Origin of the sequence: Streptomyces sp. NPDC005302 (assembly GCF_040607345.1) — a bacterium.
In the GTDB taxonomy this organism is placed as follows: domain Bacteria; phylum Actinomycetota; class Actinomycetes; order Streptomycetales; family Streptomycetaceae; genus Streptomyces.
Genome location: NZ_JBEXGN010000006.1, coordinates 57,212 through 114,368, shown reverse-complemented (window position 1 = coordinate 114,368; position 57,157 = coordinate 57,212). Strand labels below are relative to the sequence as shown.

Annotated in this window: 52 protein-coding genes and 1 tRNA gene (2 of these 53 cut by a window edge); 36 read left to right on the top strand and 17 right to left on the bottom strand. The window is 70.1% G+C overall.

What is annotated here, in order from left to right; genetic code table 11:
- Positions 1–319 carry the final stretch of a tyrosine-type recombinase/integrase gene (locus ABZT74_RS11165; RefSeq protein ID WP_356434147.1) on the top strand. Its footprint begins 1,124 nt before the window's first position, so only the last 319 of its 1,443 coding nucleotides appear in the window; its start codon lies off the left edge, out of view; it ends in the stop codon at positions 317–319.
- Between the two features lie 38 nt (positions 320–357).
- Here ABZT74_RS11165 and ABZT74_RS11160 read toward each other — a convergent pair whose 3' ends face one another.
- Together ABZT74_RS11160 and ABZT74_RS11155 are read right to left on the bottom strand one after the other, a co-directional pair.
- A complete protein-coding gene (locus tag ABZT74_RS11160; RefSeq protein WP_356434145.1) occupies positions 358–1,350 on the bottom strand; it encodes a hypothetical protein in 993 nt (330 codons plus the stop codon).
- Between the two features lie 218 nt (positions 1,351–1,568).
- Positions 1,569–1,640: transfer RNA gene (locus ABZT74_RS11155), tRNA-Arg, on the bottom strand.
- A 151-nt stretch (positions 1,641–1,791) separates the two neighbouring features.
- Between ABZT74_RS11155 and ABZT74_RS11150 the strand changes: the two genes are divergently transcribed.
- The 26 genes from ABZT74_RS11150 to ABZT74_RS11025 all read left to right on the top strand — a co-directional run bounded on the left by ABZT74_RS11150 (position 1,792) and on the right by ABZT74_RS11025 (position 30,504).
- The gene (locus ABZT74_RS11150) at positions 1,792–2,304 is read left to right on the top strand and encodes a response regulator (protein WP_356434143.1); all 513 of its coding nucleotides are present in this window, start codon (positions 1,792–1,794) and stop codon (positions 2,302–2,304) included.
- 665 nt (positions 2,305–2,969) lie between these two features.
- Complete coding sequence (gene nrtL, locus ABZT74_RS11145; RefSeq protein ID WP_356434141.1) at positions 2,970–3,941, top strand: ArgS-related anticodon-binding protein NrtL; 972 nt, start codon at positions 2,970–2,972, stop codon at positions 3,939–3,941.
- Between the two features lie 19 nt (positions 3,942–3,960).
- Positions 3,961–5,352 carry a diaminopimelate decarboxylase gene (lysA, locus tag ABZT74_RS11140; RefSeq protein ID WP_356434139.1) on the top strand — a complete coding sequence of 464 codons (1,392 nt, stop codon included), beginning with the start codon at positions 3,961–3,963 and terminating at the stop codon, positions 5,350–5,352.
- Positions 5,353–5,495: 143 nt separating this feature from the next.
- The gene (locus ABZT74_RS11135; RefSeq protein ID WP_355875791.1) at positions 5,496–6,788 is read left to right on the top strand and encodes a homoserine dehydrogenase; all 1,293 of its coding nucleotides are present in this window, start codon (positions 5,496–5,498) and stop codon (positions 6,786–6,788) included.
- 6 nt (positions 6,789–6,794) lie between these two features.
- Positions 6,795–7,853, top strand: a complete 1,059-nt coding sequence (thrC, locus tag ABZT74_RS11130; protein ID WP_355875788.1) for a threonine synthase — start codon at positions 6,795–6,797, stop codon at positions 7,851–7,853.
- Positions 7,854–8,261: 408 nt separating this feature from the next.
- A complete protein-coding gene (thrB, locus tag ABZT74_RS11125) occupies positions 8,262–9,191 on the top strand; it encodes a homoserine kinase (protein ID WP_356166730.1) in 930 nt (309 codons plus the stop codon).
- Between the two features lie 388 nt (positions 9,192–9,579).
- Positions 9,580–11,655 (top strand): transcription termination factor Rho, encoded by a 2,076-nt coding sequence (gene rho, locus ABZT74_RS11120; protein ID WP_356166733.1) that lies wholly within the window; start codon positions 9,580–9,582, stop codon positions 11,653–11,655.
- A gap of 158 nt (positions 11,656–11,813) precedes the next feature.
- The gene (locus ABZT74_RS11115; RefSeq protein ID WP_356434137.1) at positions 11,814–13,613 is read left to right on the top strand and encodes a trypsin-like serine protease; all 1,800 of its coding nucleotides are present in this window, start codon (positions 11,814–11,816) and stop codon (positions 13,611–13,613) included.
- A gap of 210 nt (positions 13,614–13,823) precedes the next feature.
- Positions 13,824–14,963 (top strand): LCP family protein, encoded by a 1,140-nt coding sequence (locus tag ABZT74_RS11110; RefSeq protein ID WP_356166738.1) that lies wholly within the window; start codon positions 13,824–13,826, stop codon positions 14,961–14,963.
- Between the two features lie 200 nt (positions 14,964–15,163).
- Positions 15,164–15,385 (top strand): 50S ribosomal protein L31, encoded by a 222-nt coding sequence (gene rpmE / locus ABZT74_RS11105; RefSeq protein ID WP_355875773.1) that lies wholly within the window; start codon positions 15,164–15,166, stop codon positions 15,383–15,385.
- A 165-nt stretch (positions 15,386–15,550) separates the two neighbouring features.
- Positions 15,551–16,627, top strand: coding sequence for a peptide chain release factor 1 (prfA, locus tag ABZT74_RS11100; protein ID WP_355875771.1), 1,077 nt, complete (start codon positions 15,551–15,553; stop codon positions 16,625–16,627).
- Between the two features lie 79 nt (positions 16,628–16,706).
- On the top strand, positions 16,707–17,546 hold the full coding sequence (gene prmC / locus ABZT74_RS11095; protein ID WP_355875768.1) for a peptide chain release factor N(5)-glutamine methyltransferase: 840 nt from the start codon (positions 16,707–16,709) through the stop codon (positions 17,544–17,546).
- 101 nt (positions 17,547–17,647) lie between these two features.
- Positions 17,648–18,295 carry an L-threonylcarbamoyladenylate synthase gene (locus tag ABZT74_RS11090; RefSeq protein ID WP_081219444.1) on the top strand — a complete coding sequence of 216 codons (648 nt, stop codon included), beginning with the start codon at positions 17,648–17,650 and terminating at the stop codon, positions 18,293–18,295.
- A 52-nt stretch (positions 18,296–18,347) separates the two neighbouring features.
- Positions 18,348–18,995 (top strand): protein-tyrosine-phosphatase, encoded by a 648-nt coding sequence (locus tag ABZT74_RS11085; RefSeq protein ID WP_355875764.1) that lies wholly within the window; start codon positions 18,348–18,350, stop codon positions 18,993–18,995.
- A 95-nt stretch (positions 18,996–19,090) separates the two neighbouring features.
- Positions 19,091–20,329, top strand: a complete 1,239-nt coding sequence (gene glyA / locus ABZT74_RS11080) for a serine hydroxymethyltransferase (RefSeq protein ID WP_356434135.1) — start codon at positions 19,091–19,093, stop codon at positions 20,327–20,329.
- Between the two features lie 129 nt (positions 20,330–20,458).
- Positions 20,459–21,814, top strand: a complete 1,356-nt coding sequence (locus ABZT74_RS11075; protein WP_356166744.1) for an MraY family glycosyltransferase — start codon at positions 20,459–20,461, stop codon at positions 21,812–21,814.
- Between the two features lie 297 nt (positions 21,815–22,111).
- Complete coding sequence (locus tag ABZT74_RS11070; protein WP_356166746.1) at positions 22,112–22,549, top strand: hypothetical protein; 438 nt, start codon at positions 22,112–22,114, stop codon at positions 22,547–22,549.
- Positions 22,550–22,774: 225 nt separating this feature from the next.
- Complete coding sequence (gene atpB, locus ABZT74_RS11065; RefSeq protein WP_081219449.1) at positions 22,775–23,596, top strand: F0F1 ATP synthase subunit A; 822 nt, start codon at positions 22,775–22,777, stop codon at positions 23,594–23,596.
- A 74-nt stretch (positions 23,597–23,670) separates the two neighbouring features.
- Positions 23,671–23,901, top strand: coding sequence for an ATP synthase F0 subunit C (gene atpE, locus ABZT74_RS11060; RefSeq protein WP_024884520.1), 231 nt, complete (start codon positions 23,671–23,673; stop codon positions 23,899–23,901).
- Between the two features lie 41 nt (positions 23,902–23,942).
- The gene (locus tag ABZT74_RS11055) at positions 23,943–24,488 is read left to right on the top strand and encodes a F0F1 ATP synthase subunit B (protein ID WP_164371801.1); all 546 of its coding nucleotides are present in this window, start codon (positions 23,943–23,945) and stop codon (positions 24,486–24,488) included.
- The gene (locus ABZT74_RS11050; protein ID WP_355875747.1) at positions 24,485–25,306 is read left to right on the top strand and encodes a F0F1 ATP synthase subunit delta; all 822 of its coding nucleotides are present in this window, start codon (positions 24,485–24,487) and stop codon (positions 25,304–25,306) included. Before ABZT74_RS11055 ends, ABZT74_RS11050 begins: the two co-directional genes overlap by 4 nt.
- 127 nt (positions 25,307–25,433) lie before the next feature.
- Positions 25,434–27,023 (top strand): F0F1 ATP synthase subunit alpha, encoded by a 1,590-nt coding sequence (gene atpA / locus ABZT74_RS11045; protein WP_355875745.1) that lies wholly within the window; start codon positions 25,434–25,436, stop codon positions 27,021–27,023.
- Between the two features lie 21 nt (positions 27,024–27,044).
- Entirely contained in the window at positions 27,045–27,959 is a 915-nt protein-coding gene (locus ABZT74_RS11040; RefSeq protein ID WP_355875742.1) for a F0F1 ATP synthase subunit gamma, read from the top strand.
- Positions 27,959–29,395 (top strand): F0F1 ATP synthase subunit beta, encoded by a 1,437-nt coding sequence (gene atpD / locus ABZT74_RS11035; RefSeq protein WP_355875739.1) that lies wholly within the window; start codon positions 27,959–27,961, stop codon positions 29,393–29,395. Before ABZT74_RS11040 ends, atpD begins: the two co-directional genes overlap by 1 nt.
- 128 nt (positions 29,396–29,523) lie before the next feature.
- Positions 29,524–29,898 carry a F0F1 ATP synthase subunit epsilon gene (locus ABZT74_RS11030; RefSeq protein WP_081219455.1) on the top strand — a complete coding sequence of 125 codons (375 nt, stop codon included), beginning with the start codon at positions 29,524–29,526 and terminating at the stop codon, positions 29,896–29,898.
- 159 nt (positions 29,899–30,057) lie between these two features.
- Positions 30,058–30,504: a DUF2550 domain-containing protein gene (locus ABZT74_RS11025; protein WP_355875736.1), complete on the top strand. Its 447-nt coding sequence runs from the start codon at positions 30,058–30,060 to the stop codon at positions 30,502–30,504.
- 93 nt (positions 30,505–30,597) lie between these two features.
- Here the strand turns inward: ABZT74_RS11025 and ABZT74_RS11020 are convergent, their stop codons facing one another.
- From ABZT74_RS11020 to ABZT74_RS11005, 4 genes are all read right to left on the bottom strand, one after another.
- Entirely contained in the window at positions 30,598–32,436 is a 1,839-nt protein-coding gene (locus ABZT74_RS11020) for a glycoside hydrolase family 18 chitinase (protein WP_356166749.1), read from the bottom strand.
- A gap of 460 nt (positions 32,437–32,896) precedes the next feature.
- A complete protein-coding gene (locus tag ABZT74_RS11015) occupies positions 32,897–33,469 on the bottom strand; it encodes a cob(I)yrinic acid a,c-diamide adenosyltransferase (protein WP_355875730.1) in 573 nt (190 codons plus the stop codon).
- Between the two features lie 13 nt (positions 33,470–33,482).
- Entirely contained in the window at positions 33,483–34,232 is a 750-nt protein-coding gene (locus ABZT74_RS11010) for an ABC transporter permease (RefSeq protein WP_356434132.1), read from the bottom strand.
- A 45-nt stretch (positions 34,233–34,277) separates the two neighbouring features.
- The gene (locus ABZT74_RS11005) at positions 34,278–35,060 is read right to left on the bottom strand and encodes an ATP-binding cassette domain-containing protein (RefSeq protein WP_356434130.1); all 783 of its coding nucleotides are present in this window, start codon (positions 35,058–35,060) and stop codon (positions 34,278–34,280) included.
- Between the two features lie 80 nt (positions 35,061–35,140).
- Between ABZT74_RS11005 and ABZT74_RS11000 the strand changes: the two genes are divergently transcribed.
- From ABZT74_RS11000 to ABZT74_RS10985, 4 genes are all read left to right on the top strand, one after another.
- Entirely contained in the window at positions 35,141–35,782 is a 642-nt protein-coding gene (locus ABZT74_RS11000; RefSeq protein WP_355875720.1) for a TetR/AcrR family transcriptional regulator, read from the top strand.
- A 122-nt stretch (positions 35,783–35,904) separates the two neighbouring features.
- Positions 35,905–36,753 carry a 3-hydroxyacyl-CoA dehydrogenase family protein gene (locus tag ABZT74_RS10995; protein WP_356434128.1) on the top strand — a complete coding sequence of 283 codons (849 nt, stop codon included), beginning with the start codon at positions 35,905–35,907 and terminating at the stop codon, positions 36,751–36,753.
- A gap of 217 nt (positions 36,754–36,970) precedes the next feature.
- On the top strand, positions 36,971–37,294 hold the full coding sequence (locus ABZT74_RS10990) for an STAS domain-containing protein (protein WP_261707178.1): 324 nt from the start codon (positions 36,971–36,973) through the stop codon (positions 37,292–37,294).
- A gap of 267 nt (positions 37,295–37,561) precedes the next feature.
- Positions 37,562–40,084, top strand: a complete 2,523-nt coding sequence (locus tag ABZT74_RS10985; RefSeq protein ID WP_356434126.1) for an ATP-binding protein — start codon at positions 37,562–37,564, stop codon at positions 40,082–40,084.
- A gap of 109 nt (positions 40,085–40,193) precedes the next feature.
- Here the strand turns inward: ABZT74_RS10985 and nucS are convergent, their stop codons facing one another.
- The gene (gene nucS, locus ABZT74_RS10980) at positions 40,194–40,865 is read right to left on the bottom strand and encodes an endonuclease NucS (RefSeq protein ID WP_355875710.1); all 672 of its coding nucleotides are present in this window, start codon (positions 40,863–40,865) and stop codon (positions 40,194–40,196) included.
- Between the two features lie 351 nt (positions 40,866–41,216).
- Here nucS and ABZT74_RS10975 point away from each other — a divergent pair, with 351 nt between their 5' ends.
- Entirely contained in the window at positions 41,217–41,609 is a 393-nt protein-coding gene (locus ABZT74_RS10975; RefSeq protein ID WP_081219465.1) for an SCO5389 family protein, read from the top strand.
- 104 nt (positions 41,610–41,713) lie between these two features.
- Here ABZT74_RS10975 and ABZT74_RS10970 read toward each other — a convergent pair whose 3' ends face one another.
- Entirely contained in the window at positions 41,714–42,742 is a 1,029-nt protein-coding gene (locus ABZT74_RS10970) for an LLM class flavin-dependent oxidoreductase (protein ID WP_356434124.1), read from the bottom strand.
- Positions 42,743–42,964: 222 nt separating this feature from the next.
- On the opposite strand from ABZT74_RS10970, the gene ABZT74_RS10965 reads away from it, so the two are divergent.
- Complete coding sequence (locus tag ABZT74_RS10965; protein WP_355875705.1) at positions 42,965–43,297, top strand: ATP/GTP-binding protein; 333 nt, start codon at positions 42,965–42,967, stop codon at positions 43,295–43,297.
- A gap of 32 nt (positions 43,298–43,329) precedes the next feature.
- Here ABZT74_RS10965 and ABZT74_RS10960 read toward each other — a convergent pair whose 3' ends face one another.
- The 3 genes from ABZT74_RS10960 to ABZT74_RS10950 form a co-directional block, all read right to left on the bottom strand.
- A complete protein-coding gene (locus ABZT74_RS10960; protein ID WP_355875965.1) occupies positions 43,330–44,154 on the bottom strand; it encodes an ABC transporter permease in 825 nt (274 codons plus the stop codon).
- Positions 44,155–44,171: 17 nt separating this feature from the next.
- Entirely contained in the window at positions 44,172–45,443 is a 1,272-nt protein-coding gene (locus ABZT74_RS10955) for an ABC transporter ATP-binding protein (RefSeq protein ID WP_355875702.1), read from the bottom strand.
- A 228-nt stretch (positions 45,444–45,671) separates the two neighbouring features.
- The gene (locus tag ABZT74_RS10950; RefSeq protein WP_356166772.1) at positions 45,672–46,562 is read right to left on the bottom strand and encodes a hypothetical protein; all 891 of its coding nucleotides are present in this window, start codon (positions 46,560–46,562) and stop codon (positions 45,672–45,674) included.
- 181 nt (positions 46,563–46,743) lie between these two features.
- Between ABZT74_RS10950 and ABZT74_RS10945 the strand changes: the two genes are divergently transcribed.
- Positions 46,744–47,733 (top strand): hypothetical protein, encoded by a 990-nt coding sequence (locus ABZT74_RS10945; protein WP_356166774.1) that lies wholly within the window; start codon positions 46,744–46,746, stop codon positions 47,731–47,733.
- A 20-nt stretch (positions 47,734–47,753) separates the two neighbouring features.
- Here the strand turns inward: ABZT74_RS10945 and ABZT74_RS10940 are convergent, their stop codons facing one another.
- Positions 47,754–48,773 (bottom strand): WYL domain-containing protein, encoded by a 1,020-nt coding sequence (locus ABZT74_RS10940; protein WP_356434121.1) that lies wholly within the window; start codon positions 48,771–48,773, stop codon positions 47,754–47,756.
- 91 nt (positions 48,774–48,864) lie between these two features.
- Between ABZT74_RS10940 and ABZT74_RS10935 the strand changes: the two genes are divergently transcribed.
- Positions 48,865–49,263, top strand: coding sequence for a VOC family protein (locus ABZT74_RS10935; protein ID WP_356434119.1), 399 nt, complete (start codon positions 48,865–48,867; stop codon positions 49,261–49,263).
- Between the two features lie 49 nt (positions 49,264–49,312).
- On the opposite strand, the gene ABZT74_RS10930 is transcribed toward ABZT74_RS10935, so the two are convergent.
- The 5 genes from ABZT74_RS10930 to mce form a co-directional block, all read right to left on the bottom strand.
- Entirely contained in the window at positions 49,313–50,080 is a 768-nt protein-coding gene (locus tag ABZT74_RS10930; RefSeq protein WP_355875687.1) for an ABC transporter permease, read from the bottom strand.
- A 1-nt stretch (position 50,081) separates the two neighbouring features.
- Complete coding sequence (locus ABZT74_RS10925) at positions 50,082–51,149, bottom strand: ABC transporter ATP-binding protein (protein ID WP_356166778.1); 1,068 nt, start codon at positions 51,147–51,149, stop codon at positions 50,082–50,084.
- A gap of 145 nt (positions 51,150–51,294) precedes the next feature.
- Complete coding sequence (locus ABZT74_RS10920; protein WP_355875681.1) at positions 51,295–52,230, bottom strand: cellulose-binding protein; 936 nt, start codon at positions 52,228–52,230, stop codon at positions 51,295–51,297.
- A gap of 183 nt (positions 52,231–52,413) precedes the next feature.
- Positions 52,414–56,259 carry a polarized growth protein Scy gene (gene scy, locus ABZT74_RS10915; protein WP_356434117.1) on the bottom strand — a complete coding sequence of 1,282 codons (3,846 nt, stop codon included), beginning with the start codon at positions 56,257–56,259 and terminating at the stop codon, positions 52,414–52,416.
- A gap of 243 nt (positions 56,260–56,502) precedes the next feature.
- A complete protein-coding gene (mce, locus tag ABZT74_RS10910; RefSeq protein ID WP_355875676.1) occupies positions 56,503–56,943 on the bottom strand; it encodes a methylmalonyl-CoA epimerase in 441 nt (146 codons plus the stop codon).
- 148 nt (positions 56,944–57,091) lie between these two features.
- On the opposite strand from mce, the gene ABZT74_RS10905 reads away from it, so the two are divergent.
- Positions 57,092–57,157, top strand: the beginning of a protein-coding gene (locus ABZT74_RS10905; protein WP_355875672.1) for an acetyl-CoA C-acetyltransferase. The gene runs 1,137 nt beyond the window's last position; 66 of the gene's 1,203 nt are visible here — the first part of the coding sequence; the start codon lies at positions 57,092–57,094; its stop codon lies beyond the right edge, outside the window.

Genomic DNA, 57,157 nt, shown 5'->3' with positions numbered 1-57,157 from the left:
CACGGCCAGGGACGGGCGGCTCTTCACGAATGAGCGGGGCGGCCTGGTGGGCAGCAGTACCTACTGGCGCGTGTGGCGGGACGCTCGGGAGTACGCGCTCTCGCCGGACCTTCAGGTGTCCATCCTCGGGGGGCGGCCGTACGACCTCCGGCACACCTGTATTACGACGTGGCTGAACGCCGGCGTGCCCGTGGCCGAGGTCGCCCGGCGCGTCGGCAACTCACCCGAGGTGATTCATCGCGTCTACGAAGGGTGTATCTACGGCCAAGAGGAAGCCATGAACAGGAAGATCGAACAGGAGTTGTCCTGGCCTGTGTGACCTGCCATTTATAGGTTAGAGGAGGGCGCAACAGTGAGCTACGGCTGAGGGGACCCATTGGTGAGCGGGCCGGTATGAAATGCCCTGCCCGTCTCATCCTCCCTCATCTCCATGTCAATCCAGCCGCCCTCTTGTGCTGCCTCCATAGCTTGGATTTCCTCGGGTGACGCTGGACCCACGGCAATAAAGTTCAGAACCTGTTGAATATTTTCCAGCAGTCCATTTGTCACGAGTGAGAGAGGTTGTTTTCCGATAGAGGTGTCTACCCTGACCTGCATGGCCATGGTGAATCCTCCTTTGAGTTCCTGTACTGGATCCAGGAAAGGGACTTCTACCACTAGTGCCCCGTCGGTGAAATCAGGGAATCGATAAGTCGCGCTTGGTGGCACGTTTCGGTTGGTAGCCTCTTCCGTCTCCCAGCTAACGCTGAAGTTTTGCTGAACTCCATGAGGGTCTACCGACACGTCAATGCTGGACCGATGTTTGTCCAAATTGTTGAGTTCGGTCAGGCAAATTAGCGGATCCTTATCGACTTCGCCGGGTGGTCGATTGAACGGCTGGAGCATCTCGATTCGTTCCGCGATTTCGTTGGGAACTGTTTGTAGCCGCTCTCGGCGGGTCCGCTCCCATTCGTCCCTATCCCGTACAACCGGAAACTGAAGCTGCTTAGGCTTCGGCGGTTGCGCTCCGTCGACATGTGCAAATTCCCAGACACATGCATCAAGAGCGCTGCGGAGCCCGTAGAGAAGGTCGCCCAGGATGAGAGACCATTCCTGGGTTGGTGGCGGTGTATGTAGGCGAAGGCGCATCTCGAATTTGAGGCGATCGGCAGAAAGTGAATTATCGGTGCTGACAGGGCGGCCTGCGATCCAGAGTGCGATTCGGGATTCAAGCTCTGCCCTGTGCTGAGCGGCGTGAGCCAATTTCAACAGTGGCCAGGACGACACGTCCTTGCCGAACTCCCACCGCTTGCCGAGACCTGGCGTTGGCGCGGTCTCCTCGTTGGCCTGATCGCTCACAGGAATTGTCATGCGGGAACGGTACGCCGGCCTACAGGGACGCGCTCCTGGTTTTGTCCCATACTCCACACGCTGGCGCTGCGGGCCCACGTGAGAGCAAGCTCTATCGCAGGTCTATCGCGATCAGTGCGCACCAACGACAAAGAGCGGGACCCAGTGAGACTGGGTCCCGCTCTTCATGCTTGGCATCTACGCTGGTCAACCGCATCATCGTGCTGGTTGAGGCGAAGTGCCCCCGGCAGGATTCGAACCTGCGCACACGGCTCCGGAGGCCGTTGCTCTATCCCCTGAGCTACGGGGGCGTGTCGGGCGCTTTGTGCGGCGACGGGTTGAACCTTACCAGCTCTTTCCGGGGTGATCGCCACCGGTTTTGGTGCCCGGCCGGGGCGCGTCGGGAGGCGTGGGGGAGGGGTGCCCGTTCGCGGAGGGTGGTCGAGACCGCACGGGGTGGAAGTGGGGAAAACCCGGACGCGGCGCCTCCCCCGGACCTACTCTCGAGTTGTGCCAGGCGCGTCCGGCCGGGTGCTTGTTGTGGACGACAACAAGGTCATCCGGCAGCTGATCAGGGTCAACCTCGAACTGGAGGGTCTCGAGGTCGTGACCGCCGCTGACGGTGCCGAATGTCTGGACGTCGTCCACCAGGTTCGGCCCGATGTCGTCACCCTCGACGTCGTGATGCCCCGCCTCGACGGACTGCGCACCGCCGCCCGCCTCCGCGCCGACCCCCGCACGCGGAACCTTCCGCTCGCCATCGTCAGCGCCTGTACTCAGTACGAGGTCGAGAGCGGTCTCGATGTCGGCGTCGACGCGTTCCTCGCCAAGCCCTTCGAACCCTCCGAACTCGTGCGGCTCGTCAAGCAGTTGGTGGAGCGCGGGCAGGCGATCGGCAATGACGGCGACGGGCTCGGTGGTGTCGCCGGCGAGGATGTCGACCGGGCCGAGCGCGCCGGCCGGACCGGGCACTGACGGCCCCAGCCCTCGAGGTCAGCATCCGCCTTGCGCAGGGCAGCTTCGCGTAGATGTCGATGCAGATGTAGACGTCGATGCAGATGTCGATGTCGACCGGGCCGAGCTCGCGTCGGCGGGACCGGGCACTGACGGCCCAGCCCTCGAGGTCAGCATCCGCCCTGCGCAGGACGCCCTCGCGTAGATCAGGACGCCCTCGCGTAGATGTGGGTGTAGATGGAGACGTCGTCCGTCCGGTCGAGCGCCTCGGCCGGACACGCACTGTCGGCCCAGCCCCCGGCGTCCGCATCAGCCACCCCCCGGTCCCCTGAGCCGCGTACTCCGGCAAGCCCCATGGCCCCTATGGCCCCCGCTGCCCCGCATGCCCTCCCCACGGCTTTCCCCGGGCTCTCCATCGACGCGTCTCCCCGACGGCGACGGCGACGTCCGAACTCAAGGCCCCCCGTCATCCAGTCATCCCGTCATCACCCCCTCCCCTCTACCCACCGCGTCCCCTTTCTCTACAGCCGTCGTCGCGTCCTCCCCATCGGCAACCTCGGCCGCCCCCCCCCCGGGCCCCCGGAACCCCCACCCCCGCACCCTCCCCCTCAAGCCCCCGTCCACATCCCGGACGATCCCCCAAACCGGGTCGCATTCCCACCCCCCTTCTCCCCTAGGCTTGTCCCGTGACCCCCGTCGAGCTCTCCCGTACCGTGCTGCGCGCGGTGCGTCGTGCTGTCGATGTGGGGGAGCTGAGCGTTTCCGTGCCGGTCAGTGTCGGGGTGAGTCCGCCCGGGCCCGGGGGGTGCGGGGACTATGCGACCAGCGTCGCTCTGCGGCTCGCGGGGCCCGCCGGTCTGCCGGCGCTCGAAGTCGCCGAGATCCTGAGGCCGCACATCGGGGACGATCCCGGTGTCGCCGACGTGACCGTCACCGGACCCGGTTTCCTCAACATCACCCTCGGGGGTGGAGCAGCCGCCGCTCTGGTGGACGAGGTGCTGACGCAGGGCGCGCGGTACGGGTACGGCGACACTCTCGCCGGACAGGTCGTCGAGCTGCGCGTCCCCTATGACACGCGTGCGGAGGTCGTCGCCGACACCCTCGTACGGATCGTCGCCACCCAGGGTGGACGGGCCGAGGTGCGGCACGCCGAGCCGGTGAACCTGCGGCCCGTTCCCGCCCCGGAGGATCCCGCCCCGCTCGGTGCTGACGCCTCTCGCTGGGCGCTGCTGTGCCCGGCGTCCCACGACCGGCCCCGGATCAGCGCCGACCACCTTCTCCAGCGCGAGAGCAATCCCCTCTTCCGGGTCCGTTACGCCCACGCCCGCACGCGGGCCCTGCGCAGGAACGCCGCCGCCCTCGGAATCGTCGGCCGCCCCGGCCATGACGTACATGGCGGAACCGACCTCCTCTCCGCGCTCGCCGAGTACCCCCACGCCCTTCGTCTCGCCGCCACGCACCGGGCGCCCGATCGGCTGGCTCGGCAGCTCGTCGTCGTCGCCGACGCTCTTCTGCTGTTCCAGCACCTCGTGCTGCCGCTCGGGGACGAGAAACCCTCGGCCGCCCACCGCGCCCGGCTCGCGCTCGCCGAAGCCGCCGGGACGGTGCTCGCCGGCGGCCTGTCCCTGCTCGGCATCAGCGCACCCGAATATCTCTGAAGCAGAAAGCCCTACCGACATGAGCCGTTCCGCACACCCCGCCGGGCCCCGTCACGCCGACGTCTTCACCGAGGGCCACTACAGCGCCCCGCCGGCCGACCTCAACGTCCTCGACCCGAAGGTGTGGTCGCACACCGTCTCTCGTACGGACGACGGGGTCGTGACCGTCGGCGGGCTCGAAGTCACCGCGCTCGCCGAGGAGTTCGGCACACCGGCGTACTTCGTCGACGAGGCGGACTTCCGGGAGCGGGCGCGGGCATGGCGTACCGCGTTCGGGCAGGAAGCCGACGTGTTCTACGCGGGCAAGGCCTTCCTGTCGCGGGCTGTCGTGCGGTGGCTGCACGAGGAGGGGCTCAACCTGGACGTCTGCTCCGGGGGTGAGCTGGCGACCGCGCTGTCCGCCGGGATGCCCGCCGACCGCATCGCCTTCCACGGCAACAACAAGTCGACCGCGGAGATCCACGCGGCCGTCGAGGCCGGGGTCGGGCGGATCGTGCTCGACTCCTTCCAGGAGATCGTGCGGGTCGCGCACATCGCGCAGTCGCTGGGCAGGCGGCAACGGGTGCAGATCCGGGTCACCGTCGGCGTCGAGGCGCACACGCACGAGTTCATCGCGACCGCGCACGAGGACCAGAAGTTCGGCATCGCGCTCGCCGACGGCCAGGCGGCCGAGGCGGTACGCCGGGCGCTGACGCTCGACGGCCTCGAACTCGTCGGGATCCACTCGCACATCGGCTCGCAGATCTTCGACATGGCCGGCTTCGAGGTCGCCGCGCGGCGGGTCGTCGGGCTGCTGGCCGCCGTCCGCGACGAGCACGGCATCGAACTGCCCGAGATCGACCTCGGCGGCGGCCTCGGCATCGCGTACACCAGCGACGACGACCCCCGTGAGCCGCACGAGATCGCCAAGGCGCTCGGCGAGATCGTCACGCGGGAGTGCGAGGCGGCCCGGCTCGCCACGCCGCGTATCTCCGTCGAGCCCGGGCGGGCCATCGTCGGGCCCACCGCGTTCACGCTGTACGAGGTCGGCACGATCAAGCCGCTCGAAGGGCTGCGGACCTACGTCTCCGTCGACGGCGGGATGTCCGACAACATCCGGACCGCGCTCTACGACGCCGAGTACAGCGTCGCGCTCGTCTCGCGCACCTCGGACGCCGAGCCGATGCTCGCGCGCGTGGTCGGCAAGCACTGCGAGAGCGGGGACATCGTCGTGAAGGACGCGTTCCTGCCCGCCGACCTGGCGCCGGGCGACCTCATCGCGGTGCCGGCGACCGGCGCGTACTGCCGGTCCATGGCCAGCAACTACAACCACGCGCTGCGCCCGCCCGTCGTCGCCGTGAAGGACGGCGCTGCCAAGGTGATTGTGCGCCGCGAGACGGAGGACGACCTGCTGCGCCTCGACGTCGGCTGACCGGATGAACCGGGTGGAAGATCTCCTGTCGCCACCTACCAGAAAAATGAAATAGACGTCTCACGATCCGGACGAAGGGTAGAAACTCCCGTCCGGTGAGTGAGACTGGTCCAACCGAAGACGGTATGAGGAAACGAGGTCGGATGATGCGTACGCGTCCGCTGAAGGTGGCGCTGCTGGGCTGCGGGGTTGTCGGCTCAGAGGTGGCGCGCATCATGACGACGCACGCCGACGACCTCGCCGCCCGCATCGGCGCCCCCGTCGAGCTGGCGGGCGTGGCCGTCCGCCGCCCCTCCAAGGTGCGCGAGGGCATCGACCCCGGCCTGGTCACCACCGACGCGACCGCCCTCGTCAAACGCGGCGACATCGACGTGGTCGTCGAGGTCATCGGCGGTATCGAGCCCGCCCGTACGCTCATCACCACCGCGTTCGAGCACGGCGCCTCCGTCGTCTCCGCGAACAAGGCGCTGCTCGCCCAGGACGGCGCGGCGCTGCACGCGGCCGCGGAGCAGAACGGCCGGGACCTCTACTACGAGGCCGCCGTCGCCGGTGCCATCCCGCTGATCCGTCCGCTGCGCGAGTCCCTCGCCGGCGACAAGATCAACCGGGTGATGGGCATCGTCAACGGCACGACCAACTTCATCCTCGACAAGATGGACTCGACCGGGGCCGGCTACCAGGAGGCCCTGGACGAGGCCACCGCCCTCGGGTACGCCGAGGCCGACCCGACCGCCGACGTCGAGGGCTTCGACGCCGCTGCGAAGGCCGCCATCCTCGCCGGGATCGCCTTCCACACGCGCGTGCGCCTCGACGACGTCTACCGCGAGGGCATGACCGAGGTCACCGCCTCCGACTTCGCCTCGGCGCGGGGGATGGGCTGCACCATCAAGCTGCTCGCCATCTGCGAGCGGGCCGCGGACGGCGGGTCCGTGACGGCGCGCGTGCATCCCGCGATGATCCCGCTGACCCACCCGCTCGCCTCCGTGCGCGGCGCGTACAACGCCGTGTTCGTCGAGGCCGAGGCCGCCGGCCAGCTGATGTTCTACGGGCCCGGCGCGGGCGGCGCCCCGACCGCCTCCGCGGTCCTCGGCGACCTGGTGGCCGTCTGCCGCAACCGGCTCGGCGGTGCGACCGGGCCCGGCGACTCGGCGTACACGCAGCTGCCCGTCTCGCCCATGGGCGAGGTCGTCACGCGCTACCACATCAGCCTGGACGTGGCCGACAAGCCGGGTGTCCTCGCCCAGGTGGCCACCGTCTTCGCCGAGCACGGGGTGTCCATCGACACCGTGCGCCAGTCCGGCAAGGACGGCGAGGCCTCCCTCGTCGTCGTCACCCATCGTGCGTCCGACGCGTCCCTCGACGGGACCGTCGAGGCGTTGCGCGGCCTCGACACCGTGCGGGGCGTCGCCAGCATCATGCGGGTTGAAGGAGAGTAACCAGCAATGACCCACCAGTGGCGCGGAATCATCGAGGAGTACCGGGACCGGCTGCCGGTATCCGACAGCACGGAGGTCGTGTCGCTCCGCGAGGGCGGTACGCCGCTCGTGCCCGCGCAGGTGCTCTCCGAGCGCACCGGCTGCGAGGTCCACCTCAAGGTGGAGGGTGCCAACCCGACCGGTTCCTTCAAGGACCGCGGGATGACCATGGCGATCACACGGGCGAAGGAGGAGGGCGCGAAGGCGGTCATCTGCGCCTCCACCGGCAACACGTCGGCGAGCGCCGCCGCCTACGCCGTGCGCGCCGGGATGGTCTGTGCCGTCCTCGTACCCCAGGGCAAGATCGCGCTCGGCAAGATGGGCCAGGCCCTCGTGCACGGCGCCAAGATCCTCCAGGTCGACGGCAACTTCGACGACTGCCTGACGCTGGCGCGCTCGCTGTCCGACAACTACCCGGTGGCGCTGGTCAATTCGGTCAACCCGGTGCGCATCGAGGGTCAGAAGACGGCCGCCTTCGAGATCGTCGACATGCTCGGCGACGCGCCCGACATCCACGTCCTTCCGGTGGGCAACGCGGGCAACATCACCGCGTACTGGAAGGGGTACACCGAGTACGCCACCGACGGCATCGCCCGGCGCACCCCGCGCATGTGGGGGTTCCAGGCGTCCGGCTCCGCGCCCATCGTGCGCGGCGAGGTCGTCAAGGACCCGTCGACGATCGCCACCGCGATCCGGATCGGCAACCCGGCCTCGTGGAAGTTCGCGCTCGCCGCGCGGGACGAGTCGGGCGGCTTCATCGACGAGGTGACGGACCGTGAGATCCTGCGCGCCTACCGGCTGTTGGCCGCTCAGGAGGGTGTCTTCGTCGAGCCCGCGTCGGCCGCGTCCGTCGCCGGTCTGCTGAAGGCGGCTGAACAGGGCAAGGTCGACCCGGGTCAGCGCATCGTCTGCACCGTCACGGGCAACGGCCTGAAGGACCCCGACTGGGCGGTCGCGGGTGCTCCGCAGCCGGTCACCGTCCCCGTGGACGCGGCGACGGCGGCGGAGCGGCTCGGTCTGGCGTAGCGCGGGCGATCCCGTCTGGCGTAAAGCCGCCAGGCACAAACCCGCCAGGCGGGGCCCCGCGACCCCGCCGACCACGCCCTTCGGGGTGTAGAGCTCGGGGGAAGCAGGCGGAAAACCGTCAGAAGCCGACGAAAACCGGCCGCTCGACGGACCGCTTCGAGGGCCGTTCGGGCGGTGACCCGACGGGGGGTGCACAGGGGGCTTACGACACGCATCGTGCGCCTCCCGTGCGCCCTATGTCGCCGCGGAACCTTCCTTCGATAGGCTGTACCTAACCCGCCCGCCGCATATGCCGCGGCGCCGTGACGTCCCCGCGGCCTCCGGGTCCCCGTGCCCGTCTGCCGCAGTTCCTCCCGCAGTTCATCGAAAACCTCGTACATCACGCAGCTCAAGGAGAGTCATCGAGCGATGGCCGGTCCAGCGTTCCGTGCCGCCGCCGTCCGGGTGCGCGTCCCCGCCACCAGTGCCAACCTCGGCCCGGGCTTCGACGCCTTCGGCCTGTCACTGGGGCTCTACGACGACGTGGTCGTCCGGGTGGCGGACTCCGGGTTGCACATCGACATCGCAGGTGAGGGCAGTGAGACGCTGCCGCGCGACGAGAGTCATCTCCTCGTACGTTCCCTGCGCACCGCCTTCGACCTGCTGGGCGGCCAGCCGCGCGGACTGGAGATCGTCTGCGCCAACCGCATCCCGCACGGCCGCGGTCTCGGCTCCTCCTCCGCCGCCATCTGCGCCGGCATCGTCGCCGCCCGCGCGGTGACGATAGGCGGGGACTCCCGGCTCGACGACACCGCGCTCCTCGAGCTCGCGACCGAGATCGAGGGACACCCCGACAACGTCGCCGCCTGTCTGCTCGGCGGTTTCACGCTCTCCTGGATGGAGTCCGGCGCTGCCCGGGCGATCAGGATGGAGCCCACCGATTCCATCGTTCCGGTGGTTTTCGTACCCGGAAAGCCCGTCCTCACGGAGACCGCGCGGGGTCTGCTGCCGCGCACCGTTCCGCATGTCGACGCCGCCGCGAACGCGGGCCGCGCGGCACTGCTCGTCGAGGCCCTGACCCGGCGTCCGGAGTTGCTGCTGCCCGCGACCGAGGACCGGCTGCACCAGGATTACCGGGCACCCGCGATGCCGGAGAGCGCGGCGCTCGTGGACCGTCTGCGCGCCGACGGCATCCCCGCGGTGATCTCCGGAGCGGGCCCCACGGTGCTCGCTCTCGCGGACCGCGCCTCGGCCGACAAGGTCGCTGATCTCGCAGGTCAGGGGTGGGCTGCGAACCGACTGGACCTCGACGCGCAGGGGGCGTGCGTGCTGCCGCTCGCACCTGTCGGCGTCAGTTGACGACGCACGGTTGCGGGATTTCGAGAGGGGGAATGTTTGTTGGATCCGGTAGTGTTAACCTCAAGTCTGCACCCGACCCCACCATGGCGAGGTGCTTCGCGTCCCCGTCCGGGACACCCATTCTTCCGGGAGCCTCCCAAACTGCTTTGTGCCTTGCATTGGGTGCTATGCGCTGAGCAGTGCTGAGCACGCTCCGGAACCGGCGAGACCATGCCGATGACACCGCAATTCAGTGCCTCGGCTCCGGAATCGTCATCACCAGATATGTCTTCCGCCGCTTTGGCGGACCACCGCCCCGGCACGGTCCACACAGCAAGGACCAAAGCCGGACAGCACAACCGGTCGCCGAGCCAGACAGGCCGACGTCCGCTCCAGGGAAGGACCCTTCGTGAGCGACACCACCGATCTGATGGGCGCACGTGTCGAGGAGACCGCTGCCGCGCCCGCCACGGACGCCTCCGCGCCTGCCACCGGTGCCGGCTCCAGGCGACGCCGCGGTACCGGCCTCGACGGCATGGTGCTGGCCGAGCTGCAGCAGGTCGCATCCGGCCTCGGGATCAGGGGCACGGCGCGTATGCGCAAGAGCCAGCTGATCGAGGTCATCAAGGAGGCGCAGGCGGGAGGCGGTGCTCCGGCCAAGGCGGCGTCCGCCGACGCGGCCACGGAAACCAAGCCGAAGCGCCGCACCACCTCGAAGGCGCGTACGGGTGACGAGGCCGACGCTCCGGCCGAGAAGAAGGCAGAGAAGGTCGCCGCCGAGAAGGCCGTGGCCCAGCAGCAGATCGAGATTCCCGGCCAGCCGGCCGGCGGCCCCGCCCGTTCGGGCGACACCGAGCGTGCGGGCGACGACGCCCCCGCCGAGCGCCGCCGTCGCCGTGCCACCGCCGACGCGGGCAGCCCCGAGACCGTCGTCGCCGAGGCGAAGGGCGACACGCAGACCCTCGACACCGACGGCGCCGAGGGTCGCCGCGAGCGCCGTGACCGCCGTGACCGCGACCGGGGCGGCCGTGACCGCGACCGCCGCGGCGGCAAGGGTGACGAGCAGCAGGGCGGCCAGGGTGGTCAGGGCGGCCAGGACCGTCAGCAGCAGGGTGGCGGACAGCGCCAGGACCGGCAGGACCGTCAGCAGGGCGGCGGACAGCGCCAGGACCGGCAGGACCGCCAGGACCGTCAGCAGCCGCGTGACAACGGACCGCGTGACAACGGCCCGCAGGACGACGACGACTTCGAGGGCGGACGCCGCGGCCGGCGCGGACGCTACCGCGACCGCCGTGGGCGTCGTGGGCGTGACGAGATCGCCGAGCCGCAGGTCGCCGACGACGACGTGCTGATCCCCGTCGCGGGCATCCTCGACATCCTCGACAACTACGCGTTCATCCGGACGTCGGGCTACCTGCCCGGCCCCAACGACGTGTACGTCTCCCTCGCCCAGGTCCGCAAGAACGGCCTGCGCAAGGGTGACCACGTCACCGGCGCCGTCCGTCAGCCCAAGGACGGCGAGCGCCGCGAGAAGTTCAACGCGCTGGTCCGCCTCGACTCCGCGAACGGCATGGCGGCCGAATCCGGCCGCGGGCGCCCGGAGTTCAACAAGCTGACGCCGCTCTACCCGCAGGACCGCCTCCGTCTGGAGACGGACCCGGGCGTGCTGACGACGCGGATCATCGACCTCGTCGCACCGATCGGCAAGGGACAGCGCGGTCTGATCGTGGCCCCGCCGAAGACCGGCAAGACCATGATCCTGCAGGCGATCGCCAACGCGATCACCATCAACAACCCCGAGTGCCACCTGATGGTCGTCCTGGTCGACGAGCGTCCGGAAGAGGTCACCGACATGCAGCGGTCGGTGAAGGGCGAGGTCATCTCCTCGACCTTCGACCGTCCCGCCGAGGACCACACCACGGTCGCCGAGCTCGCCATCGAGCGTGCTAAGCGTCTGGTGGAGCTGGGCCACGACGTCGTCGTGCTGCTCGACTCGATCACCCGTCTGGGCCGTGCGTACAACCTGGCGGCGCCGGCCTCCGGCCGCATCCTGTCCGGTGGTGTCGACTCGACCGCGCTCTACCCGCCGAAGCGGTTCTTCGGTGCGGCGCGCAACATCGAGGACGGCGGCTCGCTGACGATCCTGGCCACCGCGCTGGTCGACACCGGCTCGCGCATGGACGAGGTCATCTTCGAGGAGTTCAAGGGCACCGGCAACGCCGAGCTCAAGCTCGACCGCAAGCTCGCCGACAAGCGCATCTTCCCCGCGGTGGACGTCGACGCGTCCGGTACCCGTAAGGAAGAGATCCTGCTCGGCAGCGACGAGCTCGCCATCACCTGGAAGCTGCGCCGCGTGCTCCACGCGCTCGACCAGCAGCAGGCGATCGAGCTGCTGCTCGACAAAATGAAGCAGACGAAGTCGAACGCGGAGTTCCTGCTCCAGATCCAGAAGACCACGCCGTCGCCGGGCAACGGCAACGACTGAGGTCCTCCGGGCCAGTAGCACCAGGGCCGCCCCCGTCACGCGAGTGACGGGGGCGGCCCTTTGCGCTGATGGGGACACATGTACGATCGCGCCCTTGAACGTCTGCTGAAGCAGATCTGAACTCTTGACTCTGAGGGGGGACTTGAGTGGACACACCCATGTCTGGAGGCGGTCGTCACAGACGCCGCATACGGATAGCCGTCCCGGTCGCCGCGGCCGGCCTCGCCGCCGCCGTCGCGGGCGCGCTCCTGATGTCGTCGGCGAACGCGTCCGGCACCTCGACGCCGCCCACCCCGACGGTGCGCCCCGCCGCCGCGGTCGCCGGGCCGTCCCAGGCGGTCCTGAAGCAGCGCGTCGCGGGCGCCGTCGCCGGTGACGACACCGCGGGCCAGGCGAGCGCCAAGACCTCGCTGAGCGCCGGTACGACCGCGACGCAGATCGACCCGAAGATCATCGGCGGTACCACGACCACCATCTCCACGGCCCCGTGGATGGCGCAGCTCTGGTACTTCGACGACAAGGGCACCAGCACCACGAGCGACGACCTCGGCTTCTTCTGCGGCGGTTCCGTCGTGTCGCCGACGAAGATCCTCACCGCCGCGCACTGCGTCAAGGGATACGACTGGAAGGCCAACGGCGCCGTCGTCACCGGGACCTCCCAGCTGGCGAGCGGCAGCACCCTGCCGCAAGGAGCCACGGTCAGCGCTCCCTGGCGCCAGTGGAACCACCCGTCGTACAACTCGACGACCATCGACAACGACATCGCGGTCATCACGCTGGCGAACCCCGTCTCCGCCAAGCCGATCCGCATGACGACGTCCGGCGACACCGCCTCCTACGCCTCCGGCACCAAGGCGACGCTCTACGGCTGGGGCCGCACCACCTCCACCACCGAGGACATCTCCGAGACGCTGAAGACGGCCACGCTGCCGGTCAACTCGGACACCACCTGCAAGAGCGCCTACGGCAGCGAGTTCGTGGCGGGCCACATGGTCTGCGCGGGCACCAAGGCGACGGGCACCGACACCGGCACCACCACGGCCTGCAACGGCGACTCCGGCGGTCCGCTGATCGTCAACAGCCGCATCGTGGGTGTCGTCTCCTGGGGCGTCAAGGACTGCGTCGCGAAGGGCGCGTACAGCGTCTTCTCCAAGGTCAGCACCTACGTCGGTGCCGCCTGGCCGCGCGTCGAGGACACCAACCTCAGCGGCGACAGCAGGGCCGACCTGTGGCTGCGCAGCGCGTCCAGCAAGACCGGGTACCAGAAGGACTCGAACGGCACCTCGTTCGCCACACGCGCGTCCTGGGGCGACTGGGACGGCGTCAACGTCGTGCTCCAGAGCGACCTGAACCGGGACGGCTACCAGGACCTCGTGGTCCGCGACAGCCACAGCGGCGACGTCTACTGGTCCCACTTCCTCCCGGCGACCGGCAAGTGGGCCACCGACAAGATCTTCAGCTCCTGGGGAACCCGCCTGCGCGTCATCGCCCCCGGCGACCTCACCGGCGACGGCATGCCCGACATCCTCTCCGTCGACTCCTCCGGAAAGCTCTGGGAGTACCCCGGCAACGGCAAGGGCACCTTCCCCTCGCGAGTCCAGGTCGGCACCGGCTGGGACCAGTACAACTCCGTACGCGGACATGGGGACTTCACCGGTGACGGCAAGGCCGACCTGATCGCGCGCAGCAAGTCCGGCTCGTACGTCTACCTCTACAAGGGGACCGGCAAGACGGGCAGCGGTGCCTTCTCCAGCCGCATCAAGGTGCGCACCTGGAGCAGCTACAACGCCTTCGACGCCGTCGGTGACGTGACCGGCGACGGCAAGGCCGACTTCCTGGCCCGCACCTCCGGCGGCACGCTCTACCTGTACCCGGGGACCGGAAAGGCCACCAGCGAGATCTTTGCCACAAGGGTCTCGGTCGGTACCGGTTTCGATCAGTACGACATCTTCGGCTGAAATCGCAGGTGAGCGGGTTTTCACCCGGCCTCACCGGTGACGCTCTGTGCCCATCGAGCCACATGGTGGGCACAGAGCGTTGTGCAACCCTTTCCCGAGTTTCCCCGTCTGACCGTACGGAGTGACCATGGAGCGGTACGCCTCGTCACGACCAGATGGGCCTAGCCCTGAAAGCAGGGGGTAACCGACCGCAAAGGGACTGAGGAGCACATGCCTGCCGAGAGCACACCGGAGCCCGAGATACCGGGAGAACCGGGCAAGAGCGGCCCGCGCCGTGGCGCGAAGGGCCGCCGCCGCAAGGCGCGCAGCACACGGAGCAGGGCCCTGCTCATCACGGCCTGGAGCGCCGCGGGCATCCTCGTGCTCGGCGGCACCGGAGCCGGCTACCTGTACTTCAAGCTCAACGGCAACATCAAGAGCGTCGACATCAACCAGGCGCTCGGCACCGACCGGCCCACGAAGGTCGACAACGGCTCCGAGAACATCCTGGTCCTCGGCTCGGACACCCGTGCCGGCGGCAACAAGAAGCTGGGCGGCGGCACCGACGACGGCAGCGCCCGCTCCGACACCGCGATGATCATCCACGTGTACAAGGGCCACAAGAAGGCCAGCGTGGTCTCCATCCCGCGCGACACCCTGGTCGACCGGCCGTCCTGCACCGACACGCACGGCACCACCCACGACGCGGCCTCCGGCGTGATGTTCAACTCCGCCTACTCCACCGGCGGCGCCACCTGCGCGGTGAAGACCGTCGAGTCCGTCACCGGCATCCGCATGGACCACTACGTCGAGGTCGACTTCACCGGCTTCCAGAAGCTGATCGACGACCTCGGCGGCGTCTCGGTCACCACGACCAAGAGCATCAAGGACCCCGACAGCCACCTGAACCTGAAGGCCGGCACGCACACCCTCGACGGTGAGCAGGCGCTCGGTCTGGTGCGCACCCGGCACGGCGTCGGCGACGGCTCCGACCTCGGCCGCATCCAGCTCCAGCAGGCCTTCATCAAGGCGCTCGTCGACCGGATCAAGCACCTCGGGGTGCTGTCCAACCCGAAGAAGCTGTACGACCTCGCCGACACCGCCACCAAGACGGTCACCACCGACTCCGACCTCGGCAGGGTCACCGACCTCGCGTCCTTCGCCAACGGCCTCAAGGGCATCAGCTCGTCGCACATGAACATGGTGACGATGCCGGTCCAGTACGACAGCGCCGACGCCAACCGCGTCCTGGTCGACAAGGACAAGGCGGCGCTGGTCTGGAAGGCGCTCAAGAGCGACCAGCCGATCCCGAAGGCGGCCACCGACGGCACCGCCACCGGCTCCGCGAAGAACGTCGTCAGCTCCGGCTGAGCCCCCACAGGGCGCCCTCCGGCCCCGGCCCCCCTGCTCGCGGGGGCCCGGGCCGGCCTGCCGGCGCCCGGGGAATAGATCATCGCCTCCCCCCGTTTTGGGGGATACGGCCAGTGCTGGCAGACTGGTACGTCGGCCCCGGTTCACGCACCCGCATCCCGCGGCGGCGACCCGGAGCCCTCCCGAAACTAGGAGACACCTTGAAGCGCGACATCCACCCCGAGTACGTCGACACCCAGGTCAGCTGCACCTGTGGCGCGTCGTTCACCACGCGGAGCACCATCGACTCCGGCACCATCCGTGCCGAGGTCTGCTCCGAGTGCCACCCGTTCTACACGGGCAAGCAGAAGATCCTCGACACCGGTGGCCGCGTGGCCCGCTTCGAGGCCCGCTTCGGCAAGGCTGCCGCTGCCAACAAGTAGCGAGCCCACAGCGCCGGTCTTCGGCGTCCCCGGCACGGGGGCGCCGGGACCGGCGCTTTGCGGTGCAGCCCTTTCCCCGGGCTCCGGCGACGCCGGAACCAGGGGCCCCCATGCCGTACCCCACGTCCCCGAGCCCATGACGGGGACAGTCCATTGGAGCCGGAGATGTTCGAGGCGGTCGAGGAACTGATCGGTGAGCACGCCGATCTGGAGAAGAAGCTCGCTGACCCGTCGGTCCACGCCGACCAGGCCAACGCGCGCAAGCTCAACAAGCGCTACGCCGAGCTGACCCCGATCGTCGCGACGTACCGCTCCTGGAAGCAGACCGGGGACGACATCGGCACGGCGAAGGAGTTCGCCGCCGACGACCCCGACTTCGCCGCCGAGGTCAAGGACCTGGAGAAGCAGCGCGAGCAGCTCACCGAGAAGCTCCGCCTGCTGCTGGTCCCGCGTGACCCGAGCGACGACAAGGACGTCATCCTGGAGATCAAGGCGGGCGCCGGCGGCGACGAGTCCGCCCTGTTCGCCGGTGACCTCCTGCGCATGTACCTGCGCTACGCCGAGCGCGTCGGCTGGAAGACCGAGATCATCGACTCCACCGAGTCCGAGCTCGGCGGCTACAAGGACGTCCAGGTCGCCGTGAAGACCAAGGGCGGCCAGGGTGCCACCGAGCCCGGCCAGGGCGTCTGGGCCCGCCTCAAGTACGAGGGCGGCGTGCACCGCGTGCAGCGCGTGCCCTCCACCGAGTCGCAGGGCCGCATCCACACCTCCGCCGCCGGCGTGCTCGTCACGCCCGAGGCCGAGGAGGTCGACGTCGAGATCCACGCGAACGACCTGCGGATCGACGTCTACCGCTCCTCCGGCCCCGGCGGCCAGTCCGTCAACACCACCGACTCCGCCGTGCGCATCACGCACATTCCGACCGGAGTCGTCGCTTCCTGCCAGAACGAGAAGAGCCAGCTGCAGAACAAGGAGCAGGCGATGCGTATCCTGCGCTCCAGGCTCCTCGCGGCGGCCCAGGAAGAAGCGGAACGGGAGGCCGCGGACGTCCGCCGCAGTCAGGTCCGTACCGTCGACCGTTCCGAGAAGATCCGTACGTACAACTTCCCGGAGAATCGCATCTCGGACCACCGCGTCGGCTTCAAGGCGTACAACTTGGACCAGGTCCTGGACGGCGACCTCGACACGATGATCCAGGCCTGCGTCGACGCGGACTCGGCAGCCAAGCTCGCCGCCGCGTAAGAAGCTCACGACAACAGCTCAGCCCCGGAGGACCAGCGTGCAGCAACATTTTGGGGGTCGACCCCCGAACTCCCGCAGCGTGCTGCTCGCGGAAGTCGCCCAGGCCACCCAGCGGCTGGCCGACGCCGGCGTGCCCTCGCCGCGCAACGACGCGGAGGAGCTCGCCGCGTTCGTGCACGAGGTGAAGCGGGGCGAGCTGCACACCGTCAAGGACTCCGACTTCGACGCCCGTTACTGGGAGGTCACCGCGCGCCGCGAGGCCCGCGAACCGCTCCAGCACATCACCGGGCGCGCCTACTTCCGCTACCTCGAACTCCAGGTGGGGCCGGGCGTGTTCGTGCCCCGGCCGGAGACGGAGTCGGTCGTGGGCTGGGCCATAGACGCCGTCCGCGCGATGGACGTCGTCGAACCGCTGATCGTCGACCTGTGCACCGGCTCCGGCGCCATCGCGCTCGCCCTCGCGCAGGAGGTCCCGCGCTCCCGTGTGCACGCCGTGGAACTGTCCGAGGACGCCCTCAGGTGGACGCGCAAGAACGTCGAGGGGTCCAGGGTCGACCTGCGCCAGGGAGACGCCCTGGAGGCCTTCCCGGACCTCGACGGCCAGGTGGACCTGGTGATCTCCAACCCTCCGTACATCCCGCTCACCGAGTGGGAGTACGTGCAGCCGGAGGCCCGCGACCACGACCCCGAACTCGCCCTGTTCTCGGGGGAGGACGGACTCGACCTCATCCGCGGCATCGAGCGCACCGCGCACCGGCTGCTGCGTCCCGGCGGTGTCGTCGTCATCGAGCACGCCGACACCCAGGGCGGACAGGTTCCGTGGATCTTCACCGAGGAGCGGGGCTGGGCCGACGCGGCCGACCACCCCGACCTCAACAACCGGCCCCGCTTCGCGACCGCCCGCAAGGCGATGCCGTGAGCCCGGCCCCCCGCGTCCCGGCGCCCGGCGACAGGGCGCGCGCACGCAACGTGTTCCCCCCGTTTCCCCAGCAGCAGTACGTGTACGAGGAGGCCCGCTAAATGGCACGGCGATACGACACCAACGACGCGACCGACCGCACCACCGGTCTGCGCGAGGCAGCGTCCGCCGTCCGCCGTGGCGAACTGGTGGTCCTCCCGACGGACACCGTCTACGGCGTCGGCGCCGACGCGTTCACCTCCGAGGCCGTGGCCGACCTGCTCGACGCCAAGGGCCGGGGCCGCAACATGCCCACCCCCGTCCTCATCGGCTCCCCTAACACCCTGCACGGCCTCGTCACGGACTTCTCCGAGATGGCCTGGGAACTCGTCGACGCGTTCTGGCCCGGCGCCCTCACGCTCGTCGCCAAGCACCAGCCGTCCCTCCAGTGGGACCTCGGCGACACCCGCGGCACCGTGGCGATCCGCATGCCGTTGCACCCCGTCGCCATCGAGCTCCTCACCGAGGTCGGCCCGATGGCCGTCTCCTCCGCCAACCTCACGGGCCACCCCTCACCGGAGACCTGTGACGCCGCGCAGGACATGCTCGGGGACTCCATCTCGGTCTACCTGGACGGCGGCCCCACCCCGGGCAACGTGCCCTCCTCGATCGTCGACGTGACCGGCAAGGTCCCCGTGCTGCTGCGCGCGGGCGCCCTGTCGGCGGAGGAGCTCCGCAAGGTCGTACCCGACCTCGAGGTGGCGAATTGACAGCCCCTGACTCCTCCCGGCCCCCCGCTCCGCTCGACCAGGGGGCACCCCCATGCGTGGCATAGGCACGGGGATCACGGGGACCGACGGGTCCCCCAGGGAGTCCTTCCGCATCCTCCACGTCAGCACCGGCAACGTGTGCCGCTCGCCCATCACCGAGCGGCTGACCCGGCATGCCCTCGCGGACCGGCTCGGCGACCCCCGGTGGGGCGGCCTCATCGTGGAGAGCGCCGGCACCTGGGGCCACGAGGGCGCTCCCATGGAGGCCAACGCCGCGACCGTCCTCGCCGACTTCGGCGCGGACCCCTCCGGCTTCGTCGGGCGCGAACTGCTCGACGACCACGTCATCCGCGCCGACCTCGTCCTGACGGCCACCCGCGACCACCGCGCCCAGGTCATCTCCATGGGGCACTCGGCGGGTCTGCGCACCTTCACCCTGAAGGAGTTCACCCGCCTCGTCCGCGCCATAGACCCGGCGACCCTGCCGCCCCTGGAACAGGGCGTCATCGAGCGTGCCGTCGCCCTGGTCCGCGCCGCCGCCGCGCTGCGCGGCTGGCTGCTGGCCCCGACGGCGGAGGCGGACGAGGTGTTCGACCCCTACGGGGCGCCGCTGCCGTTCTTCCGGTCCATCGGCGACGAGATCAACGAGGCGCTCGACCCGGTCGTCACCGCGCTGACGGGGGTACGCGCCCGGACCTGACACCCGGCGGCACGGGGCGCCCGACACCAGGCGTCGCAGGGCCCGCGGTTCTACATTGGACGTAGCGCGCGTACCCGCCGAGCCCGGAGTCCACCATGCCGGTCACCCAGATGCCCGAAGCGGATGTCCTCCTGCGCCAGGATCCCGAGATGGCGGAGATCCTGCGGAGTGAGCTGGACCGGCAGTCGACGACCCTCCAGCTGATCGCCGCCGAGAACTTCACCTCGCCCGCCGTGCTGGCCGCGCTCGGCTCCCCGATGGCGAACAAGTACGCCGAGGGATACCCCGGCGCCCGCCACCACGGCGGCTGCGAACTCGTGGACGTCGCGGAGCGCGTCGCGGTCGACCGCGCCAAGGCCCTGTTCGGCGCCGACCATGCCAACGTCCAGTCCCACTCGGGGAGTTCGGCCGTCCTCGCCGCGTACGCCGCCCTGCTGCGCCCCGGCGACACCGTGCTGGCGATGGGCCTGCCCTCCGGCGGTCACCTGACCCACGGATCGCCCGCGAACTTCTCCGGCCGCTGGTTCGACTTCGTCGGATACGGGGTGGAGGCGGAGACCGGGCTCATCGACCACGAGCAGGTGCGCGCACTGGCCCGTGCCCACCGCCCCAAGGCCGTCGTCTGCGGATCGATCTCCTACCCCCGGCACATCGACTACGCCTTCTTCCGGGAGGTCGCCGACGAGGCCGGCGCCTATCTGATCGCGGACGCCGCCCATCCCATCGGGCTCGTCGCCGGGGGAGCGGCCCCCAGCCCGGTGCCGTACGCCGACGTGGTGTGCGCCACGACCCACAAGGTGCTCCGGGGGCCGCGCGGCGGCATGATCCTGTGCGGGAGCGAGCTGGCCGAGCGCGTGGACCGGGCGGTCTTCCCGTTCACCCAGGGCGGCGCGCAGATGCACACCATCGCGGCGAAGGCCGTCGCGTTCGGCGAGGCGGCAACCCCGGCGTTCACCGCGTACGCCCATCAGGTGATCGCGAACGCGCGCGTGCTGGCCGCGGGACTGGACGCGGAGGGGCTCGACGTCACCACCGGCGGCACCGACACCCATCTCGTCACCGTGGATCCGGCGCCGCTCGGTGTCGACGGGCGTACCGCGCGTGGCCGGCTCGCCGCCGCCGGTATGGTCCTCGACACGTGTGCGCTGCCCCATGGCGACGCCCGTGGTCTGCGGCTGGGCACCCCGGCGCTGACCACGCAGGGCATGGGCCAGGCCGAGGCCGCACGGGTCGCGGCGCTGTTCGCTGGGGTGCTGCGGGACGAGATCGAGGCCAAGCGGGCCCGTGAAGAAGTGCGGGAGCTGACCGGAAGATTTCCCCCATACCCGGACTGACCGCGGGTACGTGTGCACAGGTGCACAGCTACTCGTGCAACCATCGTCGCTACCCGGAAGTCCCCAACCATATGCGTGCATCGCTAGGGTGTGGGGCTGTGATGGCCAGCGAGACCTGTGGGGAAGCCCGTGCGTGAATACCTGCTGACGCTCTGCATCACGGCCGCGGTGACGTATCTGCTGACAGGGCCGGTACGTAAGTTCGCGATCGTGGCCGGAGCCATGCCGGAAATCCGTGCGCGCGACGTGCACCGTGAACCCACGCCGCGGCTCGGCGGCATCGCGATGTTCTTCGGCCTGTGCGCCGGTCTGCTGGTCGCGGACCACCTGACGAACCTCAACGAGGTCTTCGCCAACTCGAACGAACCGCGTGCCCTGCTCTCCGGAGCCGCGCTGATCTGGCTGATCGGCGTGCTGGACGACAAGTTCGAGATCGACGCCCTGATCAAGCTGGGCGGCCAGATGATCGCCGCCGGCGTGATGGTGGTGCAGGGTCTGACGATCCTGTGGCTGCCGATCCCGGGCGTCGGACTGGTCGCGCTGACCCAGTGGCAGGGCACGCTGCTGACGGTGGCGCTCGTCGTCATCACGATCAACGCGGTCAACTTCGTGGACGGCCTCGACGGACTGGCCGCCGGTGTGGTGTGCATCGCGTCCGCCGCGTTCTTCCTGTACGCCTACCGCATCTGGTACTCGTACGGCATCGAGGCGGCCGCCCCGGCGACGCTGTTCGCGGCGATCCTGATGGGCATGTGCCTGGGCTTCCTGCCGCACAACATGCACCCGGCGCGGATCTTCATGGGCGACTCCGGGTCGATGCTCATCGGCCTGGTGCTGGCCGCCGGCGCGATCTCCATCACGGGGCAGATCGACCCCGACGTGATGAACCTCTTCTCGGGTTCCGAGCGCAACACCGTGCACCAGACGGTGCCCGTGTTCATTCCGCTGCTGCTGCCGCTGACGATCATCGCGATTCCGGCCGCCGACCTCGTGCTCGCCATCGTGCGGCGCACCTGGCGCGGACAGTCGCCGTTCGCGGCGGACCGCGGGCACCTGCACCACCGCCTCCTGGAGGTCGGCCACTCGCACAGCCGGGCCGTGCTGATCATGTACTTCTGGTCGGCGCTGATCTCGTTCGGCGCTCTCGCCTACTCGGTCAACTCCGGCGCGATGTGGAGTGTGCTGGCCATCGCGGCACTCAGCGCCGTCGGTCTGGTGCTGCTCCTGCTGCCGCGCTTCACGCCGCGTGCCCCGCGCTGGGCGGAGCACCTCCTGCCGCCGCGCTACCGCCGTCGCAGGGCCGCCGCCGCGGCCGCCGTGGCGGGGGTGCCGGTCACGCACGAGACGGCTGTCACGGAAGGGCCGGACGAGGCGCGCGAACACCGTGCCGGGGCGGTCGCCGGAGTCTCAGGAGTCAACGGGGCAACGGCAATTGGTACCCGTTCGCGACTTCTGGACCGGCGTGAGGCCGAGTCGTCGCGCTGACGTGAAGGTAAGAATCTGACTAACGCGTGACCAAGTCGTGGGGTAGCAAAGAGTCCCAATACCAGACAAGTTGACCCCTTGGGCGCGCAGACGCGCACTGTCACTCTCATGTGTGACAGCGAGCACACCAACCAGGTAAAGACCTCATCAAATAGTTTGTGATACGGTTCACGAGAACCCGGGGCAGAGCCGAAAGACCGTCGTACGACGGTCCCTTGGCGTGAGGTTCCCTCTCCACCCGGGACTACGCTCGTCCATGACGACACCCTGCCCCCCTGAGCAAGCGGAGTTGCCGCCATGCCGTCCAATGACGCCCGGATTCTCCTTCAAGCCGCTGTACCCACAGCTGCCGTCGGCGCGATTGCCGCCGCGGTCAGTGGTGTGGTCGCCGGCGGCAAGGGAGCGATCGGGGCGGTCGTCGCGACGCTGGTCGTGATCCTCTTCATGGGGCTCGGGCTCTACGTTCTGCAGCGCACCGCCAAATCGCTTCCGCACCTGTTCCAGGCGATGGGTCTCCTGCTCTACACGACGCAGATTCTTCTGCTGTTCATCTTCGTCGCTGTTTTCAAGGACACGTCGCTGTTCAACCCCAAGGCCTTCGCCATCGCCCTGGTCGCCACCACGCTCGCGTGGATCGGCGCACAGGCGCGTGCCCAGATGAAGGCCAAGATCCTCTACGTCGAACCCGAGTCCTCGAAGGGCGACAAGCCCGAGAAGACAGGGCACTCGTCGTGAGGGGTAGGGCCGGGATAAGTGCGCGTAGGAGATCCTGCTATCGTCCGGTGCCAACTGCGGCATCGCGGGCGCGGGCATCTGAGCTGACGCCTGCTCAATCGCGAGGCTTGATGCCCCACAGCCGCCCCCACATCCGTAACACCAGTCCAGTGCCGAACCGCGGCTGTGCGCCGCGCCGACACAACGAGGTTGCCGTACCTATGCGCCACGCTGAAGGAGCCCGCGGTGAGTGCTGACCCGACGCAGGTGCTCGCCTTCGAGACCGACTGCCACATCTTCGACGGCTGTGGATTCCCGGCTCCCGGCCTGCACTCGTTCCTGTTCGAGCCCCTCTGGGGCGACGGTGACAGCAACGTCTACTTCAACAAGACGATGCTCCTGGCGCTGCTCGGTTCGATCGTCATCGTCGGCTTCTTCTGGGCCGCCTTCCGTAAGCCGAAGGTCGTCCCGGGCAAGCTGCAGATGATCGCCGAGGCGGGCTACGACTTCGTCCGTCGTGGCGTCGTCTACGAGACGATCGGCAAGAAGGAAGGCGAGAAGTACGTTCCTCTGATCGTCTCGCTGTTCTTCTTCGTCTGGATGATGAACCTCTGGTCGATCATCCCGCTCGCCCAGTTCCCGGTCACCGCGATCATCTCGTACCCGCTGGTGCTGGCCCTGATCGTCTATGTCCTGTGGGTCTCGCTGACCTTCAAGCGGCACGGCTTCGTGGGCTTCTTCAAGAACGTCACCGGATACGACAAGTCGCTCGGCCCGGTTCTGCCGCTCGCCATGGTCATCGAGTTCTTCTCGAACCTGCTCGTCCGTCCGTTCACGCACGCGGTGCGACTGTTCGCGAACATGTTCGCGGGCCATACGCTGCTGCTGCTGTTCACGATCGCCAGCTGGTACCTGCTCAACGGCATCGGCATCGCGTACGCGGGCGTCTCGTTCATCATGACGCTCGTCATGACCGCGTTCGAGCTGTTCATCCAGGCCCTGCAGGCCTACGTCTTCGTGCTGCTGACCTGCACCTACATCCAGGGCGCACTGGCCGAGAACCACTGAGCGCCTCCCCTCTCGACCCCGCAGTCGTCCGGTGGCCAACCCCCACCGGTCCGTAAAGAAAAGGAAGAACTGGCATGTCCCAGACCCTTGCCGCTGTCTCCGGCTCGCTCGGCTCGATCGGTTACGGCCTCGCGGCCATCGGCCCCGGCGTCGGCGTCGGCATCATCTTCGGTAACGGCACCCAGGCCCTCGCCCGTCAGCCTGAGGCCGCCGGTCTGATCCGCGCCAACCAGATCCTCGGCTTCGCCTTCTGTGAGGCGCTCGCCCTCATCGGTCTGGTCATGCCGTTCGTCTACGGCAAGTGATCTTCGGATCCACGACAGCCCACTAGACGAAAGGCACTGACATGAGCCAGCTGCTCATTCTGGCGGCCGAGGAGACGGAAAACCCCCTCGTCCCGCCGATCCCCGAGCTTGTCATCGGCCTGCTCGCCTTCGTCATCGTCTTCGGCTTCCTGGCCTGGAAGCTTCTCCCGAACATCAACAAGGTTCTGGAGCAGCGTCGTGAGGCCATCGAGGGCGGTATCGAAAAGGCCGAGGCCGCTCAGACCGAGGCCCAGAGCGTTCTTGAGCAGTACAAGGCTCAGCTCGCCGAGGCCCGTCACGAGGCCGCGCGCCTGCGCCAGGAGGCACAGGAGCAGGGCGCCACGCTCATCACCGAGATGCGCGCGGAAGGCCAGCGGCAGCGCGAAGAGATCATCGCCGCCGGTCACACGCAGATCGAGGCCGACCGCAAGGCCGCGTCTCAGGCGCTGCGTCAGGACGTCGGCCACCTGGCCACCGACCTGGCCGGCAAGCTGGTCGGCGAGTCCCTCGAGGACCACGCCCGCCAGAGCCGCGTCATCGACCGTTTCCTCTCCGAGCTTGAGGAGAAGGCCGAGGCGGCTCGATGACTGCGCACGGAGCGAGCCGCGAGGCAACCGCAGCCGCACGTGAGCGTCTCGACGCGCTGACGGACTCCACGTCCGTGGACGCGGCGCAGCTCGCCGACGAGCTGGCCGCGGTCACCGCGCTGCTCCACCGCGAGGTGTCGCTGCGTCGGGTCCTCACCGACCCGGCGCAGCCCGGCGAGGCCAAGGCCGAGCTGGTCCAGCGCCTGCTCGGCGCCCAGGTGAGCGGTACGACCGCGGACCTGGTCACCGGCATGGTGCGTTCCCGCTGGTCGCAGCCCCGCGACCTGGTGGACGCGCTCGAGGAGATCGCCGCGACCGCCGACCTCACGGCGGCCCAGCGTGCGGGTGCGCTCGACGATGTCGAGGACGAACTGTTCCGCTTCGGCCGGATCGTCTCCTCGAACACCGAGCTGCGCGCCGCGCTGACCGACCGCGCCGCCACCACGGCGGCCAAGAGCCAGCTGCTGCGCAGCCTGCTCGGCGGCCGGGCCAACGTGACGACCGAGCGTCTCGTGACGCGCCTTGTGACCGCGCCGCGCGGACGTAGCCTGGAAGCGGGACTCGAGTCCCTGTCCAAGCTCGCCGCCGAGCGCCGCAACCGCATGGTCGCCGTGGTCACCTCGGCGGTGCCGCTGAGTGACGGCCAGAAGCAGCGCCTCGGCGCCGCGCTGGCGAAGCTCTACGGCCGCCCGATGCACCTGAACCTCGACGTGGACCCCGATGTCCTCGGCGGGATCCGGGTGCAGGTCGGTGACGAGGTCATCAACGGTTCGATCGCGGACCGTCTCGAGGACGCCACTCGCCGCATGGCGAGCTAGCAAGCCCATCAGCAGAACGCAAGGACGGCCCATGTTGGGCCGTGCAGAGGATTCACCTCTCATAGGGGGGAGTCCCCATCCCCCCAAAGTGAAACTTCGGGCCCAACAAGGAGAGCAGGGAACCCAGATGGCGGAGCTCACGATCCGGCCGGAGGAGATCCGGGATGCGCTGGAGAACTTTGTCCAGTCGTACAAGCCGGACGCGGCCTCGCGCGAGGAGGTCGGTACGGTCACCGTTGCCGGCGACGGTATCGCCAAGATCGAGGGTCTTCCCTCGGCCATGGCGAACGAGCTGCTGAAGTTCGAGGACGGAACCCTCGGTCTCGCGCTGAACCTGGAAGAGCGCGAGATCGGTGCGGTCGTCCTCGGCGAGTTCAGCGGTATCGAGGAGGGCCAGCCGGTGCAGCGCACCGGTGAGGTGCTGTCCGTCGCCGTGGGCGAGGGTTACCTCGGCCGCGTCGTCGACCCGCTCGGCAACCCGATCGACGGCCTCGGCGACATCGAGACCACCGGCCGCCGCGCCCTCGAGCTGCAGGCCCCGGGCGTCATGATCCGCAAGTCGGTCCACGAGCCGATGGAGACGGGCTACAAGGCCGTCGACGCGATGACCCCGATCGGCCGTGGCCAGCGTCAGCTGATCATCGGTGACCGTCAGACCGGCAAGACCGCGCTGGCTGTCGACACGATCATCAACCAGCGCGACAACTGGCGCTCGGGCGACACGAAGAAGCAGGTCCGCTGCATCTACGTCGCCATCGGTCAGAAGGGTTCCACCATCGCCTCCGTGCGTGGTGCGCTCGAAGAGGCCGGCGCCCTGGAGTACACGACCATCGTCGCCGCCCCGGCGTCCGACCCGGCCGGCTTCAAGTACCTGGCGCCGTACACCGGTTCGGCCATCGGTCAGCAGTGGATGTACGAGGGCAAGCACGTCCTCATCATCTTCGACGACCTCTCGAAGCAGGCCGACGCCTACCGCGCCGTGTCCCTGCTGCTCCGCCGCCCGCCGGGGCGCGAGGCCTACCCCGGTGACGTCTTCTACCTGCACTCCCGTCTGCTGGAGCGCTGCGCGAAGCTCTCCGACGACCTGGGCGCCGGTTCGATGACGGGTCTGCCGATCGTCGAGACCAAGGCGAACGACGTGTCGGCGTTCATCCCGACCAACGTCATCTCCATCACCGACGGCCAGTGCTTCCTGGAGTCCGACCTGTTCAACGCCGGCCAGCGTCCGGCCCTGAACGTCGGTATCTCGGTCTCCCGCGTCGGTGGCTCCGCCCAGCACAAGGCGATGAAGCAGGTCTCCGGCCGGCTTCGCCTCGACCTGGCCCAGTACCGCGAGCTGGAGGCGTTCGCCGCCTTCGGTTCCGACCTGGACGCCGCGTCGAAGTCGCAGCTGGAGCGCGGTCAGCGTCTGGTCGAGCTGCTCAAGCAGGCTCAGTACCAGCCGATGCCGACCGAGGACCAGGTCGTCTCCGTCTGGGCCGGTACCACCGGCAAGATGGACGACGTGCCGGTCGTCGACGTCCGCCGCTTCGAGAAGGAGCTCCTGGAGTACCTGCACCGCAAGGAGCAGGGCCTCATGACCTCCATCAAGGAGGGCGGCAAGATGTCGGACGACACCCTCACCGCCGTCGCTGACTCCATCGCGGACTTCAAGAAGCAGTTCGAGACCTCGGACGGGAAGCTTCTCGGCGAGGACGCTCCGGCCGCGGCCAAGTGACGTAAGGAAGGGACCTGACTCATGGGAGCCCAGCTCCGGGTCTACAAGCGTCGCATCCGATCCGTCACCGCGACCAAGAAGATCACCAAGGCGATGGAGATGATCGCCGCCTCGCGTGTCGTCAAGGCGCAGCGCAAGGTGGCGGCCTCCGCGCCGTACGCGACCGAGCTCACCCGCGCGGTCACGGCGGTCGGTACCGGTTCGAACACCAAGCACCCGCTGACCACCGAGGCGGAGACGGCGACCCGTGCCGCGGTGCTGCTCCTCACGAGCGACCGCGGACTGGCCGGCGCCTTCAACGCCAACGCCATCAAGGCCGCCGAGCAGTTGACGGCGCGCCTCGAGGCCGAGGGCAAGGAGGTCGACACGTTCATCGTCGGCCGCCGCGGTCTGGCCCACTACAACTTCCGCGAGCGCAAGGTCGTGGAGTCGTGGTCGGGATTCACCGATGAGCCCACGTACGCGGACGCGAAGAAGGTTGCGGGTCCGCTCATCGAGGCCATCGAGAAGGAGACGGCGGACGGCGGCGTGGACGAACTCCACATCGTCTACACCGAGTTCGTCTCGATGATGACGCAGTCGGCCATCGACGGCCGCCTGTTGCCGCTTCGCCTCGAAGAGGTCGCGGAGGAAGCGCCGAAGGGCGAGATCCTCCCGCTGTTCGAGTTCGAACCGTCGGCGGAGGACGTCCTCGACGCCCTGCTGCCGCGCTACGTCGAGAGCCGTATCTACAACGCGCTGCTCCAGTCGGCTGCTTCCAAGCATGCCGCCACGCGCCGCGCGATGAAGTCGGCGACCGACAACGCGGGAGACCTGATCACCACGCTCTCCCGACTTGCCAATGCGGCCCGCCAGGCCGAAATCACCCAGGAAATCAGCGAGATCGTCGGTGGCTCCGCAGCCCTTGCCGACGCGACCGCGGGGAGTGACAAGTAATGACGACGACTTCTGAGACGGCCGTTGCCACGGGCCGCGTCGCCCGGGTCATCGGCCCGGTCGTCGACGTGGAGTTCCCCGTCGACGCGATGCCGGACATCTACAACGCCCTTCACGTCGAGGTGGCCGACCCGGCCAACGCCGGCGAGAAGAAGACGCTGACCCTGGAAGTCGCCCAGCACCTGGGTGACGGCCTGGTCCGCACGATCTCCATGCAGCCCACCGACGGTCTGGTCCGCCAGGCCGCGGTCACCGACACCGGAGCGGGCATCACCGTCCCGGTCGGTGACTTCACCAAGGGCAAGGTGTTCAACACCCTCGGTGAGGTGCTGAACTCCGACGAGACGTACTCGGGCGAGCGCTGGTCCATCCACCGCAAGGCCCCGCGCTTCGACGAGCTCGAGTCGAAGACCGAGATGTTCGAGACCGGCGTCAAGGTCATCGACCTTCTCACCCCGTACGTCAAGGGTGGAAAGATCGGTCTGTTCGGTGGTGCCGGTGTCGGCAAGACGGTGCTCATCCAGGAGATGATCTACCGCGTCGCCAACAACCACGACGGTGTCTCCGTGTTCGCCGGTGTCGGCGAGCGCACCCGTGAGGGCAACGACCTCATCGAGGAGATGTCCGAGTCGGGCGTCATCGACAAGACCGCGCTTGTCTTCGGTCAGATGGACGAGCCCCCGGGCACCCGTCTGCGCGTGGCCCTCGCGGGTCTGACCATGGCGGAGTACTTCCGCGATGTGCAGAAGCAGGACGTGCTGTTCTTCATCGACAACATCTTCCGCTTCACGCAGGCCGGTTCCGAGGTCTCGACCCTGCTCGGCCGTATGCCCTCCGCGGTGGGCTACCAGCCGAACCTGGCCGACGAGATGGGCCTCCTCCAGGAGCGCATCACCTCGACGCGTGGTCACTCGATCACCTCGATGCAGGCGATCTACGTCCCCGCGGACGACCTGACCGACCCGGCCCCGGCCACCACGTTCGCCCACCTCGACGCGACGACGGTTCTCTCCCGTCCGATCTCCGAGAAGGGCATCTACCCGGCCGTGGACCCGCTGGACTCCACGTCCCGCATCCTGGACCCGCGCTACATCGCGGCGGACCACTACGCCGCCGCCATGCGGGTGAAGTCGGTCCTCCAGAAGTACAAGGACCTCCAGGACATCATCGCGATCCTCGGTATCGACGAGCTGGGCGAAGAGGACAAGCTCACCGTCCACCGTGCCCGTCGCGTGGAGCGCTTCCTGTCCCAGAACACCCACGTCGCCAAGCAGTTCACCGGCGTCGACGGGTCGGACGTCCCGCTGGACGAGTCGATCACGGCCTTCAACGCGATCATCGACGGCGAGTACGACCACTTCCCGGAGCAGGCGTTCTTCCTGTGCGGTGGCATCGAGGACCTCAAGGCCAACGCCAAGGAACTCGGCGTCTCCTGAACCTCGCGTTCTGAATGAGGGGGGCGTGGCCGCGCCTCGCGGGGTGCGGTCCGTCCCCCCTTGTTCGCCTACTAGACTTTGACCCAACACCCGGCAGCAACGCCGGGTGGTGACCCGAGGAGCCCACCTTGGCTGCTGAGCTGCACGTCGAGCTCGTCGCCGCGGACCGTAGTGTCTGGTCCGGCGAGGCCACCCTGGTCGTCGCGCGTACCGCGTCCGGCGACATCGGCGTCATGCCCGGTCACCAGCCGCTTCTCGGTGTGCTGGAGTCGGGCCCGGTGACCATTCGTACGAGCGATGGCGGAACGGTCATCGCCGCGGTGCACGGGGGTTTCATCTCGTTCGCCGACAACAAGCTGTCGCTGCTGGCCGAGATCGCCGAGCTGTCGGACGAGATCGATGTCCAGCGTGCGGAGCGGGCGCTCGAGCGCGCGAAGTCGGACGCCGACGCGTCCGCCGAGCGTCGCGCGGATGTCCGCCTGCGTGCGGTGTCGACGCGCTGACGACCGTGCGACCCCAGGCCCTTAGGCGCTGGGGCCGCACTGTGTGAAGCTTTGCCTCAGCCGCGGCTGGGACCGGATCACTCCGGCCCTGGCCGCGGCTGAGGCGAATCCGGAAGTTTTTTCTTTTCCGTTACCTAGGAGACGAGGAGGTCGGTGTCGATGGTCCTCGCTCTGACTGTGTGCGGATTGGTAGTGGCGCTTGTCGTGGTGGGGCTGTTCGTCTTCGGCCTCCGCCGCCGGCTGATCCAGCGTTCCGGCGGAACGTTCGACTGCAGCCTGCGCTGGGACGTCCCCGAGAAGGGCGACGCCGGCGGCAAGGGCTGGAGCTACGGAGTCGCCCGCTACAACGGCGACCGCGTCGAGTGGTACCGCGTCTTCTCCTACGCCCCCCGGCCGCGCCGCGTTCTCGAACGCTCGGCGATCGAGGTGGCCGGCCGCCGTGCCGCCGAGGGCGAGGAGGAACTCGCGCTGCTCTCCGACGCGATCATCCTGACCTGTCTCCATCGCGGTACGCGTCTCGAACTGGCGATGACCGAGGACGCGCTCACCGGTTTCCTCGCGTGGCTGGAGGCGGCCCCGCCCGGCCAGCGCGTGAACGTGGCCTGACCCGTACCCGGCCGGCCGCTCGGGGCCGAGAAAAAGAGCCGCGGACAGACCCGGAGGTCTGCCCGCGGCATTCGTGCGTGGTGGTGCGGAAGGTCAGCTCAGGCCGCTGTTGATGGCGCTGACGAGTTCACCGTTGCTGGTGTCGCCGCTGAACTCCCAGAAGAAGGCGCCGCCCAGACCCTGGGTCTTGGCCCACGACATCTTGCCGGCGATGGTGGACGGGGTGTCGTACGACCACCAGTTGCTGCCGCAGTGGGCGTACGCCGTGCCGGCGATGGTGCCGGTGACGGGGCAGGACGTCTTGAGGACCTTGTAGTCCTCGTTGCCCGGCTCGTACGTGCCCGGTGCGGGTCCGGTGGCGGTGCCGCCGGGGGCGTCCTGGGTGACACCGGTCCAGCCGCGCCCGTAGAAGCCGATGCCGATCAGCAGCTTGCTCGCCGGCACCCCCTTGGACTTGAACTTGGCGATCGCGTCGGCGGTGGTGAACCCGGCCTGCGGGATGCCGCTGTACGAGGTGAGCGGGGAGTGCGGGGCGGTCGGGCCGTCCGCGTCGAACGCGCCGAAGAAGTCGTACGTCATCACGTTGTACCAGTCGACGTACTGCGCGGCGCCCGCGTAGTCGGCGGCGTCGACCTTTCCGCCCGAGGTGCCGTCGGCCGTGGTGGCGGCGGTGACCAGGTTGTTCGTGCCGAACTTGGCGCGCAGCGCCTGCATGACGTTCTTGTACGCCGCGGCACCGCTGGTGTCGCAGGTCAGGCCACAGGCGTTCGGGTACTCCCAGTCGATGTCGATGCCGTCGAAGACATCGGCCCAGCGCGGGTCCTCGACCAGGTCGTAGCAGGACTGCGCGAAGGCCGCCGGGTTCTTGGCCGCCTCACCGAAGCCGCCGGACCAGGTCCAGCCGCCGAAGGACCACAGCACCTTGAGGTTCGGGTACTTGGCCTTCAGCTCACGCAGCTGGTTGAAGTTGCCACGCAGCGGTTGGTCCCAGGTGTCGGCGACGCCGCTGACCGACTGGTCGGCGGTGAAGGCCTTGTCGTAGTCGGCGTAGGAGTCGCCGATCGCGCACTTGCCGCCGGTGACGTTGCCGAAGGCGTAGTTGATGTGCGTGATCTTCGCGGCCGAGCCGGACGTCACCAGGTTCTTGACGTTGTAGTTGCGGCCGTAGATGCCCCACTCGGTGAAGTAGCCGAGCTTGACGGCGTTGCCGGTGGGCGGGGGAGTGGTGCCGCCGCCGGTGGTGCGCACGGAGACCGCGCCGCTGACCGGACCGGTCTGGTCGGCGGTGTCACGGGCCTGGACCGTGTACGAGTAGTCGGTGCCGGCGGTGAGGCCGGTGTCCGTGTACGAGGTGGTCGTCACGGTCGCGACCTTGGTGCCGCCGCGCAGGACGTCGTAGTTCTTGACGCCCTTGTCGTCGGTGGCCGCGCTCCAGGAGAGCTTCACCGAGGTGTCGGTGACGCCCGACGAGGTGGGTGTGCCGGGCGCGGAGGGCGCGCTGTCGCCGGGGACCGTGGTGCCGCCGTCACAACTGCCGCCGTTGAGCGTGCAGTTGGTGGGGGAACCGGAGCCGGCGCCGTTGAAGCCGAAGGAGAGGGACGCGCCCGCGGCGAGGGTGCCGTTGTAGGACTTGTTCTTGGCGGTCCAGTGGTTGCCGGAGTGGGTGACGTCCGCGTCCCACGCCGAGGTGACGGACGTGCCGGTGGGGAAGTCCCACTCGATGGCCCACGAACTGATGGCCGCGGTGCCGGTGTTCTTGACGGTCCACTGGCCGCCGAACCCCGTACCCCAGTCCTGGGTCTTGGTGTACGTCGCGGTGGCGCTGGTGGCCGCCTGTGCGGGACCCGCGAGGCCGACGAGTGCGGCGAGGGGGAGGAGCAGGGTGGTGAGCCCCGCCACGGTTCTGTGTCTGGCTCTCTGCCGGAAGCGCATGATGCCTCTCCTCTTTCGTCTGGTGCCTCCGGGGCGCCGTGACGAGCGGGGGGACCGCGACCGTGCTCAGCCCGGTGGGCGTGCGCGCGCTCGCGCTCCCGCCGCCCTCGCGCCCCCTCGGCCGGGGGTGTCGTGGGCATGGCTAAGCGCAGTGCGGCGAGAATAGAAAGGTCTGGACCACGGGTCAATAGGTCTGGACCAGTGCAATGTGGCGGGGGTGATCACTCAACTCCCTTGAAAGGGCGGCCGCTTGGACCCGGCTCCGGCATCCGGTGGGCCCGGCAGGCGGGCTGACGTGCACGCTCGGCCGTCCGGGGCCGCCGGGCGGTGCCGCGACGCGCGGGCGCCGCGGGCCTGCCCTCGGCCGGCAAAAAACTCCGGGCGGCTCTGCGTCGGGGGTCGCCGACGGCCCCTCGCCGTCCTTGTGGGCGAGGGGTGCTGCGCGGACCGGCTGCGGGTTCTAGCGCTCCCCGCCCGGCACCCACAGGACGTCACCGGTGTCCTTGTTGGCCGTGCGCGCCAGGATGAACAGGAGGTCGGAGAGGCGGTTGAGGTACGTGGCGGTGAGCGGGTTCATCGCCTCGCCGTGGACCTCCAGCGCCGACCAGGTGGAACGCTCGGCGCGGCGGACGACCGTGCACGCCTGGTGCAGGAGGGCGGCGCCCGCGGTGCCGCCGGGCAGGATGAAGGAGCGGAGCTTCTCCAGCCGCTCGTTGAAGCGGTCGCAGTCCGCCTCCAGCTTGTCGACGTAGAACTGCTCCACGCGCAGCGGCGGGAACTGCGGGTCCTCGACCACCGGCGTCGAGAGGTCCGCGCCCACGTCGAACAGGTCGTTCTGGACGCGGGTGAGGACCTCGACGACCTCCGTCTCCAGGCCGCCCAGTGCGATGGCCGTGCCGATCACCGCGTTCGCCTCGTTGGCGTCGGCGTACGCCGAGATCCGCAGGTCGGTCTTGGCAACCCTGCTCATGTCACCGAGGGCGGTGGTGCCCTGGTCGCCGGTCCGGGTGTAGATGCGCGTCAGATTGACCATGAGGCCAGCCTAGTTATGCCCCCGCCCTGCGGAAGACGCGTGTGCCCACTGTCACGGCGAGAGCGGCGAAGCCCAGGGCCACCAGGACGCCGTACAGCATGTGCGCCGTGGCGTAGGAGCTGACGTACGCGTCCCGGACCGCGTCGACCAGATAGCGGAACGGCATGAAGTGCGAGAGCACGTCCAGCCAGCCGGGGGCGAGGGCCATCGGCAGCATCAGGCCGGACAGCAGCATGGACGGCATGGTCAGCGCGTTCACGGCGGGTCCGAACTCCTGCGGCGTGCTGACCTTCAGGGCGAGGGCGTACGACAGTGAGGCGAGCGAGACGGTCAGCAGGGCGACGAAGGCGAAGCCGATCAGGATGCCGGCGAGCGGGGCGCGCAGTCCCATCACCAGGGCCGCCAGGACCAGCAGCACCGCCTGGAGGACGAAGACGGCGGCGTCGCGCAGCACCCGGCCGAGCAGCAGCGCGAGACGGCTCACGGGGGTGACCCGCATCCGTTCCACGATGCCCAGGTTCTTCTCGATGATGATCGTGAAACCGGCGAACGCGGCGCCGAACAGTCCGAGTTGGAGCAGCAGGCCGGGGACGAGAACCTGCCAGGAGGTGCCTCGGGAGGCGAGGGGCAGGCCAGTCAGGAGCGGTCCGAAGAAGAGCAGGTACAGCAACGGCATCAGGGCGCCGAAGAGCATCGCGAAGCGGGAGCGCAGGGTCTGGCGGGCGTAGCGCCCGAAGATCAGCGCGGTGTCCTGGAGAAGCATCGGTCCTCGGTCCCTTTCGACGGGTCGGTCGGCTGCGGGGCGGTGTCAGACGGCCACGGGTGCGGTGTCGGCCGGTTCGGGGCCGCGTCCGGTGATGGCGAGGAACGTGTCCTGGAGGGTCGCGTCGGGGGAGCCGCCGTGCGCCCGCTTCAGCGCGCCGGGCGTGCCGTCGGCGACCACCACGCCCCGGTCGACGATCACCAGTCGGTCGGCGAGCGCGTCCGCCTCGTCGAGGTAGTGGGTGGTGAGGAAGACCGTGGTGCCGTGGGTGTCGCGCAGCCGGCGCACGAGGTCCCAGAGGTCGGCGCGGCTGCCGGGGTCGAGCCCGGTCGTCGGTTCGTCGAGGAAGAGCACCACGGGCCGGTGGGTGAGGCCGAGCGCGATGTCCAGACGGCGTCGCCGGCCGCCGGAGAGCGTGCCGACGCGGCGGTCCATGAGACCGGTGAGGCCGAGTTCGTGGGCCAGTTCGTCGGCGCGCTCGACCGCCCGCGCCCTGGGCAGCCGGTACAGCCGCCCCTGGGTGACCAGCTCCTCCCGCACGGTGACGTGCGGGTCGACGCCGCCCGACTGGGCCACGTAGCCGCAGGCGCGGCGCACGCCCGCCGGGTCGCCGGCGAGGTCGCAGCCCGCGACGGTCGCCGCGCCGCCGGTGGGGGCGAGCAGGGTGGTGAGCATCCGGAGCGTGGTGGTCTTGCCGGCGCCGTTGGGTCCGAGGAGGCCGAGGATCTCGCCGGGCCGCACGGTGAGGTCGATGCCGCGCACCGCCTCCACCGGCCCCCGTTTGGTCGCGAAGGTGCGGGCCAGTCCGGCCGTACTGATGATTGCCATGCCATCAGAAAAACAGAGTCCCTCAAATTTTGCAATGACTCCAAAATTTCAGCGGAACCAGCGAAAGTTAGGATGCGGACATGGCGGAAGGGCTCAGGGAGCGCAAGAAACGGCAGACGCGGCAGTACATCTCCGATGTCGCCACGGGCCTGTTCCTGGAACGGGGCTTCGACGCGGTGACCGTCGCGGAGATCGCGGACGCCGCGGACGTCTCCGTGAACACCGTCTACAACTACTTCCCGGCCAAGGAGGACCTCTTCCTCGACCGCTCGCGGGGCGTCGTCGACCGCCTCGCCGGCTGGGTGCGCGGCCGGGCGAAGGGTGAGTCGGCCGCCGCCGCGGTCCTGCGTGAACTGCGCGACGAGGTCCAGGCGGTCTCCCCGCGGCTCGGTCTGATGACCGGGTACGCCCGTTTCATGGAGGTCATCCAGGACGCGGCCGCGCTCCGCTCGCGACTGTGGGCCATCGGCCAGGAGATCCTCGTCAACCTGGAGGAGGCGCTGCGCGAGGAAGTGGCCGCGCCCCCCGGGGATCCGCTGCCGGGCCTCGTCGCGGGCCAGATCAACTGGGTGCACCAGACCGTCATGTCGGTCATCGGCCGGGAGATGATGGCCGGCCGCAATCCGGACGAAGTGTCACGCGAGGTGCTTCTGCTCCTCGACGACATGGAGGACCTGTTGAGCCCCAAGGTGCTCAACTACGCCGTACGGGCGGTCGAATGAGCCGTGCCGGTGTGATGTCCGTCAGATGAGACGTGACGCGCGTTACTTACCGGTCACACAGGCGCACACGGACGCTAGGGTCCGCCGGAGAGCAACTCATTCAGCGTGTTAAGGGAGTCGGAGTGGCACGGAAGCTCGCCGTCATCGGAGCCGGACTCATGGGGTCCGGCATCGCTCAGGTCTCCGCGCAGGCGGGCTGGGACGTGGTCCTGCGCGATGTCACCGACGAGGCGCTCGGCCGTGGCCTCGACGGGATCAAGACCTCGTACGACAAGTTCGTCGGCAAGGGCAAGCTGGAGGCGGCCGACGCCGAGGCGGCGCTCGCGCGCATCACCGCGACCACCGACCTGGAGGCGGCGTCCGACGCGGACATCGTCGTCGAGGCCGTCTTCGAGAAGCTCGAGGTCAAGCACGAGATCTTCCGGGCCCTCGACAAGATCGTGCGCCCCGACACCGTGCTCGCCTCGAACACCTCCGCGATCCCGATCACCAAGATCGCGGCGGCCACCGAGCGCCCGGAGCGCGTCGTCGGCGTGCACTTCTTCTCGCCCGTGCCGATGATGCAGCTCGTCGAACTGGTCCGCGGCTACAAGACGAGCGACGAAACGCTCGCCACCGCACGGGAGTTCAGCGAGTCCGTCGGCAAGACCTGCATCGTCGTCAACCGCGACGTCGCCGGCTTCGTGACCACCCGTCTCATCTCGGCCCTCGTCGTCGAGGCGACCAAGCTGTACGAGTCCGGCGTGGCCACCGCCGAGGACATCGACCTCGCCTGCCGGCTGGGCTTCGGCCACGCGATGGGACCCCTCGCCACCGCCGACCTCACCGGCGTCGACATCCTGCTGCACGCCACCGGCAACATCTACACCGAGACCCAGGACGAGAAGTTCGCGCCGCCCGAGCTGATGCGCCGGATGGTTGACGCCGGTGACATCGGGCGCAAGAGCGGGCAGGGCTTCTACAAGCACTGAACGATCACCGCGGCGACGGACGACCCCGTCGCCGCGTTCGGCACGGAAACCGCACGCGCCTCTCGGGTGTCACCCCATGAGGTGAATTCGGTATCGGTTCGCTTACAGACGGCAACCTCTGCGGCCCTCAGGCAGTCAGACGGTGCACAAGATACAGACGTGAAGACGCGGTAACAGACACACGCGGAGTTTCGAGACGCATTCTCGGGGAGCGCATATGTACATCAGGGGCGACCACGCCGAGCTGGTCGTCGGGGGCCGCCTCGACGTACGCAGCGCGGCGGACGCCCGCACGGTCCTGCACTCGGCCGTCGACGACGGAGCCGGCGACCTCGTGCTGGACCTGTCCGAGCTGGACTCCTGGGACGCCACCGGCCTCGGTGTCATCATGGGGGCCCACCGACGCGCCGGGCGGTGCGGCAGACGGCTCGTGCTGCGCGGTGTCCCACCGCAGATGCAGCGCCTGCTGGTGGCCACCCGGCTGCACCGCATCCTGGCGATCGAGGGCGGTATCGGGGTCGAGTCCCTGCCCCGCGTCTGACCCGTGCGAGCACCTCACCGCGCCGCGTAAGCGACCGCGTCCGCGCCCTGACCGGCGCGGGAAACGCACCACGTGCACAATCCTCACGAAGCTGTGACGGTTCGGACGGCGCGGTACCCCGCCTGTTCGTAGATACTGTGCGAAGGTTTAGGGTTCGGCTGCCCGCCGCCTGAAACCCTACGAGCGGGCACCGGACCAGAAGCGACAGCGCGGTGTGCAGCACGGCCGGGAGGGCTTGGCACACGACGCTTTTGGGGGGCTTGGAACATGGACCCGACCAACCGGGGACCCGAAGAGTACGGCCATGACGACGACGGCCAGGCGCCTCGCCCGCGCCCGCCGCGCGACCCGCTCGCCACCGACCTGGGCCAGCACGCACCCGCGCTCGTCCGCACGGTCCAGCTCGTCTCGGGCGACTTCCTGCTCACGGTCAACCCCGTCGACGGCAGCGAGATCGAGAACTGCCCGCCGCACGAGCGACCGCAGCCGCCCGTGAAGCACGGCGCCGCCGCACGCGCCGAACTGGCCCGCGCGGCCCGCCCGCCCGTACCGCCCGGCCCCGCGCAGCCCCGGCTGCCCCTCCTGGAACGCCAGGAAGAACGCGAGCGGCTCGTACGCCTCCTCGCCCGCGGCCGTTCCATACGGCTGACCGGACCCTCCGGATCCGGCCGTACCGTCCTCCTCGACGCCGTCGCCGACGACTGCGCGGACCTCGCCCCCGACGGCGTCGTCCGCCTCTGCGGCTACCGGCGCACCGCGGCCGACCTGCTCCACGACCTCTTCGCGGCCGTCCACGACGCCCCGCTGCACCGCCCCGACCGCGACGAACTGCTCCGCCTCGTCCGCGACGTCGGCGCCGTCGTCGTCATCGACGACATCGAGATCGGCGGCAGCGCCCTCGACGAACTCCTCGACGCCACCCCCGAGTGCGCCTTCGTCGTCGCCGCCACCCCCGACGTGCCGGCACCCTCCGGCGAGGCACTCCTCGAAGAGGTCGTCCTCGGCGGACTCGACCGCAGTGGCGGCCTCGAACTCCTCGAACGCTCCGTCGGACGCGTGCTGACCGAGGAGGAGTCGAACTGGGCGGGTGACCTCTGGTTCGAGTCCGAGGGACTGCCCCTGCGCTTCATGCAGGCCGGCGCCCTGCTGCGGCAGCGCGACCGGCTGCAGGCCGGCGAGGACGCCCTCGACGAGTACGGGGTCTTCCAGCAGGTCCCGGACGACGCGCCCCTCGAGGCCGTCGACGGCCACGACGTGCCGCTGCCCTCCCTCGCCGAAGGCGCCGCACCCGCAGCGCTGCTCGCGTCCCGGCTCAGTGAGTCTGCGCGCGCCACACTGCGCTTCGCCGTCGCGCTCGGCGGCGAGGTGCCCCACCAGGCGCACCTGCCCGCCCTCGTGGGCGACACCCACGCCGATGCCGCGCTCGCCGAACTGGCCGGCTGCGCGCTGATCTCCCCGGTCGGCTCCCGCTACCGGCTCGCCGCCGGCGTGCAGGCGCAGCTGGAGGCCTCCGGCTACGCGGACGCCCTGGACGAGCAGGCCCGCGCCGCCGCCCAGCACTACACCTGGTGGGCCGGACACCCCTCGGTCACCCCGGAGCGGGTCTGCGCCGAGGCCGACGCCGTGCTCGCCGCGCTCACCGCTCTCGTGCCCGGCACCACCGCCCCGCTCGACGACGAGGACGAGAGCCCCGCCGTCCGGCTGGCCCGCACGGCCGGACCCGCTTTCGCCGCCGGGCTGCACTGGAGCGCCTGGGAACGCGCCCTGCGCTCCGGCGCCGAGGCGTCCCGGCTCTCCGGCGAGGTCGGGGAACAGGCCTACTTCCACCACGAGTTGGGCATTCTCGCGCTCTGCGGCGGCCAGCTGGACCGGGCCCGTGCCGAGCTGGAGGCGTCCATAGGCCTGCGCGGCGCCCTGGCCGACAAGCGCGGCACCACCGCGGGCCGCCGCGCCCTCGCCCTGGTCGCCGACCGCTCGGGAACCCCGTACGCCATCGGCGGACGCACCGCGGCGGAGGAGGTGCCGGACGCGCGGCACGAGGAGTCGATGTCGCCGCCCGGCGGCGTCCCGGCGCCCTTCCCGACGGTCGTCGACACCTCGGGCGGCGCCGTGACGGTGCTCGCCCACCCCGCCGGGGACTTCCCCGCCGAGAAGCGGCAGAGCGTCACCGGGCGCCTCGTCACCGGCACCCGGCGCAACCTGGTCGCCGCGGGCGCCGGCGCGCTCCTCGTCGCCGTCCTCGGCACGGTGGTCACCCTCGGCGCGACCTCGAACCACGACAGCGACACCCCGTCCGAGAAGGTCGGCGTCAACCCGTCGGCCAGTCAGGGCAGCGAGGACGACAGCCTCGGCGCCGACAAGGCGAAGAAGGCCGGCGACTCCAGTCCCACCGCCGGCACCCCGGCCGCGCCCACCGACCCCGGGCCCGACGGCACGTACGGCACGACGGACGATCCGACGCCCACCGCCACGGCCACGCGCGGGCCCTCCGACGACCCGACCGGCACCCACACGTCGGGCAAGCCGTCGAAGTCGCCGACTCCGTCCAAGTCGCCGTCGAAGTCGACCAAGCCGTCGTCCTCCCCGAAGCCGTCGACCAGTACGTCTCCGTCGCCTTCGGACAGCGGCTCCCCGTCTCCCTCGGCGACGGAATCGACCGAGCCGTCCACCTCCGACTCCGCGAGCGGCCCCGTGACGACCGGTGCGCCCGCGAGCACGTCGGCCGGAGTGCCGGAGAGCAGTGGTCCGGCGAGCGGCGTGGCGGGATCGCCGAGCGGCGCGGTGATCTGACCGCGGGCCGTACGACATGAGGGAGGGCCGGGTCCTGTGACGGACCCGGCCCTCCCTCGTCGTGCGTACGGCAGGGGCGCGGGGTGCGGACCGCGAGCCGGCGTGCGGGTCAGAACAGGCGCAGCTTGTCGTCCTCGATGCCCCGCAGGGCGTTGTAGTCCAGGACCGTGCAGCCGATGCCGCGGTCGGTGGCGAGGACGCGGGCCTGCGGCTTGATCTCCTGGGCGGCGAAGATGCCGCGGACCGGCGCGAGGTGCGGGTCGCGGTTCAACAGATCGAGATAGCGCGTGAGTTGCTCGACGCCGTCGATCTCACCGCGCCGCTTGATCTCCACGGCGACCGTCGCGCCGTCGGCGTCCCGGCACAGGATGTCGACCGGGCCGATGGCCGTCATGTACTCGCGGCGGATGAGGGAGTAGCCCTCGCCGAGCGTCTCGATGCGGTCGGCGAGCAGCTCCTGGAGGTGTGCTTCCACGCCGTCCTTGATCAGGCCGGGGTCCACACCGAGTTCGTGTGAGGAGTCGTGGAGGACCTCCTCCATCGTGATGATGAGCTTCTCGCCCGCCTTGTTGACGACGGTCCAGGTGCCTTCCTCGTCGCCGGAGCCCTCCTTCAGCGTGCAGGGCGGAGACATCCAGTTGAGGGGCTTGTAGGCCCGGTCGTCCGCGTGGATCGAGACGCTTCCGTCCGCCTTCACGAGGATGAGGCGCGGGGCCGACGGGAGGTGGGCCGTGAGCCGGCCCGCGTAGTCCACGGAACAGCGGGCAATGACGAGACGCATGGTCGGCAACGCTACTCGACCGGTGGTGGTGCACGCGATTCTCCCGCCCCACTCGCACCATCGATCATCCCGGAAAGCGTGGTTGGTTCCTTTTGTTCCCGCGGTCGCCGGGTTCAGGCCGGGCGGGCGCGGGTGGGCCATCCCATTGATCCTGAAGATTCCGTGTTCGGGGGTGGCTGATTGTCGGCCTACTGGTGGTTCGCTATGTGCCCATTCTCCTGGTGCCGTCACCTGGCGTTGCTTACCGTATAAGCGGGAGGTCGTGACGCGTGTACTCAGCGTGTCTGACATCGCGAACTCCCCATCCCTGTCCGGCAACCCCCGAGGTCTGGGGGTGCGAGAGGAGAACCCATGTCGCTCGACGTCTCACCGGCCCTACTCCAACAGGCCGAGCGAGGCGAGGTCGACGAAGCTGACTTCGTCGACTGCGTCCGGACCTCCCTGCCCTATGCGTGGGAGATGATCAGCTCCCTGGTGGCCCAGCTGAAGGTCGACGGCGGCAACTTCGCCGACAACCAGACGCCCCCGCCGGACGAGCAGGCACGTGGCCAGCTGCTGCGTGCGCTCGCGAGTGACGCGATACGCGGCGCGCTGCAGCGGCACTTCGGGGTGCGGCTGGCCTTCCAGAACTGCCACCGGGTGGCGGTGTTCCCGCTGGACGACGCAGTGGACGACACGCTGGCACGCTTCACCTCGGTTCGCAGTCAACTGCTCAATCAGTCCCCGGAGTTCCGGGACTGCTGATGCGGTGACACCGCTTGGCTTGCCGCTCCGTCCGCGGGAGGTGCTCTGGTACCGGAGCGGCAAGCTCACCGTGTGGCCGGTCCCTCGGACCGGCCGCCGACCGGTCATCCGAGGTTCGGGAGGACCTCGGCCCCGAGTCGGCGTACGTTCTCCTCGGTCGCCGCCAGGTCGCCCGAGCCCTCGACGAGAAGGGCGAACCGCGAGATGCCGGTCCGCTCCGAGGTGGCCGCGAGGCGGTCCGCGCACAGCCGGGGTGTGCCCACCGGGTGCAGCCCGCAGAGCAGTTCGGTGTACGCCACCGGATCGCGCATCGAGCGGGCGCGGCCGTCGATCGTCACATGGGCGTCCAGCCCCTGCTTCAGCCAGCCCGGCATCGCCTTCACGAGTGTCTCCACGGCGTCCGTACGGCGGTCGGCGATCTGGCAGACGCCGGCGGACACATGGGCGGCGGTGTGGATCTCGTCCCCGGAGCGGCCCGCGGCGCGCGCGTGCCTCCTCCACAGCCCGACCATTTCGGCCTTCTCCTCGTCCCCGACGTGCATGCCGAGAAGCATCGGCAGCCCACGCTCGGCGGCGAGCCGCACGCTCGCCGGTGAGGTGCAGGCCACCACGACCTCGGGCCCCGCGGCCTCGCACAGCGCCTCCGACGGGCGCGGTACGACGGGGACTTCACGGAAGGGGAACCGCTCGGAGGCGCTCGCCACGGACGGCTCGCGCAGCCAGCGCATCAGCAGATCGAGAGACTCCGGGAACCCCTGTTCGTACGCCTCCAGGCCCGCTCCGAACACCTCCAGGTCGACCCAGGGGCCGCCGCGGCCGACGCCCAGCGAGAACCGCCCGCCAGACGTCAGGTGCAGCAGCGCGGCCTGTTCGCCGAGCGCCACGGGGTGCGCCGTGGGCAGCACGCTGACGGCGGTGCCGACCCGGATGCGGCTGGTGCGGCCCAGCAGATACGCGGCGAGCGTGACGGCCGACGGGCACGTGCCGTACGGCACGAAGTGGTGTTCGGCCAGCCAGACCGTGTCGAGACCGGCCTCCTCGGCGACCTCGGCCGACCGCACCGCGCGATGCAGGGCCTCTCCCTGGCCCTGTCCCGGGAACTGGGCGGCGAGTACAAAACTTCCTACGTGCATCGAACTTTCCTGCTTCCTCGGCTCCGACAGGGAGCTCCCCCACCCGGCATAACCTCCTGACACGTGCCGAAGTCACGGCCTGGCGGAGAGATTTGCGGATTGTCTGGGAAATGGGCCGTCCGATGGGGCATCTGTGCGGGTTGGCGCTGTACGCGTACCCCTGGGTGCGCCGCGTAGGCTGGACGTGGCCCCTGCTCCCTGTATAGCTCCGTGAGGTGTCCCTTGTCCCCGCGTCGCAACCGTCCGAAGGACGCCGGCTCGTCCGGCGGCAGCGCCGAGGCGGACCCGTCGGACCGCTACGGCGGCTGGCAGTCCACGGAGAGCTGGCAGGGCGAGGAGTGGAGCGTGCGCCATGTGGCGGGCGCGAGCGCGCAGGGCAAGACCTACCGCTGTCCCGGCTGCGACCAGCTGATCCCCTCCGGGATGCCGCACGTGGTGGCCTGGCCGGAGCACTCGGGCGTCGACGAGCGGCGGCACTGGCACAAGGCCTGCTGGAACGCGAAGGACCGCCGCACCTCGCGGGTGCAGCGGTCCCGTAACGCGCCCAGGTTCTAGGCGACTTCAGGTTCCCGTGGGGGCTCGGGGCGTCACACGTCCCGGCGGTCCAGCAGGACGAAGGCGCCGACGATGGCGGCCGCCGTCACTCCGGCGAGCAGGCCGAGCTGCGCGCCGCCGTGGCCGCTCTCCCGGTCGATCTGGAAGATCCGGGCGAGGGCGTTCGGGGCGTTGTACTCCTGCATCTTCTCGCCGAGCGTCCGCATGCTCTCGGACATCATCAGGAACGCCGGCATGATCGCGGGGACCAGCACGACGCCGAGCATCGTGGTGATCGCGCCCGCCGAGTGACGCAGCATCGAGCCCACGGCGAGCGCCAGGACGCCGAGCAGCGACACGTACAGCGCGCCCATCACGACGGTGCCGCCCCACGGCACCGCGGACGGTCCGCTGTGCATCCCCTCGGTGAACAGGCCGACCAGCCCGATCGCGAAGGCCGAGACGACGAAGGCCACCGCGAAGAAGATGATCAGCTTCGCGGCGAACACCCGGTGGCGCTGCGGCGAGGCGGTGAACGTCGTGCGGATCATGCCGGTGCCGTACTCGGACGAGACGACCAGCACGCCCAGCGTGATCAGGCAGATCTGTCCGAGCATCAGGCCGAAGAACGCCGGGATCGTGTACGGCACGTCGCCGAAGTCCTCGTTCGTGGTCTGCGCGGCGACCAGGAAGCCGATGCCGACCACCAGCAGCAGGAAGATCCCGAGCGTCCACAGGGTGGAGCGCACCGACTTGATCTTCGTCCACTCGGAGTTGAGCGCGTGCCCGAGGTGGGTGCGGGTGACGGGGATCGGCGAGGTGTACGACGTGCCGGGCGCCGGCTGCCATGCGGGGGCAGCGGCGCTCTGCTGCGGCATCGGGGGCTGGGGCGTGCTCATCGGGCGTCCTCGGGCTTGGTCAGGTCGGCGGCGGGCGCGGGGGCCGGGGCGGCGGCGGGCGCCGGGGTCCCCGCAGGGGCCTGCGGAGCGGCGTACGGGTTGACGTCCGCGGCGCCCGGGGCGGCCGGGGCGCCGTACGGACCGTGGCCCGCGCCGGGGGCGCCGTGGGCGACGGGAGCGGCGTACGGGCCGGCCTGGGGCTGACCCTGGGGCATCGCGAAGGGCGGCTGCCCGCCGTGCTGGGGCGGCGGCGGGGCGTACCAGCCGGGCTGGCCCTGGCCCGCCACCGGCAGGTGCGGCTGCGGCACGGCGCCCGGCGGGAGCTGCTGCTGGAGCCCGGCCTTCTGGTCGATGGTCGAGCGGTAGTCGACGGCGCCCTGCGTCATCCGCATGTACGCCTCCTCCAGCGAGGCCTGGTGCGGCGACAGCTCCCACAACCGGACGTCGGAGGAGTGCGCCAGGTCGCTGATGCGGGCGAGCGGCAGGCCGGTGATGCGCAGCGCGCCGTCCTGCTCGGGCAGCACCTGGCCGCCGGCCTCGGTCAGCGCGGCGGTCAGCTTCTCGCGCTGCTGCGGCTCGGTGTCCGGGGTGCGCACCCGGGCGAAGTCGGCCGAGTTGTGGGAGATGAAGTCCTTGATGTTCTGGTCGGCGAGCAGCTGGCCGCGGCCGATCACGATGAGGTGGTCGGCGGTCAGCGCCATCTCGCTCATCAGGTGCGAGGAGACGAAGACCGTACGGCCCTCCGCCGCGAGGGACTTCATCAGGTTGCGCACCCAGAGGATGCCCTCGGGGTCCAGTCCGTTGACCGGCTCGTCGAAGAGCAGCACCTGGGGGTCGCCGAGGAGCGCGGCGGCGATGCCGAGGCGCTGGCCCATGCCGAGCGAGAACCCCTTGGAGCGCTTCCTGGCCACGTCCTGCAGACCGACGACGCCGAGCACCTCGTCCACCCGGCGGGCCGGGATGCCCGACAGCTGAGCCAGGCACAGCAGGTGGTTGCGGGCGTGCCGGCCGCCGTGCACGGCCTTGGCGTCGAGGAGCGCGCCTACCTGGCGGGGGGCGTTCGGCAGCTTGCGGTAGGGGAAGCCGCCGATCGTCACCTGCCCGGAGCTGGGGTTGTCGAGACCGAGGATCATCCGCATCGTCGTCGACTTGCCGGAGCCGTTGGGCCCGAGGAAGCCGGTGACGGCACCCGGCCGCACCTGGAAGGAAAGGTTGTACACGGCCGTCTTGGCGCCATAGCGCTTCGTCAGGCCGACTGCCTCGATCATGCTCCGCACCCATCGAAAGGTTCAGGACGGCGGGGCGCACGCCCCCGTAAGGCTTAGGAGGATATCCGGGCCCTGACGGTTCCACTCAAGAGAGAGTAAAACCGTGCTGGTCGGAAGGGCAAAGATCCAGTAGGGACGCCGATTTCGCACGGCTGTCCTGTCAGGTACCCGCCGTCCCTGGTCGGCCGGGAAAAGGGAACCGGCGCTTCCTGGCCGGTGGCCGGATCGTCAGGGGCCCGGCGGCAGCGAGTCCTCCATCGGAGGCAGGTCGTCGTAGAGCCGCAGCTCGGCCGAATCGTCCACGTACGGGAGGAAGTCGGTCTGCGGCAGCACCCAGCCCTCCTCGCCGAAGATCAGCGTGCCGCGCTCGCGCAGCGACCGGTCGGCACCCGCGCCGCGCACCCAGGCCGCCGGGTCCGGACCGAGCAGATCGCGCAGCCGCGCCGAGGCGGAGAGCAGCGAGGCAAGCAGCGCGGACTGGTCGCCGCCGCCCGGCCGGGGCCGCCCGCTCTCCGGGTCGGCGAGCACACCGTGCGCGCTGAAGTAGATGTACGCACCGCCGAGGCGCTCCCCGGAGGGCATCGTCATCGCGAACGCGTCGCCCGGGAGTATCGCCCGCCGGTAGTCCGGGAACTCGGTGTCGTCGACCGCCTTGAGCTGCGTCGAGTCCAGCCAGGTCACCACGAGCGTCGTCTCGGCCGCCCGGTCGACGTACGGCGTCCCCGCGACATAGCCCGCCGGGCTGATGTGCCCCGAGCAGCCGACGCCGATGCCGCGCACCCGCACCGGCACCATCGGCACCGTCGCCGGGATGCCGAGCCGGGTCAGCTTGTGCGCGACCTGCCCGGGGGAGGCGTTCGACCCGACCGCGATCACCGGGTGCCTCCGGCCGGTGCCGACCTGCCCCAGATCGGCGAGGGCCTCGTCGAGGCGCTGCTGCTCCTGTCGCTCCTCCACCCACCACTCGCCGAGCCGCAGCGGCCGCACGTCCAGCTGCAGCAGCTCACCGCCGGTCAGCAGCGACGGCTCGGTGGTGGGCCGGCCGGGATAGGTGAGGGGTTTCTTCGCGGGCACGTCGTCCAGGCCCAGCGCCTCAAGGCTTCGGTCCTTCGTCGTCACGGTGACGCCCTTCGGGGGTGGTCGCGCGAATACCGGCACAGCCTTTCACGCGATGTCTACCCGGGACGGGGCCCGGTCTCCCCGACGAAGCGGGGTTGGTCAGAACCGGCACCGGGAATCATGCCGTCCCCATTGTACGAGGGGACCCGAAGTCGGTTATGGGGGAAGCAAGTTGAGGCTCATGGGACGCGAGGTGCGGTGGCCGGGACGGTCCGCCGACACCCGCACGCATCCGCGCTATCGCACGTCCGTTCGCTGGTGGATCGCGGGCCGCACCGTCCACGCGCTGCTCCTGATGACACTCGGCGCCCTGGCCGGGCTCTCCGTGCTCATCGCGACGGCGTGGACGCTCACCGAGCACTCCCCGCGCTCCATGGCGGACCGGTTCTCGAACGAGGAGGCGCTCCTCGACCTCAGCCTCACCGTGCTGCGCGCCTGCGTCGGCACCGACAACCTCGAACCCGAACCGGACAGCACCGCGCACCAGACGCTCGCCACGGTCGCCTCCCTCACCGGCGCGCTGGTGCCCGCCGTTCTGCTCGGCATCGTCCTGATCAAGATGTTCGCGCTGCGGCCCTTCGTCTGGCGGCGGCGGGCCAGCATCTCGCACGCCTGGACCGCCGACTTCCCGGGCTACTCGCGGAACAACGCCACCAGCGACGACGCGATCATCGCCGTCCGGTTCTACAACCGCTTCGACAACCTCTCGGTCGTCGACCTGCGGGCCCGCGCGCACCTGCGCTACCTCGAACGCTCCCCGCACGACGGCAGCCTCGTCATCTACAAGCAGTGGCTGAAGGTCCTGGACGCGCAGGGCGAGCCGGCCGAGGAGCGCAGCTGGCTCGCGGTGGAACGCGGGGCGCCCTTCACGGTGTGGATACCGGTCGAGGCACCGGTGGGGGAGCTGCCGTTCCGGCGGATCCAGGGCAAGGACCTGGAGGGCTCCCACGGGGTGAAGCTCCTCGTCCGGCTGACCGCGCGGACGGTCGGCCTCGGCACCGAGGTCGCCGACGAGCGCTGGTTCGACCTGGAGGGCGGCGACTTCGAGCTCGGCCGGTTCGTGCCGCTCCAGCCCGACCTCGACAAGGACGTGTGGCACTGGGAGGGCTGGACGGACTTCGACGGCCTCACCGGTTCCCGGCCCGACGACGACAGGACCGGATCCGCGTAGAAGAGCCGTCCGCCGGCGCTTCAGGCCTGCCGTGCGCGGCGCGCGAAGCGGTCCGCCAGCGCGACGACCAGCTCGCGGAGCTCGTCGGGACGCTCGACGACGAACGGCAGGTCGAGCGCGGCGAGCACCGGCGGCAGCCAGTCGAGCCGCTCGGCCCGCAACTCGACCCGCAGCCAGGGCGGACCGTCGGCTTCGGCGGCGGAGGCGGGTTCCCGGGCGGGTGGGGGTGGCTCGCCGCCCGCGAGGGTGGTCACGCTCGCGACACTCGCCGGGAGGCGGGTGCGGATCTGCTCGGCCGTCCCGCGGACGCGCAGCGTCACCTCGTGGCGGTACGCGGCCGTGGCGAACCCCGACAGCACCCGCTGCGCCGGATCGGGGCCCTCGACCGCCTCGAACGACCCGGGCAGGAGGCGCGCGTCGGCGACACGGTCCAGCCGGAGGGTCCGGTCCTCACCGATCCCGGGGTCCCGGCCGGTGACGTACCACCGGCCCGCGTGCGCCACGACCCCCTGCGGGTGCAGCGTCCGGTCCCCGCGCCGTCCCGCACGGTCGGTGTACCTGATCGCCACCGGCCGGCGGTGGCGCACCGCGTCGGCCAGGGTGAGCAGGACCCCCGCGTCCGGGGCGGCGAACTCGCCGGCCGGCTCCGTGAAGGCGAGGGACTCCAGGACCGCGTCGACGCGGTCGGCCAGGTGGCGGGGCAGCACCCGCCGGATCTTCGCCGCCGCGGTCTCACCCGCGGTGGCGGTCGCCGTCGTCAGCCCCGTCCGCCGGCCGGCGATCAGACCGAGCAGCACGGCGACGGCCTCGTCCTCGCCGAGCATGAGCGGCGGCAGCCGGTGACCCGGGCCGAGCCGGTAGCCGCCGTAGCGGCCGCGCACCGCCTCGACCGGCACGTCCAGGTCGATCAGGTGGTCCACGTAGCGCCGCACGGTGCGGCCGTCGACGCCCAGCCGCTCCGCGAGCTCGGCCATCGTCCGGGTGCCGCCCGACTGGAGCAGTTCCAGCAGGGTGAGCACGCGGCCGGTGGGTCGGGACATGCTCCGAGCCTAGCGTCAATAGTGGACCGATTCTGTCCGGTATCGGGTCTAGCGTGCGGAGCAAGGCACACCGACCCCCAGGGAGTACGCCATGAACCTCGTATCGCTCCGCGTCATCACCGACGACGTCGCCCGCCTCGTCGCGTTCTACGAGAAGGCCACCGGCCTGTCGGCGACCTGGTCGACCGAGCACTTCGCCGAACTGGCGACCCCCGGCGCCACCCTGGCCATCGCCGGCACGGCCACCGTCCCGCTGTTCGCGCCGGGCTCCTCCCGCCCCGCCGACAACCACAGCGTGATCATCGAGTTCCTGGTCGACGACGTGGACGGGGTGTACGCGAACCTGACCGGCTTCGTCACCGACTTCGTCAACGAGCCCACCACGATGCCGTGGGGCAACCGCTCGCTGCTGTTCCGCGACCCCGACGGCAACCTGGTCAACTTCTTCACCCCGGTCACCCCCGCCGCGATCGAGAGGTCCGGCCGCTGACCCGCCGCGCGGACCGCACGTCTCCCGCGGGCCCGAGCGGTGGCCGGCTCTACGCGTCCCGCTTCTTGAGCAGCGTGTATCCGCCGATCAGCGCGAGGGCCACCCACAGCACCATGATGCCGAGGCCGCCCCAGGGGCCGTAGGGGGTGTCGTCGATCGGGGTGACCACCCGCAGGATCCTGCTGCCGGCCTGGTCGGGGAGGTACCGGCCGACCTTCTTCGTCGCCGACACCGCGCCCAGGATGTTGGAGATCAGGAAGAAGAACGGCATCAGGATGCCGAGCGAGAGCATCGGGCTGCGCAGCATCGCCGCGACGCCCATCGAGAACATGGCGATGAGCGTCATGTAGAGCCCGCCGCCCAGCACCGCGCGCAGCACACCCGGGTCGCCGATCGTCGCCTTGTGCGAGCCGAGGGCGGCCTGGCCGAGGAAGAAGGTGATGAAACTGGTGACCATGCCGACGGCGAGCGCCAGCCCGGTCGCCACCGCGACCTTGCTGAACAGGAACGTGCCCCGCTGCGGGACCGCGGCGAGCGAGGTGCGGATCATGCCGGTGCTGTACTCGTTGCCGACCACCAGCACACCGAAGACGATCATCGCGAGCTGCCCGAGGGTCATGCCCGCGAAGCTGATGAAGGTCGGGTCGAAGGTCAGCTGGTCCCGCGTGCTCAGGTTGTCGAACTCGTTCTTCGACAGCAGCGAGATGAGGATGCCCAGCGCGATCGTGACGACCGCCGCGAGACTCAGCGTCCACACCGTGGACGACACGGACCGGATCTTCGTCCACTCGGACCTCAGGACCTGGGTGGCGGCCATGTCAGCCCTTCTTCCAGTCGCTGCCCCACTGCGGGGCCGGGGGCGGGCCCGGTGACGTCGGCGCACCGGGCGGCGCCGGAACGCCCCGCGGGTCCTGCGGCTCCCGCGGGTCCTGCGGTCCGAACCCGTCGGCCGGTCCCGGCGGGTGCTGCGGTTCGGGTGCGCCGGAGTGCGCGTGGTACTCCACCGACTCCGCCGTCAGCTGCATGAACGCCTCCTCCAGAGAAGCCTGCTGCGGGCTCAGCTCGTGCAGCACGATCTGGTGCCCCGCGGCCAGCTCACCGATCTGCTCCGGCTGTCCGCCGTCCACTTCCAGGGGACCGCCGCCCGTCTCGACGACGGTGATACCCGCCTGGTGCAGCACGTCGAGCAGCCGCTCCCGCTGCGGGGTGCGGATCCGTACGAAGGAGCGCGAGTTCTGCCGGATGAAGTCGGCCATCGAGGTGTCGGCGAGGAGCCTGCCCTGGCCGATGACGACGAGGTGGTCGGCGGTCAGCGCCATCTCGCTCATCAGGTGCGAGGAGACGAAGACCGTACGGCCCTGGGTGGCGAGGGACTTCATCAGGTTGCGGATCCAGTGGATGCCCTCGGGGTCGAGACCGTTGACCGGCTCGTCGAACATCAGGATCCGCGGGTCGCCGAGGAGCGCGCCCGCGATGCCGAGGCGCTGGCCCATACCCAGCGAGAACCCCTTCGCCTTCTTCTTCGCGACCCCGGTGAGACCCACGGTGTCGAGGACCTCGTGGACGCGCGCCGTCGGGATGCCGTTGCTCTGGGCGAGGCAGAGCAGGTGGTTGAAGGCACTGCGGCCCCCGTGCATGGCCTTCGCGTCCAGCAGCGCCCCGATGTACTTCAGGGGGTCCTTCAACTGGTCGTAGTGCTGCCCGTCGATCCGTACGTCGCCCGTGGTGGGCCGGTCGAGCCCCAGCATCATCCGCATCGTCGTGGACTTGCCCGCGCCGTTGGGTCCGAGGAAGCCGGTCACGATGCCCGGTCTCACGGCGAAGGTCAGGTTGTTCACCGCCACCTTGTCGCCGTACCGCTTGGTCAGCCCCTCGAGCTCGATCATGCGGCCACGCTAAGACGGCCCCCCGGCGCCTGCCACCCGAGAAGGCGGCCGTCCGAGAGGCGCACACGCCGCACCGACCTGACGGACCGTACGACAAGGCCCGCACCCTCGACGAGGGAGCGGGCCCTGGTGTCGAACAGTGTGCCTACCGGGACTGCTGCGCCGGAACCCCACGCGAGATCGGCTCGTCCTCGGCCGGCGTGGTCGCGGCGGCCACCGCGGCGCCCGTGAGCGTCGCGAGCATCTCGCGGACGTTCGTGAGCTGCGCGTTGATCGAGTCGCGGCGGTTGGTCAGGGCGGCCAGCTCGCGCTCGGACTCCGAACGGATGCGGTCGGCCTTGGCGTTCGCGTCGGCGACGATGTCCTCGGCCTGACGCTGGGCCGTCTCCACCGTCTGACGGGCGCGACGCTCGGCGTCCGTACGGAGCTTCTCGGCCTCCAGGCGGAGCTGCTCCGCGCGGTGCTCGATCTCCGCGAGACGCTTCTCGGCCTTGGCCTGACGCGACGCCAGGTCACGCTCGGACTGCTCACGGCGCTTGGCGAGGTTCGTCTCGAAGTCCGCGGCGGCCTGAGCGGCCTTGGCGCGGGTCTCCTCGAAGAGGGCGTCCGCCTCCTCACGCTTGGACTGCGCGTCCTTCTGCGCCTCGGAACGCAGCTGCGAGGAGTCGCTCTTGGCCTTCTCGACGATCCGGACGCCCTCGTCCTCCGCCTTGGACTTACGGTCCGCAGCGAACGATTCTGCGTCGTTGCGCACCTGCTGAGCCGCCGACTCGGCGAGCTCGCGGTGCTGCTCGGACGCGCGACGGGCCTCCTCGCGCAGGTCCTTGGCCTCCTCCTCGGCGAGGCGGAGGATCTTCTCGACACGCGCGCCGAGACCGGCGTACGACGGCTCTGCGTCGCTTACCTGGGCCTGGGCGTTCTGCGTCTCGAGGTGGAGCTCCTCGATGCGCTTTTCAAGGGCGGTGATACGGGCCAGAGCGCTGTCACGGTCGGAGACGAGCTTCGAAATGCGTTCGTCCACCTGAGCGCGGTCGTACCCACGCCGCACAAGCTCGAAGCCGTAGGGGGAAGTGTCGCTCATGGGGTTCCTGTCGAATGAGACCGGTGAGGTGATAGGTGGAATCCTAGGGGTCAAAGCGGTGTGTCATCGAGCGGATACGTGTTTGATCTGGAGAATGACACTCCTTTTGGGTGGCTAGCTGCCGGATGGCTTGCCAGACCCCGCACCAAAGGTCCGCCCAAAGCACGGAATGGGCGGTTCTGGCTAGCTCTCCGACGACTTGCCACCCGATCGGGGCGCCCCCACCGTCGCGCCGGCCTTGACGCCACCGTCCTTGCCGCCCGGCGCCTCGAAGGACTCCAACGCCTCCAGGACATCCTGGACACGGGAGATCTCCGCGTTGATGTCCTCCCGCCGGCGCACCAGCACCTCCAGGTCCCGCTTGCCCTCCTCGACGGCCGCCTTGGCCTCCTGGATGGCCTCGGACCTGATCTTCTCGGCCTCGCCGATGACGGACGCCTTCTTCTGCTCGGCCTCCTTCAGGAGACCCTCCGCCTTCCGCACCGCCGCGATGCGCACCTTGCTGGCCTCGGAGTTCGCCTCGGACACCAGGTCCTTGGCCTTCGCCTCCGCCTCCGCGAGCTGGTCCTCGGCGGCCTTGATGAGCGCGTCGCACCGGTCGCCCGCGTTCTTCATCGCCTCGGCCGACTCACGGCGGGCCCGCTCGTGCAGCTCCTCGATCTCCGAGGTGATCCGGTCCCGCAGCTCCTCCGCGCGCTCCCGGATCGCGGTGGCGTCCCGGCGCGCGCCGACCAGCAGCTCGTCCGCGTCCGTACGCGCCCGCTCCACCAGGGTGTTGCCCCCGACGGTCGCCTCGGAGACGAGCCGCTCCGCCTCGCCCCGCGCCACACCGACCATCGTGTCGGCCTGCGACTCGGCGTCCGCCGTCGTCTTCTGCGCGCTCTGCTGGGCCTCCGCGAGCAGCTTGTCCGCCTCGGACGCCGTCTCGGAGATGAGCGTGTCGACCTGCTCGGCGGCCTCGGAGCGCCGCTTGTTGGCCTCCTGACGAGCTTCGTCGAGGGTCCGGTCGGCCTCCTCGCGCGCCGACGACGTGACCCGTTCGGCCTCCTCCGCCGCCCGCGCCCTGACCCGCTCCGCCTCCGAACGCACCCGCTCGGCGTGCTGCTGCGCGGAACCGACCGTCTCCGCGGCCTCCGCTCGCAGCCGCTCCGCGTCACCGGTCGCGTCCTCGATGAGCCGCTCCGCCTTGGCGACCGACTCGGTGCGGACCCGCTCGGCCTCCGCCGCCGTCTCCGTCTGCAGCCGCTCGGCCTCCGACGCCGCCTCGGTGATGAGGGTGTCCGCCTGCGTCGCCGCGTCCGAACGGATCCGGTTCGCGTCCTCCCGGGCGTCCGCACGCGTCCGCGAGGCGTCCTGCTCCGCGTTGGCGACGGCGTCCGACGCCTCCGTACGCACCCGCTGAGCGTGCTCCGAGGCGTCCGAACGCAGCCGCTCCGACTCGGCGATCGCCTCCGCGACCGTGCGCTCCGCGAGCGAGGTGGCCGCCTCCGTCTCCTCGGCGGCCTCCCGCCGCAGCCGCGACGCGTCCTCCGACGCACGCTCCCGCTCGGCGTACGCGTCGGCGCGGACCCGGTCCGCCTCCTCCTGCGCCTCCGTGCGTGTGCGCTCCGCCACGTGCTCGGCGGCCGACCGCAATCCGGTGATCTCCTCCTGCGCCTGCTCGTGCAGACCCGCCACCGCGTCCCGCACCTGCTGCGCGGTCTGCTCGGCGCTGGAGACCATCTCGGTCGCCCGCCGGTCGGCCTCCTCGACCAGCCGTACGGCCTCGGTCTGGGCCTCCTCGACGCGCTTGCGCGCCGAGGCGAGCAGCTCCTCGCTCTGCTCGCGGGCCCGCTCACGCTCCTGGTCGGCCTCCTGGCGCGCCGAACCGAGGGTCTCCTCGGCCTCGCGGCGCCGCCGTGCGGCCTCCTCCTGCGCGGCGGCCAGCGTCTCGGCACCCTCGACGGCCAGCCGCTCGGCCGCGGCCTGCGCCTCGGTCCGTACCCGGTCCGCGCTCTCCTGCGCCTCCGATTTGAGCCGCTCGGCCTCCGCGGCCGCGTCCGACCGCAGCCGCACGGCGAGGTTCTCGCCCTCGGCGCGGGACGCCGACGCGTCCGCCGCGGCCTCGTCGCGCAGCCGCTCGGCCTCCGCCTCGGCCTGCGCCTGGAGTGTCCGGACCCGCTCCGCGGCCTCCGACCGCAGCCGCTCCGTCTCCTCGACCGCCTCCCGGCGGATCCGCTCGGCCTCCGCACGCGCGTCCGTCAGCGCCTGCTCGGCGGCCGTCAGCCGCTCCTCGGTCTCCGTGTGCAGCCGCGCGAGTCCCTCGGCGGCCTCCGCCTGACGGGCCTCTATGGCCCGCTCCGTCTCCTCGCGCTGCCGCTCGGCGGCGCGCTCCGCGTCCGCGGCGATCGTCTCGGCCTGCTCGACGGCCTCCGCACGGTGCCGTTCGGCCTCCGCGCGGGTCCGCTCCAGCGTCTCCTCGGCCTGCCGGCGCAGACCGGTCGCCCGCTCGATGGCCTCGGTACGGACCTTCTCGCTGTCCGCCGTGGCGGTGTGCCGCAGCTCGTCCGCGTCGGCCTTCGCCTTGGCGAGCAGTTCCTCGGCGGTCCGCGCCGCCTCCTCGATCTGCTGGACGGCCTCGCGCCGGGCCTCCGCACGGATGCGCTCACCCTCGGCGACCGCGTCCGACCGCAGCTGCTCGGCGTCACCGCGCAGCCGCCGGGCCTCCTCCTGCAGTTCGACCGTCTTGGCGCGGTACTCCTTGGTGTCGTCCTTCGCCGTGCCCTTGAGCCCCTCGGCGATGTCGTGCGCCTCTGCCCGCAGCCGGTCGGCCTCGGTCTCCGCCTCCGTGCGGATCCGCTCGGCCTCCTCGGACGCCGCCTTCGTCGTCCGCTTGGCCTCCTCGGACGCCTTGTTCAGGACGTCCTCGGCGGTCCGGGCGGCCTTCGCGAGCTGCGAGGCGGTCTCCTCGGCGGTGAGGCTGCGCGCGCTCTCCTCGGCCTCCGCGACGATCGTCTCGGCCTTCGCCCGCGCGTCCTCGACGAGCTGCTCGGCCTCCGACTTGGTGGTCTCGGCCTCCTTCGTCGCCTCGCTGACCAGCCGGGCGACCTGCTCCTTCGCCGTCCGCGTGCGCTGCTCGTTGGCCGACTCGGCCGCGGCCAGCGTCTTGGCGGCCGCCTCCTTGGCCTCGGACAGCACCTTGTCGGCCTCGGCCTGCGCCTCCCGCAGCCGCGTCTCGGCGGAGCTCATCCGCTGCTCGGCGGCACGGCTCAGCTCGGTGGCCTGCCGGCGGGCGGTGTCCGACTCGCTCGCCGTGGAACTGCGCAGCTGCTCGGCGTGGTCGGTGGCCTCCTGGGCCTGCGTCGACGCCGCGTTCAGCAGCCGCTCGGAATCCGTACGGGCCCGGCGCAGCAGCGCCTCGGCCTCCGCCCGGGCGGCCTCGGCGTCGGTCGTGAGCCGCTGACGGGCCTCCGCTGCGACCCGCTCGGCCTCGGCACGGGCGGCGGCCAGCGCCTGCTCGGCCTCCGCGCGCGACTCCTCGAGGAGCCGGCGGGCCTGCGACTCGGAACGGGCCCGCAACTGCTCGGCCCACGCCACGTTCTCGTTGACGTGCGACTCGACGGTCTGCCGGCGCTCGGCGAGTTCCTGGTCGAGCTGCTGACGGCGGGTGACCGCCTCCTGGTGCAGCTCCGCCTGCAGCCGGGCGGCCTGCTCGGCGTGCTCCTGGAGGATGCGCTGGGTCTGCGCGCGGGCCTGGCTGATCTCCCGCTCGGCGTCGGTGCGCAGCTGGTCGGCCTGCATCTGGGCGTTACGGAGCAGCTGTTCGGCCTGATAGCCGATGTCCGCCCCGTCGTAGGCAGGACGGGTCGCCAGACTGCGGCGCGCCTCGTGCAACTTGGCGCGCAGCACCTCGACCTGATAGCCGAGATCCTCGGCGTGCTGGACGGCCTTCTCCCGCTCGGTCTTCAGCCGTTCCATCTCGGCCTCGAACCGAGAGAGGTGGTCGACGTCAGCCGCCGGCTCTCGCTCCTGGCGTTCGTAGCCCCGCACTGCGCGGTCCCATCCGTCCCCTGGTCGCAAGTCTTTCCGAACGAGCTCCGTCCATCCGCTGAACGGGGCCCCCGGGGAATGGTGTCAGATCAACGGCGGAGCACGGGCTGCTGCCCCGACGCTCGCCCCCCGAAACCTGGACCCCGGCCCTTGGTCCCGCACGCCCGAGGACGGACAGGACCCCGGCCGTCCCCCGTGAAGGTGACGGCCGCCCCCAACCCTACCGGCCCAGATATACGGAGGTCAGTGCTCAGGTGACTCAACCGTCGCCGAAGTGACCAGTTCTGTCAGGACTCCATGACAATCCTTGGGGTGGAGGAAGGTGATCCGGGACCCCATCGACCCCGTCCGGGGCTCGTCGTACAGCACTCGGACGCCCTTGTTCCGGATGTCGGCCGCGTCGCCGTCGACATCCGCGGTGCCGAAAGCGATGTGGTGCACCCCTTCGCCGTTCTTCTCCAGCCACTTCCCGACGGCCGAATCCGGCCGGGTCGGCTCCAGCAACTGGAGGTAGGAGGCACCCCCGTCGGACGTCTCGTTGATCTTGAGCATGGCCTCCCGCACGCCCTGCTCGTCGTTGACCTCGGTGTGGAACACCTCGAAGCCGTATGTCGCACGGTAGAACTCGACAGTCGTGTCGAGGTCGAAACAGGCGATCCCGATGTGGTCGATTCGCGTCAGCATGAAGCCAGTGCAGCGCTCCCGGCGTGGTTACGCAACGTGCGCGCGATCACACTGCGGGCCGGATGACGCACGGCCTACCGCTCAGTACATTCTCAGTAAACCCTCGTTCACTCCTCGGCTGTGCAAGCCGGTAAGGGGATCGCACCTCATGTCTGGAACGAACAGCACGACCTCGGTGATCGTCGCGGGCGCCCGGACGCCCATGGGACGGTTG

Bases quoted from the DNA above. Each gene is read 5' to 3' on its own strand.
- mce (WP_355875676.1), bottom strand. From the start codon at position 56,943: ATGCTGACGCGAATCGACCACATCGGGATCGCCTGTTTCGACCTCGAC.
- ABZT74_RS11110 (WP_356166738.1), top strand. From the start codon at position 13,824: ATGCCTGCCGAGAGCACACCGGAGCCCGAGATACCGGGAGAACCGGGC.
- ABZT74_RS11040 (WP_355875742.1), top strand. From the start codon at position 27,045: ATGGGAGCCCAGCTCCGGGTCTACAAGCGTCGCATCCGATCCGTCACC.
- ABZT74_RS10955 (WP_355875702.1), bottom strand. From the start codon at position 45,443: ATGATCGAGGCAGTCGGCCTGACGAAGCGCTATGGCGCCAAGACGGCC.
- nucS (WP_355875710.1), bottom strand. From the start codon at position 40,865: ATGCGTCTCGTCATTGCCCGCTGTTCCGTGGACTACGCGGGCCGGCTC.
- glyA (WP_356434135.1), top strand. From the start codon at position 19,091: ATGCCGGTCACCCAGATGCCCGAAGCGGATGTCCTCCTGCGCCAGGAT.
- atpE (WP_024884520.1), top strand. From the start codon at position 23,671: ATGTCCCAGACCCTTGCCGCTGTCTCCGGCTCGCTCGGCTCGATCGGT.
- lysA (WP_356434139.1), top strand. From the start codon at position 3,961: ATGAGCCGTTCCGCACACCCCGCCGGGCCCCGTCACGCCGACGTCTTC.
- ABZT74_RS11025 (WP_355875736.1), top strand. From the start codon at position 30,058: ATGGTCCTCGCTCTGACTGTGTGCGGATTGGTAGTGGCGCTTGTCGTG.
- ABZT74_RS10925 (WP_356166778.1), bottom strand. From the start codon at position 51,149: ATGATCGAGCTCGAGGGGCTGACCAAGCGGTACGGCGACAAGGTGGCG.
- ABZT74_RS11010 (WP_356434132.1), bottom strand. From the start codon at position 34,232: ATGCTTCTCCAGGACACCGCGCTGATCTTCGGGCGCTACGCCCGCCAG.
- ABZT74_RS10985 (WP_356434126.1), top strand. From the start codon at position 37,562: ATGGACCCGACCAACCGGGGACCCGAAGAGTACGGCCATGACGACGAC.
- ABZT74_RS11160 (WP_356434145.1), bottom strand. From the start codon at position 1,350: ATGACAATTCCTGTGAGCGATCAGGCCAACGAGGAGACCGCGCCAACG.
- ABZT74_RS10975 (WP_081219465.1), top strand. From the start codon at position 41,217: ATGTCGCTCGACGTCTCACCGGCCCTACTCCAACAGGCCGAGCGAGGC.
- atpD (WP_355875739.1), top strand. From the start codon at position 27,959: ATGACGACGACTTCTGAGACGGCCGTTGCCACGGGCCGCGTCGCCCGG.
- ABZT74_RS11135 (WP_355875791.1), top strand. From the start codon at position 5,496: ATGATGCGTACGCGTCCGCTGAAGGTGGCGCTGCTGGGCTGCGGGGTT.
- thrC (WP_355875788.1), top strand. From the start codon at position 6,795: ATGACCCACCAGTGGCGCGGAATCATCGAGGAGTACCGGGACCGGCTG.
- atpA (WP_355875745.1), top strand. From the start codon at position 25,434: ATGGCGGAGCTCACGATCCGGCCGGAGGAGATCCGGGATGCGCTGGAG.
- ABZT74_RS11020 (WP_356166749.1), bottom strand. From the start codon at position 32,436: ATGCGCTTCCGGCAGAGAGCCAGACACAGAACCGTGGCGGGGCTCACC.
- ABZT74_RS11015 (WP_355875730.1), bottom strand. From the start codon at position 33,469: ATGGTCAATCTGACGCGCATCTACACCCGGACCGGCGACCAGGGCACC.
- thrB (WP_356166730.1), top strand. From the start codon at position 8,262: ATGGCCGGTCCAGCGTTCCGTGCCGCCGCCGTCCGGGTGCGCGTCCCC.
- prfA (WP_355875771.1), top strand. From the start codon at position 15,551: ATGTTCGAGGCGGTCGAGGAACTGATCGGTGAGCACGCCGATCTGGAG.
- ABZT74_RS10970 (WP_356434124.1), bottom strand. From the start codon at position 42,742: ATGCACGTAGGAAGTTTTGTACTCGCCGCCCAGTTCCCGGGACAGGGC.
- ABZT74_RS11005 (WP_356434130.1), bottom strand. From the start codon at position 35,060: ATGGCAATCATCAGTACGGCCGGACTGGCCCGCACCTTCGCGACCAAA.
- ABZT74_RS11070 (WP_356166746.1), top strand. From the start codon at position 22,112: ATGCCGTCCAATGACGCCCGGATTCTCCTTCAAGCCGCTGTACCCACA.
- ABZT74_RS11050 (WP_355875747.1), top strand. From the start codon at position 24,485: ATGACTGCGCACGGAGCGAGCCGCGAGGCAACCGCAGCCGCACGTGAG.
- ABZT74_RS11090 (WP_081219444.1), top strand. From the start codon at position 17,648: ATGGCACGGCGATACGACACCAACGACGCGACCGACCGCACCACCGGT.
- ABZT74_RS11055 (WP_164371801.1), top strand. From the start codon at position 23,943: ATGAGCCAGCTGCTCATTCTGGCGGCCGAGGAGACGGAAAACCCCCTC.
- ABZT74_RS10990 (WP_261707178.1), top strand. From the start codon at position 36,971: ATGTACATCAGGGGCGACCACGCCGAGCTGGTCGTCGGGGGCCGCCTC.
- ABZT74_RS10945 (WP_356166774.1), top strand. From the start codon at position 46,744: ATGGGACGCGAGGTGCGGTGGCCGGGACGGTCCGCCGACACCCGCACG.
- ABZT74_RS11000 (WP_355875720.1), top strand. From the start codon at position 35,141: ATGGCGGAAGGGCTCAGGGAGCGCAAGAAACGGCAGACGCGGCAGTAC.
- ABZT74_RS10930 (WP_355875687.1), bottom strand. From the start codon at position 50,080: ATGGCCGCCACCCAGGTCCTGAGGTCCGAGTGGACGAAGATCCGGTCC.
- ABZT74_RS10960 (WP_355875965.1), bottom strand. From the start codon at position 44,154: ATGCCGCAGCAGAGCGCCGCTGCCCCCGCATGGCAGCCGGCGCCCGGC.
- ABZT74_RS11085 (WP_355875764.1), top strand. From the start codon at position 18,348: ATGCGTGGCATAGGCACGGGGATCACGGGGACCGACGGGTCCCCCAGG.
- ABZT74_RS10940 (WP_356434121.1), bottom strand. From the start codon at position 48,773: ATGTCCCGACCCACCGGCCGCGTGCTCACCCTGCTGGAACTGCTCCAG.
- ABZT74_RS10935 (WP_356434119.1), top strand. From the start codon at position 48,865: ATGAACCTCGTATCGCTCCGCGTCATCACCGACGACGTCGCCCGCCTC.
- ABZT74_RS11115 (WP_356434137.1), top strand. From the start codon at position 11,814: ATGTCTGGAGGCGGTCGTCACAGACGCCGCATACGGATAGCCGTCCCG.
- ABZT74_RS10920 (WP_355875681.1), bottom strand. From the start codon at position 52,230: ATGAGCGACACTTCCCCCTACGGCTTCGAGCTTGTGCGGCGTGGGTAC.